The organism is Pseudooctadecabacter sp., from assembly GCF_965657175.1.
GTDB lineage: Bacteria > Pseudomonadota > Alphaproteobacteria > Rhodobacterales > Rhodobacteraceae > Octadecabacter.
Genome location: NZ_CBFHNH010000006.1, coordinates 113,957 through 158,129, shown reverse-complemented (window position 1 = coordinate 158,129; position 44,173 = coordinate 113,957). Strand labels below are relative to the sequence as shown.

Sequence of the window (44,173 nt, the reverse complement as noted above, 5' to 3'; positions counted from 1 at the left end):
GCTTCGCTACACCCAATACGTTGGATTGCTTGCGTCAATCCAACTCCGTCCCTTGGTCATTGGGCCCGCGAACCGCTCCGCGGCTTCGCTACACCCAATACGTTGGATTGCTTGCGTCAATCCAACTCCGCCCTTTCGTCATTGGGCCCGCGAACCGCTCCGCGGCTTCGCTACACCCAATACGTTGGATTGCTTGCGTCAATCCAACTCCGTCCCTTGGTCATTGGGCCCGCGAACCGCTCCGCGGCTTCGCTACACCCAATACGTTGGATTGCTTGCGTCAATCCAACTCCGTCCCTTGGTCATTGGGCCCGCGAACCGCTGCGCGGCTTCGCTACACCCAATACGTTGGATTGCTTGCGTCAATCCAACTCCGTCCACGGCCAGGGTTTGTCTTCGGAGGCAGCTGTTTGATACCGTGTCGCCTTGGCCACCCATATGCCGACGTCCGTCCCCAATGCCGCAATCCGTTCATTGGGCTGCTTCTGGTTCACCAACATGATGATGAATTGCAGCAGCGCCAGAATACCGATAACCGATCCAGCAAAGGAAATCATAACAGCGATGATGATCATGTGGATCAGACGCGAAAACAGGTTTTCGTCCACCGGTTTCTCGGGCTCCCGGCGGGCGGTGTTTTCGGGCATCACGTCATCAAATTCATGGGGGTCGGCCATGGTCGTCTCTCCTGTTGCGGGTGCAGGTTAACCCGTCTTGTCTTTGGCATAAACCATATCAATCACATGTTGGGTCGCGCGGGCCTCTTCCAAGGTCCACGCAAAGGGCGCATCCCCGCGCACGGCAGCACAAAAGCCTTCCACTTGTGTCACGTATTGCCGCTGATCGGGCCAGCGCTCTACACGGCGCGCGCCGTCTGATTGCTCCAGAACCAGCGTCGCCTCCCCGAAGGATCCCGCATTGAACGGCGCACTCAGATGGATCGACCCATCCGTGCCGTGAAAGGTCATATGCTGTGCCGCATGCACGTTCATGGCTGTCACCCAATGGGCCGTGAACCCGTCAAACCGCGCGGCCACGCGGGCACGGACATCAACACCGTTGTGGTAATCAATATCCGTGTGCGTAATCTCAACCGGTTCCGATCCCGTGGCGAACCGCGTGGATCCGATTGTGTACACGCCGATATCCGGCAAGCTGCCACCGCCTTTGGCCGGATCAAAACGGACGTTGGTCAGATCGGGATTGTTGTAGGCGAAAAAGCCGTCCACATGGGCCAAAGCCCCGATGGCGCCATCGGCCAGCAGGTGCCGAACGCGCTGCCACTGGGGGTGGTGGACGATCATATAGGCCTCGGACGCCTGTAAACCGGTTTTATTCCGCAGGGCAATCAACGGATCAATCAACGCAGCCTGCATCCCCACCGGCTTTTCAACCAAGACATGTTTGCCCGCCCGCAGCGCCTTTTCGGCCCATTCGATATGCAGATGGTTGGGCAGCGGCACATAGACCACATCGACCGTGTCATCAGCCAAAACCGCGTCATAACTGTCATGGACCCGCAGATCGGGGGCAAACGCCTGAAAGGGTGCGGCCTTGTCAGGCGACGACGTGCCAAGGGCCACCAAACGCGCGCCTGAGGCCGCGTGGATCGCCGGCCCCATCTGTTGTCGCGCGAATTTGCCCGCACCCAAAATCGCCCAGTTTACAGTCATGTCTGCCCCTCTGCTTCGGCCCTGATCTCTCTGCTCTGCAGATGCCCCCGCCGCAGGCCTCTTTGAACAGAAAAAAGGCGGGGCCCTTTCAGACCCCGCCTATCGTGCGATTTAATGTGCGGCCAGCATGCCGCGTTCGCGGGCAAGGGTCTGCATCTTCTTTTGCAGCTTTTCAAACGCGCGGACCTCAATCTGGCGGATGCGTTCGCGGCTGACGTCGTATTGACCGCTGAGGTCTTCCAAGGTCACCGTCTCTTCGGCCAAACGCCGTTGCATCAGAATGTCCTTTTCGCGATCGTTCAGGACCTCCATCGCCTCGGCCATCAGTTCGCGGCGCGCCTCCAGCTCATCGCGGGCCTCATAATCGCCTGCCTGATCGGCGTCTTCATCCTCAAGCCAATCCTGCCACTGCATGGTGCCTTCGCCTTCGGACCCGACCGTGGCGTTCAGCGATGCATCCCCGCCCGACATCCGCCGGTTCATGGAGATCACCTCATCCTCGGTCACGCCCAGATCATTGGCGATACGTTTGACGTTCTCAGGGCGCAGATCACCATCTTCCAAAGCGCCAATGCGGCTTTTGGCTTTGCGCAGGTTGAAAAACAGCTTCTTTTGCGCCGACGTTGTGCCCAGTTTGACCATGGACCACGACCGCAACACATATTCCTGAATGGAGGCGCGGATCCACCACATGGCATAGGTCGCCAGTCGGAACCCCTTTTCCGGATCGAACCGTTTGACCGCCTGCATCAGGCCCACATTGGCTTCAGAAATCACCTCAGCCTGGGGCAGACCGTAGCCGCGATAGCCCATGGCGATTTTGGCCGCCAGCCGCAGGTGCGATGTGACCATTTTATGGGCTGCCTCGGTGTCTTCATGATCCACCCAGCGTTTGGCCAGCATATATTCCTCATCCGGTTCCAACATCGGGAACTTGCGGATTTCCTGCATGTAGCGGTTCAAACCCTGCTCGGGTGATGGTGCCGGTAAATTTGTGTAAGAGCTCATGATTTGCCCCTCCCAAGGTGTCATCTCGCGGCCTTATGTTTACGGCCTTAACATGGATATGGGCGCAGGATGCGACCGTTTCAAGACTGATCTGTTCAGTTTTCTTAAATGAGAACTAAGATATGGTTCATCAGGTTCCAAGGCGCATGACAGTGCGCTCACGCACATGAGACGTGTAGCGGGCATTTGTTACACTTTTTCAGCACCCCGCCTAAAATTCCGGAATTTTAGACGCCGCCCAAATCTGCAATCAATTGCTGCATGTCGGCGGGCATCTCAACCTCAAAACGCATCATCTCACCACTCACTGGGTGTTCAAACCCCAAGGTGGCCGCATGCAGGGCCTGCCGAGGAAAGACCCGCGCGGCTTCGCGACCGCGTTCACCGACGGCCTTTTCAGACAATTTGCGCCGTCCGCCATAGGTCGGATCGCCGATCAATCCGTGACCGGCATGGGCCAGATGCACGCGGATCTGGTGGGTGCGTCCGGTCTCCAGCCAGCAATCCAACAGCGCCGCCACGCCGGGCGTGCCCAAAGGCTGCACAATCCGCGCCCGCGTCACGGCGTGACGTCCGTTGTGCCAGACGACCTGTTGTTTCTGACGGTCATGTTTGTGGCGCGCCAGCTGTGTTTGCAGCTTCAGAATGTTGCCCGGTTCAAACGACGCCCCCTTTACGCCGCGCACCCGTGGATCATTGCTGTCCGGCACACCGTAGCAAATGGCGCGGTAGTGGCGTTCGACCGTATGCGCCTCAAACTGTGCAGCCAGCCCGTGGTGGGCGCGATCAGACTTTGCCGCGACCAAGAGACCGCTCGTTTCCTTATCGATCCGGTGCACAATTCCGGGCCGCTTTTCGCCGCCCACACCGGACAGGCTGTCGCCGCAATGATGCAGCAGGGCATTGACCAAAGTCCCCCCGGGCGTGCCGGGGGCCGGATGGACCACCATTCCCGGGGGCTTGTTGATGACAATCAGGTCGTCGTCTTCGAATACCACATCCAGGGGAATGTCTTCCGCCGCCGCATGATAGTCTTCAGCCACCTCTACGGTGATCGACACCGCGTCACCTTCCGCCGCTTTTGCGCGTGGGTCGGTCACGACTGCGCCGTTCACCTGTACAGCGCCGTCCGCCAACAGCCGCGAAAGACGCGACCGGCTCAGCGCGGCGGCCTGCGGCACATCGCGCGCCAAAGCCTTGTCCATGCGCGCGGGCGGCGCTGCCAGAATCTCGAATTCTACCTTCATGCCCGCCTCATACGCGCCCGCCTGCCCCGTGTCACCGGTCCCCTTTCATCTGGCCCAAAAAACTCCCGCCGGAGGCATCCCGCCCTATCCGCCAAACCAGCGGTCCACCAGCGGGGCGCCCACAATCACAAAGACGATCCGCACCAGATGATGGGCCACCACAACAGCGGCATCCGCCCCCGCCACCAAGGCCACCATCGCCATCTCCGCCTGTCCACCGGGCGAAAACGCGAGGACGGCTTCGGTCAAAGGCAGCCATCCTGCACGGATGATCGCCACCGCAAACACCGCGCCGACACATAGGCTCAGCGCCGAAAACACCACCCCCGCCGTCACATCCACACGCAATTCGCGCCATGTGATGCCGCTGTATTTCACGCCGATGGTGAAACCGATGAAGAACTGCGCCGCGGCAATGGCCTCAGCAGGTGGGCGGTGATGGATCACGTCGGCCAGCGACAAACCTGCAGTCAAAAACAACGGCCCCAGCAGTGACGCGCCAAACAGCCCGATCCAAAGTGCCACGCGCCAGCCCACAATCGCGGCCACGGCCAAAAGCGCCAACTCCTGCCACGGCACGGACGACAGCGGGGCCCCTGCTGGCTGGTTCAAATCGACATCGTAGAAATAGGCAAAAACAAACGGCAGCACCATCACCACGATCAATACTCGCGTGGCATGGATCAGCGACAGCGCCCGCACGTCGCCGCCTGCCTCTTCCCCAAAAAGTAGCATGTCCTGCAACCCGCCCGGCATCGACGCATAAAACGCCGTGGGGTGGTTGAACCCGAAGCCCCGTCGAAACAGCGGATACCCCACGGCGCCGACGCAAATGACCAAAGGCGGCACCAGCGCCAGCGTCCAGATCAGCGTCCCCATCTGCGCGAACAGTGCAGGCGTGATGGTGGACCCCACGGCCACACCAAGGATCGTGCGCATCACCTGACTGGCCCGTGGCGCGCCCTTCAATTGCACACCGCACAGTGCTGCGATCAGACAGCCCAACAAAGGCCCCAGCAGCCATGGCAGCGGCAGCGCAAGCGCCATAAAGACAGCCACGCCCGCGCCGGATATAATAAGGGTAATCAGCAAGGCCATACCCCAACTGGCACGCAACGGACGGCTTTGCCTAGACCGATCCACAAAAAATCGGACCAATTGTCCCGATCTGCCGCGTTTCGGTGGACGATGGTATACAAAGCCGCTAAACGGCCCCCAAACCGCACCGACATAAGGGACAGTACCCCATGACCAAGATCATTTACACCACCGTCGACGAAGCCCCGCAGCTGGCGGCCGCCTCTCTTTTGCCAATCATCGAACGGTTTCTGGCCGAGGCTGGCCTTGACGTTGAAACCCGCGACATTTCTCTGGCGGGGCGTATCATTGCGGCCTTCCCCGACCATTTGACCGACGCACAGCGCCAGTCCGACGCGCTGGCCGAACTGGGTGAACTGGTGAAAACCGCCGATGCCAACGTCATCAAACTGCCCAACATCTCCGCCTCCGTCCCGCAGCTGGTGGCCGCGATCAGCGAATTGCAGGCCCAAGGTTATGGCTTGCCCGACTACCCCGAAGATCCACAGACAGACGACGAAAAGGCCGTGCGCGCCAAGTATGACGCCATCAAAGGCTCTGCCGTGAACCCCGTGCTGCGCGAAGGCAACTCCGACCGCCGCGCACCTGCCGCCGTCAAGGCCTTCGCCCAAGCGAACCCGCACCGGATGGGCAAGTGGGTCAGCGACAGCAAGACCCGCGTGGCGACCATGGGCGCCGATGATTTCCGCTCTAACGAAGCCTCGGTCACGCTGGCCGATGCGGCGACCCTGCGCATCGAACATGTGGCAGGCGACACTGTCACGGTGATGAAAGACGGCCTCGACATGCCTGCAGGCACGATCGTGGACAGCACGTTCATGTCTGTCAAAGCGCTCAAGGCGTTTTACGACCGCACAATCGCGGATGTGGCTGGCGAAGGCACGCTGTTCTCGCTCCACATGAAGGCCACGATGATGAAAGTCTCCGACCCGATCATCTTTGGCCACTGCGTACGCCAATATCTGGCCCCTGTGTTTGAAGCCCATGGCGACACCTTTGCAGCCAACGGCATTTCCCCCAACGGCGGTCTTGGCACCATGCTTGAGAAGATCGCGGACCTGCCGGGCGGTGACGCCATTTTGGCAGAGATTGACGCGACCCTCACGTCCCGTCCGCCGCTCTATATGGTGAATTCCGACAAGGGCATCACCAACCTGCATGTCCCCTCCGACGTGATCATCGACGCCTCCATGCCTGCGGTGATCCGTGCAGGCGGCAAGGGCTGGGGTCCGGATGGGGAAGAGGCCGACACCACATGTGTGATCCCCGACAGCTCCTACGCGGGCGTCTATGCCGAAAGCATCGATTATTTCAAAGAAACCGGCGCGCTGGACCCTGCGACCGCTGGCACCGTGCAGAACGTCGGTCTGATGGCGCAGAAGGCGGAAGAATACGGGTCCCACCCGACGACATTCGAAGTCCCCGCCGCAGGCACGATGCGCGTCATGTCCGGCGACACGGTTTTGATGTCTCATGAGGTTGAGGCCGGTGACATCTGGCGCATGGCCTCCACCCGCAAAGCGCCCATCGAGAACTGGATCGAACTGGCCATCGAACGGCAGGCGGCCGAAAACTGCCGCGCGATCTTCTGGCTGGATGAGACCCGCGCCCATGATGCGGAACTTTTGAACTACGTGCGCCCTGCCCTTGCGGATCGTGGCCTGACCGACACGTTTGAGATCATGGCCCCAACGCCCGCGACCCGCGCATCCTGCGAAGAAATCCGCGAAGGCCGCACGACCATCGCCATCACCGGCAACGTGCTGCGCGACTACCTGACCGACCTGTTCCCGATCCTAGAGGTCGGCACTTCGGCCAAAATGCTGTCCGTTGTGAAACTGATGCAGGGCGGCGGGCTGTTTGAAACCGGTGCCGGTGGGTCCGCACCCAAGCACGTTCAACAGCTGATGGAAGAAAACCACCTGCGCTGGGATAGCCTTGGCGAATTCTGCGCCTTGGGCGAATCCTTGCGTTTCGCGGGCACCGACAAGGCCAAGGTCATGGGCGATGCGGTGGATGCGGCAACAGAAAAGCTGCTGTCCAATGGCAAATCGCCGGGCCGCAAAGTGGGTCAGGACGACAACCGCGCGTCCCACGTGCACTTCGCCCTCTACTGGGCAGAGGCGCTGGCCAACCAGACGGCAGACGCCGAACTGGCCACCGCGTTTGAACCCGTGGCCAAGGCTCTGGCCGACAACCTTGAGACTATCTTGGCAGAGATCAAGGCAGGTGCTGGTCAGCCCGTCGATCTGGGCGGCTACTACCACGGCGACGCGGCCAAAACCGCCGCTGTGATGCGCCCCTCGGCCACGTTGAACGAAATCATCGGCTGATCTGCCGCCCCAAACGCGCAAAAAGGCCCGCCTGTCTTCAGGCGGGCCTTTTTCATGACATCACAGACCTAGCGAATGTCGTAAACGAAGCTTGGCCCATTGCCCCTGTCACGTGTGACGGTGGCCTGTGATCCCGCGACCGACCAGATTTGGCAGTCCAGATCCAACGTCCGAGAGGTGCCGATACGGCCCTCACGGCAGGCCGCACCGTCCACCCACTCCCATGTGCCCGAAATGCCCTCACCGTCCCAAGGGCCGGAAAACGTGCCATTCGCGTTGAACATGAAGGTGTTTCCGTCAAAGGCCAAAGTGCGCCCGACGATCGCTTGTTCGAACTGGGCCTTTGTCGTCAGGGCCGTCATCGCAGCTGCGTCGTCTGACGCGGGTGTGCTCATACAAGCGCTCAATCCGCAGGCCGCCGCAGCAAGCGTCATTTTTGTAAAATATGTCATATCTATTCGTCCTTGTGCTGATCCGGTGCCCGCGTCGCGAAATTGCCAAGGCCCCAAAACACGGAGGCCTTGGCAGAAATGCGTCGCCCACCTTCCACTCACATCAGATGGTGCACGGATCGTTTGAATAGGGTTACCTTGCGACACCTCTCGCGCGGCGAAAATGCTGCAGGCCGTGCGATTACCTCAAATGGAGTATGTGGCCACAACGGCGCGCAGCACATCGCGCAAAGGGGCACCTTCGGTCAGATGCCCCATCTGGGGCAGCACCTGCGGGGGCTGGCCGGATACCTGTTCGGCCAGTCGCGACAGATCGCCCAGATCATGAACGCAGTCCTGCGCCCCGTGCCAAAAGTGTTTGGGCACAACCAGCCGCCGCGCGGCGTCCCAATCGAAATGCACCTGTCCGAGATAATCGTACCGCATGGACCCGATGGAATGTCGGACGGCATAGGTCAGCCGTGCCGCCTTCTCGGGGCTGCCAAAGGCCTCATCCAGTACAGCCCCATCCGCAGCGCTCCCCCGAAAAATGCGCCGGAATGTGCGTTCCAGCCGCTGGGTGCTGAACACCGCGCCTGTCAAATGCTGGGCAAACACCATCGCCATACGGCTGTTCTGACGCAAGGCACGCACCAGAAAATCACCAAAATAGCCGTCCCGCGTCCGCGTGCGGCCCGCCGAATAGCAGGTCGACGCGAAATCAATCCGCGCCACACGGTCCGGATACCTGTGGGCCAAGGCAGTGGCATAGCCCCCCGACGACACCAGTGCGACAACGGGCACGGGGCCTGCAGCCACAGCCTCCAGCACGGTTGCGCAGTCGTCCACCACGTGATCGCAATGGTCCGTCCAACGGCCAGATTGCAACGCAGATTGGCTTAGGCAGCGGGGGCGGACAGGCCAGATCGCCCGCACGCCAAGCTCTTCGAACATGGCCACATCGGCATCCGTGATGTCCGGAAAGACCATCGGATGCAGGATCATCACAACGCGCCCAGTCACTGGCCCCATATCAAGGTAGCGGACCGGCGCGCAGCCGTCGCGCTCCAACGCCGCACACCGCACGCTTTTGGGCAAATACTGGCGGTACGCCCCGAAATCCGCGCCATTGGTGTGATGCAAGGCGGACAATCGGGACGCCAGCCGCCCTGTCATTTGTGCGGCCAACCCCACGAGCCCCGCCTGACTGTCCACGCCAAGCTTGCGAAAAACCCCCTGCAATTGCTTGCGCCGTGTGGAAACCGCGACCTCGGCCTGCGTGGCACTGTCATCCAGCGTCAGCCCGCAGGCCAAATCCACAAAGACCTGAAATTCGGCATCCGACAGACGCGCTGAGATATGGCCATCGACCTCATCGCGCCAGACATCAACGGGCACGACAAAGGACACCTCCCCCCCGCCATCTGCAAAGCCAATCTTGCGGCCACCGGCGGGCTGCACGGGCCAGACCGACAGAGTTTCTGGGCGGGGCACCACCCAGACAGGCGCATCCTTGAACCAGAAGGCGGGGAGCTCATCAATCGACCGCAGCTTGTCTGAAAATGCCACAAGCCCGTCGTGACCCTCATCCAGCGCATCGGCAATCACCGGCAACGCATCCAGTCCTGACAGCTGTTTCATGCAACGCCCCCCTTCGCGGGTCTAAGGGTCGCATCTGCCGCGCCGTCTGACAAGACAAACGGGCCAGAGCCACGGACTTACAAAAAAGGGGGGGTGGTACCACCTCCTGGTCTCGAACCAGGGACCTCTTGATCCACAATCAAGCGCTCTAACCTACTGAGCTAAGGCGGCACACGGGCGGATTTATCCAGACCGCACGCCGATTGCAAGAGGCTAGCCTGCGCTTTTCTCACCATATCTGCCCCGCCCTTGCCATTTCCCCGCGCCCCGCGCTAGATCAAGCGCACCACAGTCAAAGGACCGGACCTCATGGGCATCAACGACGAAAGCAACATCGAAGCCAGTCTTCAGATCGGGCCGACCGACTTGGGTCAGGTCCGTCTGTTTATCGATGCAGGCCAATTCGAAGTTCCGATGGATTTCACCCCCGAGGAAGCCGAAGAGATCGCCGAGGACATTCTGGCCGCTGCCAAGGCCGCGCGCGCTGTCAAAGGATAAAGCCCCCCCACTGTGGCGCGTGGGCGCCGTGATGGTCCTGTCCATGACCTTGATCGTGGGCAGCGATACAGCCGCCAAAGTGCTGTCCGAGGCCGGCACATCACCCTTGTTTGTGGCGTGGACCCGCTTTGCCCTCGCCTGTGCGGTGTTGGTGCCATTTATGGGGCTGACCCGTGATGATCTTCAGGGGTTGCGTGATCCGTTTGTCTGGCTGCGGGCCGGGCTGATTATGGCAGGCATCAGCTGTATCCTGACCGCATTGCGGACCGAGCCGATTGCCGATGCCTTTGGGGCATTCTTTATCGGTCCGATCGTGGCCTATGTTTTGTCCGCTTGGCTTCTCAAGGAACGGATCACGCCTGTCAGATCCCTTCTTCTGGCGGTCAGTTTTGCGGGGGTTCTGTTGGTGGTAAAGCCTGGCTTCGGGGCCAGCGTGGGAATGGTATTCGCCGTACTGGCAGGGTGCTTTCACGGGGCCTATGTGGTTGCAACACGTCACATTGCGCCCAGCTACCGACCGCGTTTCTTGTTAATCTCACAGCTTTTTCTAGGGGCTGTGGTGCTGGCACCAGTGGGGCTGTCCCATGCCCCCGCCAGCCTCGGGATCACGGCCATTGTTCTGATCTCGATCAGCGCGCTTGGGTCCGCCTTTGGCAACCTGCTGCTGGTGCAACTGAGCCGGACAACGCCCTCCAGCGTGATTGCACCGTTGATCTACACCCAATTGCTGTCGGCGACGGTCTTTGGCCTTGTGGTGTTCGGCGATTGGCCCGATTGGCTGAGCCTTGCAGGCCTCGCCATCATCTTTGTCACAGGCATCGCATCGCTCGCACTTGCGCGGCGCTAACCCAACCCCGCTGTGGGGTCGCGCAAGGCCTGTAACCGCATCGCCGTTGTGCGCGCGAACTTTTGCACCAGGACCTTGCGGCGCGCTGGTGCCAATGTGTCCTCAGGCCCCATACGCACAATTTCTGCATCATAGGCATCGGCCAAAATCAAACCGGTCTCATCCGGCAAAAGCTCGGTCGGGAAATCCCCGTCCACAGCCCAGAAAAACCGGTCACACCATTCAAGATAGCCCTGCCATTTGTGATCCGACTGAAAATCCGCACGGCTGGATTTGCATTCCACCACCCAGACCTCCCCCTTTGGGCCCAGCGCCATGACATCCACCCGCAACCCCCGCGCAGGCACCAATTCCTCAACGCAGACAAAATCCATCGCCCGCAAATGACGACAGACCCCCCGCGCCAAAAGCTGGCCAGGTTGCATTATTGCGTTAGATTGCATCAGATCATCAGGCATGACGCAAACATGAACAATTCATGAACATCCGTCAAGACACAGCCGGTCCCCCAGTTCATCTGGCCCCGAAAAACTCCCCCCGGAGGGCCGTTCCGCCAAACCCCTCACCGTCCACGATCATCGCGCCAAAATTCGTAGAATTTTGGCCCCCGCCCGCGGCACGCGCCCTTGTGCTGCGCGGGTGCGCGCACTACGTCATGGGGTGGCGGGCTTCTGCTCTTCTCGTAAACATGAGGCAACATTCCAGTGGCCTTAAGCAAATCCGAGGGGGCTGGCGCTGTCGTGGCTCTGGTCACGTTACCTGGCTCCCACCTGTACATACAGGTCCTCGGGAATTAGACCTCTACGGTCGCTGCGGGGCCCGCCACCCAGTTTTCGATGATCGACGACGTGGAAAGCGGCCCTCCGGGGGGAGTTTTTCGGGCCAGATGAAACAGGGGACCCGCCCACCGGCCGGTCGCGCGTTTTGCCTCAAAAGGCGTCAGGTTTCACTTCACGGGCCATGTGATCCAGCACGGCATTCACAAACTTAGGCTCATCGCCCTTGTCGAAAAACGCTTTCGCCACATCCACATATTCGGAAATCGCCACTTTTGGCGGGGTGTCGCGCCCGATCAGTTCGACGCCGGCCGCGCGAAAGAGAGCCCGCAACGTGGGATCAATCCGGCCCAGCGGCCAGCGGGCGACCAGCGCGCGGTCGGTCAGTTGGTCGATCTTCGCTTGATGATCCACCGCCCGCTCCACCAACATCTTAAAGTGCGAAATGTCGCCGTCGATCATCTCCGCCCCGTCGTAGGTCTCCCCGAAACGGAAATTCAGAAACTCAGCCGTGACCTGATCCAGCGTCTGGCCGCTGTGTTCCATCTGAAACAGCGCCTGCACAGCATAGAGCCGCGAGGCGGACTTCATCTTGCGACGTTGGTTTCCGGACTGGTTTGAAGGGGTGTCGTTCATGCTGTGGGTGTGCCGTCCATTTTGCCTGCCATCAGGACGTCGCTGGAAAACCCAACGCCGCCCGTCGCGCGGCCCCACTTACGGGCCAAGGCAATCAGGTGCAAGGCCGCAGCCGCCGCACCACCGCCTTTATTCTGATCCGAAGGATCAGCGCGCACGGCAGCCTGTTCGTGGTTTTCCACGGTCAGGATGCCATTGCCGATGCACAGCCCCTGCAATCCCAGCAGTTGCAACGCGCGGGAGCTGTCGTTGCACACCGTGTCATAATGGGTCGTCTCGCCGCGGATGACGCAGCCCAAGGCCACGTAGCCGTCAAAATTGCTCATCCGTTCTGCGATGCCGATGGCGGTGGGGATTTCCAGCGCGCCGGGGACCTCGATCACCTCATGGGTGGCGCCTGCGGCCTCGATCTCGGCCACAGCACCGGCCAGCATATTGTCCGCGATGTCCTTGTAGTAGGGCGAAATCACGATCAGCAGCTTGGTTTCGCGGTCCACCTTTGGCGTGGGGATGATGTAGTGTGATGGTCCGGCCATTTTATCCAAGCTCCGATATTTTGCGGGTGCCGACGATTTCCAGACCGTAGGCCTCAAGTCCGACGATCTTGGGGCGCGGTGAATTGGTCAGCAGTTCGATCTGCCCCAATCCCAGCGAGCTGAGGATCTGCGCCCCAAGCCCGTATTGCCGCAGGGTCTGCGGGGAGACTTCGTCGTGGGCCACGATCTTCATCGAGGTGTCGCGCAGCAAGACGACAACGCCGCGCCCTTCTTCGGCCACGCGTTTCATCGCCTCACCGAATTCCGCCGTGCGGCCCTTGGGGCCTGCCCCCACCACATCCAGCATCGGATCCATGGAATGCATGCGCACCAACACTGGCGCGTCACCGGTGATATCGCCCTTGGTCAGCACGATGTGTTCGTCGCCGTGGGTTTCATCGGCATAGACTTTCATCTGCCAATCGCCGCCAAATTCCGACGTGATGGTCTCTTCGGCCTGGACGCGTACCAGATTGTCGTTGCGCCGACGATAGGCGATCAGGTCGCTGATCGTGCCGATCTTCAGCCCGTGCAGCTGGGCGAAGGCCACCAAATCAGGCAGCCGCGCCATTTCGCCGTCATCCTTCATGATCTCACAGATCACGCCTGAGGGGTTGAGCCCGGCGAGGCGGGAAATATCCACCGCTGCTTCCGTGTGCCCTGCCCGCACCAGCACGCCGCCTGCGCGCGCGCGCAGGGGGAACACATGGCCGGGGGTCGCGATATCCTGCGGACCTTTGGTGGGGTCGATGGCGACGCTGACGGTGCGTGCGCGGTCGGCGGCGGAAATGCCCGTGGTCACGCCCTCACGCGCCTCAATAGACACAGTGAAGGCCGTTTCATGCCGCGACGAATTGTGGGTCGACATCAGGCTGAGGCCCAGCGCATCCAGACGTTCTGCAGGCAGTGTCAGACAGATCAGCCCGCGCCCGTGTGTCGCCATGAAATTGATCGCATCCGGCGTGGCCATCTGCGCGGGGATCACCAGATCACCTTCGTTTTCGCGGTCTTCATGATCCACGAGGACAAACATCCGCCCGTTGCGCGCATCGTCGATGATTTCTTCGATGGAGGAAATTGCATCGCGGTAGTCGGTTTCAACCGGTCCGGGGGCTTCAAACATATCGCTCATGGGTCGTCCTTCGAGGGCTTTGTCGTCAGATAGCCCGTGGCAGGGGGATTGGAAAGACATGGGACGGGGGGTTATTGTGGCACACCGACCCTCCGGGGGGAGTTTTTCGGGCCAGATGAAGACCGGTGGGGCGCGCGGGGGACGTCAGTCAATCAGCCAAGGGATGTCGCGGATCGCGGCGGAGTAGGCTGCGAATTGGGTTTTGAAGGACGGGCCGTCTGCGGCCGACAGGCGGCGCCAGCCGTGGCTGTCTTCGGGGTCGCGGCGGCATTCAGCGTAGGTAAAATCTGCGTCCCCGCGCTGAATGATATCCACACAGCGGTCGCCGGTGTCATCTTCGAGGGAGGCCACGACAAGGGGTTTGGCCAGCGTCATCCGTAGTCTGCCAGACGCGCCACGTAACGGGCCATCGTATCGACCTCAAGGTTCACAGCATCCCCCACTTGCGCATCGCCCCATGTGGTCACGGTGTTAGTGTGGGGGATGAAATTGATGCCAAAGCGCGCGCCGTCCACTTCGTTCACCGTCAGGGAGGTCCCGTTGAGCGCGACAGAGCCTTTGGGGGCAATAAAGCGCGCCAGATCGCCTGGGGCTTCAAGCGTGACGCGGGTGCTGTCGCCTTCGTCGCGCATGTCCACGATGTCCGCCACGCCGTCCACATGGCCCGACACGATGTGCCCCCCCAATTCATCGCCGACCTTGAGGGCGCGTTCCAGATTGACCCGTTTGCCGACCACCCAAGCCGACAGCGACGTCAGGTTCACCGTTTCAGCAGAGATATCCACGTCATACCAGCCCCGCGGATCGGTGCCCTTGTCGACCACGGTCAGACACACCCCGTCCGAGGCAATGGAGGCGCCGATGTCGATGCCTGCGATGTCGTAGGATGTGGCGATCCGCGCGCGCAGATCGCCCCGGTTTTCCAGCGCCAAAATCTCGCCTATATCGGTGATGATCCCTGTGAACATGGCGAAGCCCTTCGATTATTCCCCGTCTGTGGTCAGGCCTAGCCTCTTGATTGGGCAGGGGCAAGGTGACTAGGTGAACCGACGTGGCCATAATTCCGCCCATTTGCTGGACTATGCCATGTCAAAAGACACCTAAGGATGTTTCGAGTGACGGACACCACGCGCGCCTTTTTGTTCCTGCAGGGGCCCCACGGGCCCTTCTTTCACCGCCTTGGCAAGATGTTGCGCCGGGCGGGGGCAGATGTGTGGCGTGTGGGGTTCAATGCAGGCGACCGGGCGTTTTGGTTTGGGGCAAAGGGCTACATCCCTTACCGCGCCGCACCTGAGGACTGGGCCGACACCTTTCGCCAGATTGTCACCGACAAATCCATCACCGACATTGTGCTTTATGGCGACACGCGCCCGATCCACGCCCAAGCCGCTGAGGCCGCACGCGAGATGGGGCTGCGGGTTCATGTCTTTGAAGAAGGCTACATGCGGCCCTATTGGGTGACCTACGAACGCGGCGGTGCGAACGGCCATTCGCGCCTGATGGACACCAGCGTTAACGACATGCGGGTGGCCTTGGCGCAATCAGACCTCGATATCCCAGAGGCCCCGGCCCATTGGGGCGACATGCGCCACCATGTGTTCTACGGCGCACTTTATCATTGGTTTGTGATGTTCCGGAACGGGGACTACCGCAATTTCCAGCCCCACCGTGAACTGCCGTTGATTGCGGAAACGGCGCTGTATACCAAACGGCTGCTGTTGATGCCGTGGTTGGCCCTTGACCGGATGGTGTCGACGTTCCGCATCAAACATGGCGGCTATCCCTATCACATCGCGCTGTTGCAGCTGGAACATGATGCCAGCTTTCAGATGCATTCTCCCTTTAGCCGCATGGAAGAATTTCTGCGCGTGATCATCACGGGCTTTGCCAAGGGGGCACCCAAACACCATCATTTGGTCCTTAAGGCGCATCCCTTGGAAAACGGGCGCAGCCCGACGAAGGCGATCGTGCGCGACTTGGCCAAGACCTACGGCGTGTTGGACCGCGTGCATTACGTGCGCGGCGGCAAGCTGGCGCAACTTTTGGATCATGCGCGCACGGCGGTGACGGTGAATTCCACGGCGGGTCAACAGGTCCTGCACCGTGGTATTCCGTTGAAGGTTTTTGGGGACGCGGTCTATGCCAAGCCGGAATTTGTGTCCGATCTGCCGGTTGACGCGTTCTTCGCCCAGCCCGGCCGCCCCGACAACCGCGCCTTCAAAGATTACCGCCGTTACCTGTTGGAAACCAGCCAAGTGCCGGGTGGATTTTATTCGGCCCGTGGACGACGTCAGCTGATGCGCCAAGTGGTCGATATGATGCTGGATGCCAACGACCCCTATGACGCTTTGCGCAGTGGCAAAGCCCCGCCGCGCCAGCAGTTGCGTGTCGTAAAGTAGCACCCACAACATCTGGCGCAGGCGGTTGCACGTTGGCCACACCCCCTCGGCTGACGCACGTTTAACTGGATTTTCACACGGGATTCCCGTAGCTTGCAGACAAAAGGTGAGGTGAATCCAAATTCGCCCGCAGTACGTTTGAGACAGAACAATAACAGGTCGAGGAGACCGGAGCAGTGAAATCCATGAAAACGCGCCTTGCGAAAGGTGCAGCACTCATCGCGGCGTTGGCCGTTGTGGCATCCTGTGGTCTGCCCCGTTCAGGCCCCAACAAACAAGAGATTTTCGCAGGATCCGTGATGCGGGACGGCGACGCCTTTGTGTTGCTGGTCGATGACCGTGTAAACCTTGTGGCCGGTGTCACACCTGCACTGGGCTTTTCGGCGGGGTTCCGCAACGCGTCCCAGCTGGGCAGTGACACGATCCGCCCCGGTGACACCTTGGGCCTGACAATCTGGGAAAATGTGCGCGATCCGCTTTTGGTGGCGACAGGCCAGAACGCTACGGTTCTGGACGAAGTTCAGGTCGACGGCTCGGGCTTTATCTTTGTCCCCTACGCAGGCCGCATCCGCGCGGCAGGCAACACGCCTGAGGCGATCCGCCGGATCATTACCGAAAAGCTTGAAGAACAGACGCCGGACCCGCAGGTTCAGGTGCGCCGTCTGGCCGGTGACGGGGCCACCGTATCCATCGTCGGTGCGATCAGCGGTCAGGGCGTGTATCCGATTGAACGCCCAACGCGCACCCTGTCGGCCATGCTGGCCGCCGCAGGCGGTGTGGCTGTTTCCCCCGAAATTGCGCGCGTCACTGTCACGCGTGGCAACCACACCGGTGAGATTTGGTTTGAAGACCTTTATGACCACCCCGGCCCCGATATCGCCCTGCGTGCAGGCGACAAGATTTTCGTCGAAGCCGACACACGGACCTTTACGGCCCTCGGTGCCACCGGTGCACAATCGCGACTGGCGTTTGAAAGCCAGACGATCTCAGCCATTGAGGCGATTGCGCAGGTGGGGGGACTGAACACCTCCCTTGCCGATCCTACCGGCGTCTTTGTGTTCCGCAACGAACCCGAAGAAATCGCAGAGCAACTGGTGGGCCGCAACGATCTGACCGGCACCCAACGTGTGATTTACGTGCTGGATTTGACCGAACCCAACGGCATGTTCATGGCCCGCGATTTTGCGATCCGTGATGGCGACACCGTCTACGTGACCGAAGCGCCGTTCAGCCAGTTCAACAAAACGATCTCTGCGGTCTTTGGCACTTTGGGTCAGGCCTCATCGGCCGCCTCTCTGGTGCAGTGATCCCAACAGACGATCCTTTCAACACAGCCGCCGCGCCCCAAAAGGCGCGGCGGCTTTTTGTCTATAACGGCGGTTTTCTGACGCAAAAGCGCATCCGCCGCATCCTGACGCTGTCGGGCTTTGATGTGTCCTTGGGCAAACCCGGGCCGGACGATATGGTCGGCGTTTGGGAGCAATCGCCGACCTCTTGGCGGGGCGAGGCCGTGGCGGGCCGCACATCTGCCCCCGTTTTACGGGTTGAGGATGCGTTCCTACGCTCGGTCCTGCCCGGTCGCGACGGGGAGCCCCCCTTGGGCCTGCATCTGGACACCCGTGGCGTCCATTTTGACCCTGCGCAACCATCCGATCTAGAGGTGCTGTTGACCGAACATCCCCTCGATGACACGCATCTGTTGAACCAAGCCCGCGATGGTATGGCGCGTCTGAAGCGGTTGGATCTGAGCAAATACAACGCCCATGACCCCGCCTTGCCCGCCCCTGCCCCCGGATTTGTGCTGATCGTGGATCAAACCAAAGGCGATGCATCGGTCACCGCATCGCGGGCCGACCGGAATACCTTTCTGGAGATGTTGTTCGTCGCCCGTGAAGAACATCCCGCAGCACCGATCTACATCAAAACCCACCCCGAAACCCTGCACGGCCACCGCGACGGGCATTACCGCGATGAGGACTTGGGCGAGAACGTTCATTTCCTGACCGATCCCATCTCGCCTCATACGCTTCTTGAGAGTGCGATCGCGGTCTACACGGTGTCGTCGCAATTGGGGTTTGAGGCCGTTCTGGCAGGCCATAAACCGGTCGTGTTTGGACAGCCCTTCTATATGGGCTGGGGGCTGACAGATGACCGCCAACCGCTGGACCGACGCCAACGCAACCTGACCCGCGCGCAGCTTTTTGCGGCGGCAATGATCCTTTATCCGCGCTGGTATGACCCCTACCGCGACCAGTTGTGTGCGCTGTCAGACGCCATCGACACATTAGAGGCGCTGACGCGGTGCTGGCGCGAGGATCATCGCGGCTGGGTGGCGTCGGGCATGCGGCTGTGGAAACGGCGCCCCCTGCAGGACTTCTTCGGGCGGCACCGCAAGGTGGTGTTCGAAGACGATCCAGACAAGGCCGATACGTTGGCAGCAAACACCGGACGGGGCCGCATGGTCTGGGCCGGCAAATCCGACGGCCACGACAGCGCCATGCGCGTGGAGGACGGGTTTTTAAGGTCCCGTGGGTTGGGCGCGGACCTGATCGCGCCCCTGTCCCTCGTCCTCGATGATCTGGGCATTTACTACGACCCGACAGCCCCCAGCCGCCTTGAGACATTGATTGAGGCCTCGGCGACCTTGGGGGCGGCCGACTGCCAACGCGCCGAGGCGCTGATCGCGCGGATCACCGCAGCGGGCTTGAGCAAATACAACCTTGATGCAAGTGACCTGCCCGATGACCTGCCTAAAGGCCGCCGGATACTCGTGCCCGGACAGGTGGAAGACGATGCCTCAATCCGGCTGGGCACCACAGACGTCCGCACGAACCGCGATCTGTTGATCGCGACCCGCACGGCGAACCCTGCGGCCAAAATCCTTTATAAACCGCATCCGGATGTGGAGGCTGGCCTGCGCGATGGGGCCGTGCCCGATGCCGCTGACTACGCCGATATGATCCTTGAGAAAACATCGCCCATCGCGGCACTGGATGTGGTGGATGCGGTCTGGACGATGACGTCAACCTTGGGGTTTGAGGCGCTGTTGCGCGGCAAGGACGTCACCTGTTTTGGCACGCCGTTTTATGCAGGCTGGGGGCTGACCGACGACCGCGCCCTGCCCTGCGTGCGACGCAGCGCACAGCCAAACTTGGCGCAATTTATCCATGCCTGCCTGATCGACTACCCGCGCTACCACGATCCGGTGACTGGCCTGCCCTGCCCTGTGGGCGTGGTTCTGGACCGGCTGGAACAGGGCACTGTCCCGCGCCCCAGCCGGGCCAACCGGCTGTTGGCCAAGCTGCAAGGGGCTTTCGCATCTTACGCGCATCTGTGGCGATAGGATGAAAGCGGCCCTCCGGGGGGAGTTTTTCTAGCCAGATGAAGCCGAGGCCCGCTGCCAGCGGTGCATCAGGTCAGCCCCTATGGTGCGTGTTTCGATCAGCTTGAACCTCGGCGCATCGGACAGACGATCGAGCCCCATGGCCCCCACCGAAGGCGTGCCTTCGGCACCGAGGATCAGACCAGCGGTGAAGCCCACGACCTCATCTACCAGATCAGCGGCCAGAAGCGATGCAGCAAGGCTGCCGCCCCCTTCGCAAAACACGCGGGTCAACCCAAGATCCGCCAATTTCGCCATCATATCAATGGGGTCGATCTGGCGGCCTCGGGCGGCGCAGGCGATCGTCGTGGCGCCCGCATCCTGCCATGGCGCGACAGTGGCGTCAGCGCCGTGGCATAGCCACAGCGGCGCTTGATCTTGGGTCGCCCGTAGTGCTGTGGCGTCGATGTCCAACTTGCGGGAGGCCACGATGCGCACCGGCTGCCGCGTCACGCCGATGTCGCGGACCGTCAGCGTCGGATCATCCGCACGCACGGTGCCAGCACCCACCAGCACCGCGTCATGGGCGGCCCGTTGCGCGTGTACCATCCGGCGCGCGTCAGGCCCCGTGATCCACTGGCTTTCGCCCGTCGCGGTGGCGATCCGCCCGTCAAAGGAACTGGCAAGTTTCAAGGTTACGAAAGGACGGTTCTGGGTCATCCGCGTGAGGAACCCAGCCATGTCGCGCACCGCTTCTGCCGTGCGCACACCGGTCTCAACCTCAATGCCAGCGGCGCGCAACATCGCGATGCCTTTGCCCGAAACCCGAGGATCGGGATCATCCGCGGCGATCACGACGCGGGCAACCTTTGCGTCAATTAGCGCCTGTGCACAGGGGGGCGTTTTGCCGGTATGGGCGCAGGGTTCCAGCGTGACATAGGCTGTCGCCCCTACCGCGGCGCATTGCGCCAGCGCCTGCGTTTCCGCATGGGGCCGCCCGCCATCGGCTGTCCAGCCGCGCCCAATGACACGACCGTCCTTGACGATGACGCAGCCCACGTTCGGGTTGGGCCAAACACGGCCAAGGCCCCGCCGCCCGAGCGACAGGGCCAACCCCATAAAACGATGGTCTAAAGTGCTGCTCAATCGTCCGATTTTTCAGGGGGGCGCAGTTCGCTTACGAACTTATCGAAGTCATCTGCGGCCTGGAAGTTCTTGTAAACGCTGGCAAAACGAACATAAGCGACGGTGTCGATCCGTGCCAGCGCCTCCATCACGATCTCACCGATCTGTTTGGACCCGATATCGGTTTCGCCCATGCTTTCCAGACGCCGGACGATGCCCGAAATCATCTGATCCACGCGTTCGGGTTCAACCGGGCGTTTCTGCATCGAAATCCGTACGGAGCGTTCGAGCTTGTCACGGTCGAAATCTTCCCTCCGACCGTTCGATTTGATCACCACCAGATCGCGCAGCTGCACGCGTTCATAGGTCGTAAACCGTCCGCCACAGGCTGGGCAAAACCGCCGGCGCCGGATGGCGACGTGGTCTTCCGCGGGGCGGGAATCTTTCACTTGGGTGTCGACGTTTCCGCAAAAGGGGCAACGCATGGTCTGTCCTCGTCATCTGCCTCTGGGGTCTTTTGCCCCATTTATCCACATCCACTATAGGAGGTGGGATAAGTTTTGGGTAGTGGGCAAATCAAACCACAAGATCATGGAGCGCAAAGGCCACAGTTGGGACGTCAGTCCGGCAGTGCAATCCAAGACCGGCTGTCAAAATCCCATACATATCCGAGGTTCTGCTTCGCCTCAAAAAGGCCCTCTCCCCATGCGAAATCAACGGTTTGGCGGGAACAGGTGAGGGCGGCAAGCTCCTCTTCACCGCGCGTGACAGTTACACCGCCAAAGCGGGGTGAGGGGTGATCCTTTTCGGTTTCGTCCCCAAACATCCGGTCAAAACCGGCGAAAACGGTGTAATCATAGCCTTCGTTCGAAAACACGACGGTTTCAAAAATCGAACGGCCCACGCCGGGCCAAGGTTGGTAGTCCAAGAAACCCAGAGGTTGAGAGATTTCTAGGTCCGGTTCGCCTTTAGGCGGCCCGAACCGGTAGAAAGCCGTGTCAGCGGTGAAACAGACCCGCAAGGATTGACCGCTTTGGTCTATCTGGCAGGACATGAATGTCTCTTCCGCCTCAAGGCAAGCTGCTAAGGTTGAGGATGTGCAAGAAAGACCGACGAAAGCGGCCCCAACTGCCGTCTTTAGGTTGGAATATGCCAAGTGCGCCCCCGTGGTGCTTCTATGTATTCAGGCCAAGCAAAGTGAACCGCTGGATCATAATCGCACAGAGGCGGGATCGGGGCGTCATCTTTGCGCCGTTCAAATTCATCCCACGCCGTTTGCCGCGCGTCGGCGTCTTCCAGAAGGCGCAGGGCCGATGCCGCCAGCACCTTGGACGCCGCCTGAACCATCGGATCAATCGTTGCGGGTATTCCGCCCAATGCGTTCATCGCCCAAGCGGGATAAGGTCCGCCCTTAAGTGCGGGCCGCGCCATATAGAACCGCGCAGTCGGCGCATGCCATGTCATGTCGGTATAGTCATCGGACGTGGAATTGAGCTGACTGGGCGGCAGGTCACGGCGCAAGATAGCCTCCGCCTCTTGCGGTGAAATCAGTGCCTCGCAGGCGGGCAAAATCGGGTCGTCATCGGGCGTGGCGCCACAGTTCGCTTGGATTTGGCGCATGATGTCTTTGGCCGCATCATCCCAGACAGGCGCGCCAACATTTTGAATTTGCTCCCAAACCAAATTAGCCATGACATGGTTTGGAACCCCCGGGCGCGATTTGCAGACCCAGTGCCGATCAACCCGACATCCGGTTTGCTGGGCGATCGTTTCCGCCAAACCATCGAGCCGCGCGGTGATCCGTTCGGCCAGTTCGACCGTCGGCACCCGCATCATATATTGCAGCTCTGCCAGCGCTGCGGGCAGGTTGTCTGCGGTCGCCTGCCCGGCTGAAATGATCGCCTCCGATATCGACCAACCGCCCGTATGGGGCGCCATCGTGTCGCGCAACATGCGACCTTGTGTGTACATCATGACCAGCGCGTCGTTTGCACCAGGCGCGCGAATGTCGGAATGGCTTTGCGGGATCGGAGCGCCGTCTTGTGCGCCAAAAAGATGCGGGTCATCGCAGATGAAACGGTAAATCATCGAATAGGCCGCACCACAGTGGGTGTCCCAGCGGACCGTGTTGCACAGGGGCAGCATGTAGAACGGATGAAACGACAGCATGCCCGCCAAACCGTCGTAGTACCCCTTGGCGGCATGGATGGGTTTTGACCCGCGCACCTTTTCCGCAGGCTCACCGGTAAAGCGCAAGCCCCCCTTGATACCATGGCGTTCCATCGCAGCTTTGGTGGCCAGAAGCCCACCTAACCCGCTGATCCCCAACGCAGAATGGGGGTCCGTGTGCCCTGCGGCAAATTGGGACATCCCTGCGCGCGGGCCTTGTTCGACTGATGCTGCCTGACAGTTTCCGGGCACGGCGTCATATTCCGCATACATGCCCACAACCGGCCCGGGCCCGTTTAACCATTCGGCGCAAAAGGCCGTTGGCATCCCGCCGCTGCCCTCTTCCACGGTGAAACCTTCGGCGCGCAGGCGGTCCACATACCACGCGGCCGACCGGTATTCGCGCCACGCGGGCTCCGCATAGTCAAAAAGCGTCGCGCAATCGCGGGACAGACCGTCATTGGCGGCTGAGACCCAGGCCATCGCCGTCTCACGCGTGGTCATCGTATCATCCCCACAACGCGCCTGTGGTGGGCCATCGCGCGATGTTCGAAAAGGTAAATTCCCTGCCACGTTCCCAGCGCCATCCGCCCCTCAACAACAGGAATAGACAAGCTTACGGGCAGCATAGCGGCCTTGATATGGGCCGGCATATCGTCCGGCCCCTCATAGGTGTGACGCAGGTACGACATTGACGGATGATCTGACGGCGGCACCAAGCGGGAAAAATAGGCCTGCAAATCGTCCTGCACCTCGGGGTCGGCATTTTCCTGAATGAGCAGCGAACATGACGTGTGTTGCACAAACAACGTCAACACGCCCGTGCCCGATACCTGCCCCGCCACTTGATCCGTGAACTCATACAGTCCCGGCCCGTTTGTCGAAATCACCCAGTCCATAAAACAAATGTCCCCGCTGGATAGCGGGGACACAAGCGTTATTTTACAGGCGTTTACTGATCCAGGAATGACCGCAAGCGGCGCGACCGGCTGGGGTGTTTCAGCTTGCGCAGCGCTTTGGCCTCAATCTGACGGATCCGTTCGCGCGTCACGCTGAACTGCTGACCGACCTCTTCCAACGTGTGGTCCGTGTTCATGCCGATACCAAAACGCATCCGCAGCACACGTTCCTCACGCGGGGTGAGAGAGGCCAGAACCCGTGTCGTGGTTTCCTTGAGGTTCTCCTGAATGGCGCTGTCCAGCGGCAGCACGGCATTCTTATCCTCAATGAAATCACCGAGTTGGCTGTCTTCCTCATCGCCAATCGGCGTCTCCAGCGATATCGGCTCCTTGGCGATTTTCATCACCTTGCGGACCTTCTCAAGCGGCATTTGCAGCTTGGCGGACAGCTCTTCCGGCGTCGGTTCGCGACCGATTTCGTGCAGCATCTGGCGTCCGGTGCGGACCAATTTGTTGATCGTCTCGATCATGTGGACAGGAATACGGATCGTGCGGGCCTGATCCGCGATCGACCGCGTGATCGCCTGACGGATCCACCACGTGGCATAGGTCGAGAATTTATAGCCGCGACGGTATTCGAATTTGTCCACGGCCTTCATCAGGCCGATGTTACCTTCTTGAATAAGATCAAGGAATTGCAGGCCGCGGTTCGTGTATTTCTTAGCGATCGAAATCACGAGGCGCAGGTTCGCCTCAACCATTTCTTTCTTGGCCTGACGGGCTTCTTTTTCGCCCTTCTGGACCTGCTGCACAATGCGGCGGAATTCGGAGATATCGACGCCCACGTATTGGCCAACCTGCGCCATCTCAGCCCGCAGGTCTTCGATCTTCGCGGTGGACCGTTCGATCAGCATCTGCCAGCCACGACCGGACTTTTCGCCCATTTCTTCAAGCCACGTGGGGTCCAGTTCGCGGCCCTTGTAGGCATCCACAAATTCACGACGGTTGATGCGCGCTTGGTCGGCCAGCTTCACCATGTTGCTGTCGATCTGCATGATGCGGCGGTTGATGCCGTAAAGCTGGTCAATCAGCGCTTCGATGCGGTTGTTGTGCAGGTGCAGAGAATTCACCAGATCAACAATTTCCTGCCGCAGCTTTTGGTACTTTTTCTCTTCCTTGTCGGAAAACGAGCCGTCTTCGTTCAAGGTCGCACTCATCCGGGCGTCTTGCATGTCGCTCAGCTTGGCGAAGTCGCGCGCGATGACATCCAACGTCTCAAGAACCTGAGGCTTCAGCGTGGCCTCCATCGCGGCCAAGGACATGTTGGCGGCGTCATCCTCGTCATCGTCGTCATCTTTGGCGATGGGGTTGCCATCGGCGTCAAGCTCTTGCTTTTCTTCCTTTTTCTCACCCTCATCGGTGGTCGTGGAAACGACGCTTTCTTCTTCGTCGTCGTCACCCAGCTGATTGCCGAAGGTGGTTTCAAGGTCGATGACGTCGCGCAGAAGGATGTCCTCGGACAGCAATTCGTCGCGCCAGATCGTAATCGCCTGGAAGGTCAGCGGGCTTTCGCAAAGCCCCAAAATCATCGTGTTGCGGCCAGCCTCAATGCGTTTCGCGATGGCGATTTCGCCTTCACGCGACAGCAATTCAACGGACCCCATTTCGCGCAGATACATGCGCACCGGATCGTCGGTGCGGTCCAGCTTCTCGGCCTCGGCCCCGCCCAACGTGACCTCACGGCCGCCGGACACGGTGGCGACTTCTTTGCCCTTGCCGTCGTCGTCGACCTCTTCGCTCTCTTCTTCTTCGGTGACCTGAATGCCCATTTCATTAAGCATGCTCATCACGTCTTCGATCTGGTCGGAGGACACCTGATCGGGCGGCAAAACTTTGTTCAACTGGTCGTAGGTGATCGTGCCGCGCTCACGCGCTTCCATGATCATTTTCTTCACAGCTGCCTGGCTCATGTCGAGGGACATATCCCCATCGGCGTCCTGCTGGTCGGTGTTATCCTTAGCGGCCATCTGCGTTCCCTTCGTTTCAGGCGCCGGGTGATTCGGTCTAACCTGATTCGGTTGATTCGGACTTTGATCGAATCAACCAAGCATGTGAGTGATTCGCAATGCCCGGATATCTTGTTTTTCTAGGCTGTTGCGATGCGGCTATGGGAGGACCTAGTGCCCGCCCCCCCCTTTGGCAAAGCTGATTCGGTCTAAAAGTGCATCAAATGCGCTTCGTTCGTCTTTGCTGATGCGCGCACCGTTGTCCCCGGTGTCATATTCCGCGCGGTCGTCGCCGTCCTGTCGGCCGGCGTCATTCATGGCAGCCAGCGATTGGGCCAGCCGTTTGGTCAGCCGTTCGTCGGCCACATCAGAGGTCAGTTCTTCGATCGCGTCCTCAACCTCATGGGCGTGCCCGCGACGGGCGGTGAGTTTGGCAAATTCTTCGGCCAGACACATGCGCGCAAGGTCCCCGTTGTCGGGGCGGCGCACCGCTGGCGTGATGCGGACGTGGGCATGGCCCATGATCCTTTCAAGGGGCTCTTCCCCGATATCTGCGATGATTTTATCGGCCAGACTTACATCCGCATCGTGACGCAACAGCGCTGTGCGCAGCTGATCAATTTCAGGGGTGGAACACTGCATCCGTTCAAGAGCACTGTAAAAATCATTCAAGATCAGTGGATTACGCACAAGCACGGCGACGATCACGGCCTCACGCAGGTGGTCCTCCAACAGCGCACCCCCTGCCAGCGCGCTGGCCTTGGTGCTGACCTGTGCAGGCAATTTGGCGCCTTTGGGCAACCACGGCGTGCGGCGCGCACCCCCACCACCAGAGGTGTCGCGCTTGGTGCCAAAAAGCTCCCACCGCATGTCTTTGATGGCTTGCCCGTAGTGGCTGCGGATCGACGGGTCTTTGATCTGCATGATCTTTTCCCGCAGAGCCTTGTCCAGCGCCGCCTTGCGTTCGGGGCTGTCAAAAACCTTTCCGTCGACCTCACGTTGCCACAGCAACTGCACCATGGGCATGGCCCCTTCGATCTTTTCGCGCATGGCTGGCGCGCCTGCTGCTTTGAGCAAATCATCAGGGTCTTGCCCTTCGGGCATCATGGCAAAGCGCACGGATTGTCCCGCCTCAAGCAGGGGCAGCGCCAGATCAATCACCCGCATGGCAGCCCGTTGGCCCGCGGTGTCCCCGTCCAATGTGATGACCGGCTCAGGCGACACCCGCCACATCATCTGAAGCTGATTTTCGGTCACGGCAGTGCCCAAGGGGGCCACAGCAGCCTCAAAACCAGCTTCGGACAAGGCGATCACATCCATATACCCCTCGGCCACAATCAGCGGCTGGCCTTTGCCTGCCGCCTCCCGCGCGGGTTTGAGGTTGAACAGATTACGGCCCTTATCAAACAGCTCTGTCTCGGGTGAGTTCAGGTACTTGGCGTTGTCATCGGGATCCATCGCGCGGCCGCCAAAGGCAATCGCACGCCCACGGGCATCGCGGATCGGGAACATGATACGGTGGCGGAAGGTGTCATAGGGCTTTTTGCCCTGGTTTGAGGCCTTGGACAAACCGCAGCCCAAAATCAGGTCCTCGGCCACGCCTTTGCCCGTCAGATGATCCCACAGGTTTTGCCAACCCGGTGGGGCAAATCCGATCTCCCACCTCTCCAACGCCTGTGCGCCCAATCCGCGCCCTGCCAGATAATCACGCGCCTGTGCGCCTGCGCCGGTTTGAAGCTGAAGCCGGTAGAATTGCACGGCCATTTCCATGACCTCGGCCAGTTGGGTCCGGCGATCGGCCTTTTGCTGCGCCTGCGGGTCACGGGCGGGCATGGTCATGCCCGCTTCGCCTGCAAGGATCTGCACAGCCTCCATGAAGCCCACATTCTCAGTCTCGCGAACGAAGGAGATCGCGTCACCCTTCGCGTGACAGCCAAAGCAGTAGTAATACCCTTTGCGGTCATCCACGTGGAAGCTGGCGGATTTTTCCTGATGGAACGGGCACGGCGCCCACAGGTCGCCCTTGCCTTGGTTGGACTTGCGCTGGTCCCACATGACTTTACGCCCGACGACCTGCCCAATGGACAGCCGGTTGCGCAATTCGTCCAAGAATCCCGGTGGCAGCGACATGCCCCCTATATTGGGCCTCACCCCTCCAGAGTCTATCCCTTGGTCTGAAACGACGCGGGCGTGGCCTGCCGTTTGGCCCGCGCTTCACGCCATGTGATGAAGCTCACGGAGGCGAGGATCACAGTGCCCCCCAGCACAACCCAGATGTCAACGCCTTCGTCGAAGACGAAGTAGCCCAGCAGCACCGCCCAGATCAGCTGTAGGAAGGTGACCGGTTGGGTGACCGTCAAGGGGGCCGCCGCAAAGGCCAGCGTCATGGAATAATGTCCGGCAGTCGCAAAACAGGCGACCAGAAACAGCCAACCCAGATCGCCCATGGTGACAGGCACCCAGACCGCATAGGCAAATGGCGCAAGGCCGATGGTGACAGTGATCGACAACATCCCCACAACGACCGCGGCAGACACCTCTCCCGACAGCTGCTTGGCGATCAGGTAACCGGCGGCGAACCCCACAGCTGTGCCCAACATGGCGATATGGCCGGCATCGACCTCCCGAAAGCCGGGGCGCAGAATGATCAGCGCGCCGATCAAGGCACAGATTACGGCGATCAACCGACGCGGCGGCAGGCGTTCGCCCAACAGCAGGGCAGCGCCCAGTGTGACATAGACAGGCGACAGGTAATTCATCGCCGTCACATCCGCGATCGGGATGCGCGCCATCGCATAAAACCACAAGATCACCGCCAGCGTGTGCACCACCCCGCGTGCGGCAAACAGTTTGATCTGACGGGCGCTTAAATGGGCTGCCAGAATGGGCCGGATCATGGGGATCAAAAACACCAACCCCAGCAGGTAGCGCAAGAAGGCCCCTTGGGCGGCGGGGACATCCCCGCCGATATGTTTCACGATGGCCGTGACGGCCACAAAATTGAGACCCGTCAGGGCCATCCAAAACACACCAATGAGGGGACGATCTTGCGCAGGCATAGCGGCACTCAACGCCCACGGCGCGCCGGACGCAACCTTAAACCGCGCTGACGACCAAGCCGATTGCGATCACGACCATCACCACGCCGATGATGAATTCCAAAACCTGCCACGCACGCGGCTTGGTCATGACCGGCGCAAGCAACCGCGCACCGTAACCAAGTGCCACGAAAAACAACGCCGACCCGGCGCTGGCCCCAGCCCAAAACGCGACCCGCGCCTCTTCAAACTTGGACGCCACCGATCCCACCAACAACACGGTGTCCAGATAAACATGGGGGTTCAACCACGTGATCGCGAAACAAAACGCCAAAGCCGCGCGCAGGGATCCTTTGGGCGCAACCGTGGGGTCCAAAGCCTCCCCCCCCGCAAAAGCGCGCCGAAAGCTGAGGATTCCGTAAGCAAACACAAATGCCGCCCCAACCCACAGCATGACAGGGGCCACCGCAGGCACCGCTTGGGTCAAGGCGCCGAAGCCAAACACGCCCAACGCCATCAAAATCGCGTCAGAGATCGCGCAAAACAGAACCAACGGCCCCACATGTTCGCGCCACAATCCTTGCTTGAGCACGAAGGCATTCTGCGCACCAACGGCCACAATCAGCGACAACGACAACCCCAACCCGTTCGCAAACGCCCAGATCATCGCTTCGCCCTGCCTCTCTGGTTCAAAAATACCTCCGCCGGAGGCGCTAAATTTCGCGAAATTTAGCCCCCCGCTGCTTACTCTTCGCTTTCCGCGAAGGCTTGCATCACGTCGTCGGGCGCATCCAGATTGGTGGTGACAGTTTGCACGTCATCATCGTCTTCCAACGCTTCCACCAGCTTCATCACCTTGGTCAGACCTTCAAGGTCAACGGGGGATGTTATGTTGGGCTGCCAGATCAGCTTGGTCGACTCCGACTCGCCCAGATCCGCCTCAAGCGCGTTGGACACGTCGTTCAGATCGGTATCGGCACACAGGATGACATGGTTGTCCTCATCGCTTTGCACGTCCTCGGCACCGGCCATAATCGCGGCCTCAAGCACAGTTTCGGCATCCCCGACGGAAGCCGGATAAACCACCTGCCCCTTACGGTCGAACATGAACCCGACGGACCCGGTCTCACCCAGATTGCCGCCAGCTTTTGAGAACGTAGACCGGACCGTCGACGCCGTGCGGTTCTTGTTGTCCGTCATCGTCTCAACGATCACAGCCACCCCGCCAGATGCATAGCCTTCATAGCGGATTTCATCATAATCCTCAGCATCGCCCCCGGTGGCCTTCTTGATGGCCCGTTCGATGTTGTCCTTGGGCATGGATTGCCCCTTGGCTTCCTTGACGGCCAACCGCAGCCGGGGGTTTTTGTCCGGGTCAGGATCGCCCATCTTGGCGGCAATCGTGATCTCCTTCGACAATTTTGAGAACAGCTTACCGCGGATCTTGTCCTGACGTCCTTTGCGGTGCTGGATGTTTGCCCATTTTGAATGGCCTGCCATGGGTCGTCTCCCGTTCGGTCTTAGCATTTGTCAGCGCCTTCTATAGGGCACAGCCCACCCTGCCTGCAATGGCGCTTTGGTTTTCGCACCAGATCGAAGCCTGCGACCGATTTTATGCAGACAGGAACCATCGGGGATGTGTACAGGTTGTCAGGCAGGGCCAAGACGCCCCATATTGCCATCACCTCAAGGCCGCCCCTTATGACACAAGATCAGATCATCCTTTTCACCCTCTTCGGTCTGGTCTTCGCCATGCTGCTTTGGGGCCGGTTCCGCTATGACATCGTGGCTTTTGGCGCTTTGTTGGTGGGCGTCGTTCTGGGTGTGGTGCCAACCGAAGATGCCTTTTCCGGTTTTGGCCATCCTGCGACCATCATCGTCGCACTGGTGCTGGTCGTCTCCGCCGGGCTGGTCCGGTCCGGTGCGGTCTATCTGATCACCCGCACGCTGGTAGACGCCGCCCGCGCCTTGGGCGGGCATATCGCGATCATGGGCGCCATTGGCGGTGTTCTGTCGGCGTTTATGAACAACGTTGCGGCCTTGGCGCTGCTGATGCCCGTCGACATCCAGACTGCCCGCAAAGCAGGCCGGTCGCCCGGGCTCAGCCTGATGCCGCTGAGCTTTGCAACGATCTTAGGCGGGATGGTCACCCTCATTGGCACGCCCCCCAACATCATCATCGCCTCCATCCGCGAAGAGGCGTTTGGCGAACCCTTTGCCATGTTTGATTTTGCGCCCGTGGGTGGCGTCACAGCCCTCGCAGGCCTGATCTTTGTGGCGCTGATCGGCTGGCGGCTGATCCCCACGCCCGATGGCAAATCCGCAGGGGCCACGATCGACAGCTACACCGATTATCTGGCCGAATTGACCGTGCCAGATGACAGCAAACTGATCGGCAAACGACTGCGCGAACTTTATGACGACGCCGAAAAGAACGACGTCGCTATCCTTGGCCTGATCCGGGGCGGCAAACGCCGCTACGGGACGGCGCAAAACTCAACCCTTGAAGCGCAGGACATCATCATCATCGAAGCAGCCCCAGAGGCTTTGGACGAATTCCGCGCGGCGCTGAACCTAGACTTTACGGACAACCGCCGCGAAGAGTTGCTGTCCGCGGCGTCAGATGGCCTGACGGTCATTGAGGTCGTGGCCACCGAAACCTCACGCATCACCGGCAAAACGGCGGATGCCATTGGCCTTGCATGGCGGCAACGCACGGTGCTGATGGGCCTGTCGCGCAAGGGCAAGCCGGTCAAATCGCAGATGCGCAAGACCGTCATTCAGGCAGGCGATATCCTGTTGTTGCTGGCCCCCAATGATGCGGCCAACGACGTCACCGACTGGCTGGGGTGTCTGCCCTTGGCGGACCGTGGCGTGGCGGTGACCGCCAATTCAAAAGTCTGGCTGGCCATTGGCCTGTTTGCAGGGGCCGTGGCGCTGGCCAGTTTCGGGCTGATCTATCTGCCGATTGCCTTGGGCCTTGTGGTCATGGCCTATGTGTTGGCCAAAATCGTGCCGCTGTCGGAACTCTATACGCATATCGAATGGCCGGTTGTGGTGCTCTTGGGGTCGATGATCCCGCTGGGGGCCGCACTCGAAACCTCAGGTGGCACGGAACTGATTGCAGGGGCGCTGGTCGGCCTGACCGAAGGCCTCGCCCCGTGGATCATCCTGACGGTGCTGATGGTGGTGACCATGACCTTGTCCGATGTCCTCAACAACACGGCGACCACCATTGTGGCCGCTCCAGTGGGCATCCAGATGGCCGACAGCCTTAACGTGTCCGCTGATCCGTTTCTGATGGCCGTGGCCGTGGCCGCCTCCAGCGCGTTCCTGACGCCCATCGGGCACAAGAACAACACGCTTATCTTGGGTCCGGGTGGCTATTCCTTCGGGGATTATTGGCGCATGGGCCTGCCGCTTGAAATTCTCGTGGTTGCCGTCTCGATCCCCGCGATCCTTGTGTTCTGGCCGCTTTAGGTTTCGTTTTGCCCTAAATACTCAACTCCGCCCTTTCGTCCGTCACAGAGGCCAGATGAAGGGGATGACCGCAGATGCCAAGATCCCGATGCTCAGGTTCAGCGGGATGCCGACCCGCATAAAGTCGCTGAACTTGTAGCCACCGGGGCCATAGACCAACGTATTCGTCTGATACCCGATGGGCGTGGCAAAACTGGCCGAGGCCGCGACCATCACCGCCACCACCAAAGGCCGCGGGTCCAGCCCCAGCGCCTGCCCCAACCCGATGGCGATGGGCGTCACCACGACCGCAACCGCATTGTTGCTGACCGTTTCGGTCAGCACCGAGGTGAGCAAATAGACCGCCCAGATGATCAAAAACGGCGGCAGCATCGCCAATCCGGGTGCCACGGCCTCAACAATCAGCGCCACTGCGCCCGAGGCCTGCAGGGCCGCGCCAATGGCCAGCATGGAAAAGATCAGCGCCAGCAAACGCCCGTCCACAAAGGAAAACGCCTCCTCCGCGTCGATACAGCGGGTCAGCAAAACGACAGTGACCGCCAGAACCGACAACAGGAAAATCGGGGCCACGCCAAAGGCCGCAAGTCCGACGATGCCCACCAAAGCCAACAAGGCAATCGGCGCTTGCGACCGGCGAAACGCCCGTGCGGACGGCTGGGACACATCGACCAAATCCATCTCCAGCGCCAACCGCTGGATGTCCTCGTTCGATCCTTCCAACAGCAGAGTGTCCCCTACTCGCACGACCAAATCGTCCAACTGACGCCCGATGTTCTGGTTGCGGCGGTGCACCGCCAGCACATAGACCCCGAACCGCCGCCGCAGCCGCAAGGCACCCAGCGTCCGACCGATCATCTTACAGCCCGGCGTAATCAACACCTCAACCGTTTGGGTTTCCACCGCCGACACCTGATCCACGCGACGCAGTTCTTTGTTGCGTTGCAGGGATAACAGCTCCGTCATGGCGGTGCGCAGCACCACGCGGTCGCCCACCTGCAATTCAACGCCCGCCAGTTTCCGCCTGAGAGACAAATCACCCCGCACCACGTCGATCAATCGCACGCCTTCGCGTTTGAACAGCTGCACGCCTGTCACCTCACGGCCGATCAGGTTGCTGTCGGGGGGGATCACCGCCTCGGTGAAAAAGCGCATTTTTGACCGGTCGGACAACAGGTTCGCCATGCTGTCACGGTCGGGCAACAGACGGGGTGCGATGACGCCCAAATAGAACATCCCCCAGGTGACCAGTACAATGCCCAGCGGTGTGACCTCGAAAATCGTGAACGGCTCCAGCCCTTCGGCGCGGGCCACACCGTCAACAAGCAGGTTGGTCGAGGTCCCGATCAGGGTCAGCGTGCCCCCCAAAATCGCTCCGTAGGACAGCGGGATCAGCAGCTTTGACGCGCTCATCCCCATGGTTTTGGCCAGTTGCACAAAGATCGGGATCATCACCACGACCACAGGCGTGTTCGACACAATGGCCGAGGCCACGACGACAAAGGCCATCAGTGCGGCCAGTGCCAGAACGGGGCGTTCCTTGGCATTGCGTTCGGCCAAACCTGTCAGCGCCTCCAGCGATCCGGTGCGCACCAATGCGCCCATGACGATAAACATCGCGGCAATGGTCCAAGGTGCGGGGTTCGCCAGAACCGTCAGCGCGGTGTCATAAGGCAGCACGCCCGAGGCCAGCAGGATCGACACGCCTGCCATGGCCACGACCTCTGTGGGATAGGTTTCGCGCACAAAAAGCACAAACATCACCGCGACCACGCCCAGCGTCAGCAGGGCCTGTCCGGTTTGCGTCAATCCGAAATACTCAACCATTCTTGCCCCTTGGACAGATCTTACCCACGCGGAGATGCGCCCCGCACAGTGTTGCGCGCCCCGTTGTCCGGTGCAAGTCGTGACCGCAGGGGACGCACCAGCGTCAGCCCCAAAAACATCAGGGCAAGCGCGATCCACACGCCCGGCGCATAGCGTTCGTCCAGCAGGACCATCGACCACACAATACCAAATCCGGTGACCAAATAGGCGGTTTGACTGGCAAAAACCGCGCCGGCCACCGTTACCAGCCACAAAAAGCCGGTGTAAATCATTGTATGGCCCACCGCCGTGGCGATCACGGCCAAACTGGGCAGGTCTGCGCCGATGCCCTTGATCTGGCCGGTGACCGCAGCCGCCATCACCGACACGGGCAGAAAGATCACCGCAGCCCCCGCGAAGGCCTGCAAGGGATGCAGGCCCGCCATCCCGCGTCCGGCCAAAAGCGTGGAATTGAGCGCATAACACAGCGGCGCCACCAGCCCGACGGCCACGGCCCACAGCGCCCCGCTGCCTACATCCCCGCGTGAGATCGCAATCAGAACCATGGCCACGAACCCCAGCCCAAGCCCCGCTGCGCGTGCCGTGGTCAGGACCTCGCGGCGCAAGGCCAGCCCCATCAACAGGGCAAAAATCGGGATGGTCGATAATATGATCGCGACCAGACCAGCGGGCAGATGGGTGACCGCCGTAAAGGAGGCGAAATGCGGGATCAACGTGCCCAAAACCGCAACCTGCGCACAAATGGCCCATTGCGCGCGTCCCTTCGGGCGACCCATCCGCGCGGCCAAAGCCCCCGCAAGGATCAGCGTCACAACGCCTTGCCAGACCATGATCCCGAAGGGTTCAAACCCGCCCTCGACAGCGATCTTGTTGGCAGGCTGCATCGCGCCCCAGCCTGCCCCGAAGGTCACGAGAGCCAGCCACGGCAGGACGTTGGAGGGTGTCAGTCCGGCCCGTGCTGGGCCAGCCGTCCGCCCTGACGGACCGGTTCCACCCGCGTGGCTTTGCCGGTGCGGTCATCGGTTTCGACGTATAGACCGCTGAGCGTGGCCTCCCCCATGGCTGGTTCAAACCGTGCTTTAGGCATGCCGGTGATGAACCGGCGCAGGGGTTCTTCCTTTTGCATGCCGATGACGGAATTATAGTCGCCACACATGCCCGCATCGGACTGAAAGGCCGTGCCGCCGGGCAGGATCATCGTATCGGAGGTCGGCACATGGGTGTGGGTGCCCACAACGATGGACGCACGTCCGTCGCAGTAGTGGCCCATGGCCATCTTCTCGGACGTGGCTTCGCAATGGATATCAATCAAAGACGCCTGCACAGCGCCGCCCATGGGGTGGCCACGCATCACGGTGTCTACGGCAGAAAACGGATCATCAAAGGCGCGTTTCATGAACACCTGTCCCAGCACTTGGGCCACCAGTACCTTCCGGCCCCGCGTGGCTTCGAACACCCGCGCACCTTTGCCAGGTGCTGCTTTGGAAAAGTTCAGGGGGCGGATGATGCGTGGCTCGGCCTCGCAGAACTGGATCATGTCCTTTTGGTCAAAGGCATGATCGCCCAAGGTCAGAGCATCGGCGCCAGCCCCCAGCAGGGCCTGTGCGTGTTTCGCGGTCAGCCCCGCCCCGTTTGAGGCGTTTTCGCCGTTGACGACGACGAAATCCAGCCGCCATGCCTCGCGCAGCTTGGGCAGCCGTTCAAGGATTGCAGTGCGGCCAGCGCGGCCCATGACATCGCCGAGGAACAATATTTTCATGAGGTCCGTAGACCAAGACCATCGCCGTTGCGCAAGGTTGAAATGTGGGCGCTCAAAGGGGCTCTGCCCCGTCCTTCGGACTCCCCGAGGTATTTTGAAACCAGAGAAAGGAGGTCAACGTGGTTCGATCACGCCCTCTTCGGTCACGATCAGATCCAAAGGTTGATCGGTGGGTTCCAGCGGCAGGTCGGGCAATTCCTGTGCGGCATAGGCAAAACCGATGGCCAGCGTGGGTCTGAGGGCGCGCAGACCTTCAAGGGTGCGGTCATAGAACCCGCCACCATAGCCCAGACGCCCGCCCGCGCGGGAAAATGCCACCAAGGGAACGATAAGGATTTCGGGGGTGATCCAATCGCCCGTTTCGGGGATGCGCGCGCCGAAGGCACCTGGGGTCATGGCGCAGCCAGGGGTCCAGGTGCGGAACTTGAGAGGCTGGCCTGCCGCTTCAATCACCGGAAGACAGACCGGGCCGTGGGCTGCGGCCTCCTCCATCGCCGGGGTCGGGTCGATTTCCGTGCGCATCTGGGCGTAGCCGGCCAGCGGCACGCCGCGATATCCCGCAAGGACCGACGACAAGTGGCCCGCGTGGCCAAAGCCTGCCTCATGGGCCATTTTGCGCGCGGCGAAGGCCGCTTTGCGCGCGGCGTCTTTGCGGTCCTGCAATGTCACAGCAACATCACCGCCGCCAACCCGAGGAAGGCGAAAAACCCGACCACATCCGTCACCGTTGTCACAAAGGCGCCTGAGGCCAGCGCCGGATCAATGCCGATCTTTTCCAAAATCACCGGAATACCTGTGCCCGCGAGACCCGCCACCACCATATTGATCACCATGGCCAACGCGATCACCACGCCCAACATCGGCTGGCCAAACCACACATAGCCCACCAGCCCCATGATCACCGCAAAGGCGAGGCCGTTGATGAGGCCCACCAGAACCTCGCGTCTTATGACGCGCCAGACGTTGGCTCCGGTCAGGTCCTTGGTCGCAATCGACCGCACGGCCACTGTCAGACTTTGCGTGCCCGCATTGCCCCCCATGGACGCCACGATGGGCATCAACACCGCAAGCGCCACCAGCCCTGCGATGGTTTCCTCAAACAGCGAAATGATCAGGGAGGCCAGAATGGCCGTCACCAGATTGACCGCCAACCACGGAAAGCGACGTTTGGTTGTGGCGATGACCTTGTCTGTCAGGCTTGATTCCCCGTCCACACCGGCCAGACGCAGGATGTCTTCTTCGTGTTCTTCATCGAGCACAATCATCGCGTCGTCGATGGTGATCACGCCCACAAGCCGGTCATCTTCGTCCACCACAGGGGCTGAGATCAGGTGATACTGGTTAAAGGCATAGGCCACGTCGCCTTCGTCCTGATCGACGCGGAAGGTGCGGAAACTGTCCTCCAACAATTCGGTCAGATGGATCGGACGCGGCGTGCCCAGCAGGCGGCCCAAGGTCACATAGCCCACGGGTTTCATCCGCGGATCGACCAGAATGACATGGTAGAACTGTTCGGGCAGATCGTCAGAGGCGCGCAGATAATCAATCGCCTCCCCCACCGTCCAATGGGCGGGCGCGCGCACGACTTCCATTTGCATCAGGCGGCCTGCGGATTTTTCCGGATAGGCCAGCGCCTTTTCGACGGCCACACGGTCGCCGGCATCCAGCGCATCCAACACCTGTTCTTGTTGGTCCTCATCAAGGTCTTCGACCAGATCGACCACATCATCGGATTCCAGATCACGGACCACGTCGGCCAATTCTGTGGGGCCGAGGGCATCGATGATTTCTTCGCGCAGGTCATCGCCGAGCTCGGACAGGATGTCGCCATCCACCCCGCCCTTCCATTGATAGAGCAATTCCGCCCGTTGGCGATCATCGATCTGCTCCATCAGGTCGGCAATGTCAGCGGGGTGCAGCGGGTTCAGCAGCCGGTCGAGTTCGGCCTTGTCAGAGGCGGCAAGGGCCGCTTTGACCCCCGAGGCCAGCATTTTTGGCAGGCCTTCGTCGTCTTCGGTGATCTCAATAGCCTCTGACATGGCGGTCCCCTTTCGGCTGCACATTAGTGAACTTAGCGTCACCCTCAAGCGGTCAATAACAATTGGCGATTTACGATCCTCGGACGCGGACATATTTTGCGCGGTATGAATGATCTTCTTCTTTTGGGGCAAACCCTGCGCTTTGACGCCGATCCCTTCGCGACCGCCATTGAGGACGCGGCGGTGGCGCTGACCCATGGTGGTGTCCTTGTGCAGGGCGGCCGGATCGCGCAGGTGGGGGACGGTGCGGCGCTCAAGGCCGCACATCCGCAGGCCCGCGTGGTCGATCACGGGGATCACCTGATCTCGTCGGGCTTTGTGGACGCGCATATGCATTATCCGCAGACGGCGATGATCGCGTCGTGGGGCAAGCGGCTGATTGATTGGCTGAACACCTATACATTTCCAGAAGAGATGCGCTTTGCGGATGAGGAATATGCCACGGATATTGCGGGGCGCACCCTTGATCTGGCGCTGGCCCATGGCACCACGACGCTTACCAGTTTTTGCACAATTCACCCCGCATCCGTGCGCGCCTTTTTTGATCAGGCCGCAGCACGCGGGATGGCCGTGGTCGCGGGGAAGACATGCATGGACCGCAATGCGCCGGATGGTCTGCGCGACACGGCGCAATCGGCCTATGACGACAGCAAATCCTTGCTTGAAACCTACCACGGCAAAGCCCGCGCCACCTATGCCATCACGCCGCGGTTTTCGCCCACCTCTACCCCCGATCAACTGGCGGCGATGGGTGCGCTTTGGGCGGAACACCCGGAGGTGTTGATGCAAACGCATCTAAGCGAACAGACTGACGAAATCGCTTGGGTCCGCGATCTGTTTCCATCGGCCCGCGATTATCTGGACACCTATGAGCAATTCGGCCTGTTGGGCGCACGCGGCCTTTACGGCCACGCGATCCACCTTGAACCGCGCGAAATTGACCGGCTGGCAGAGGTCGGCGCCGCTGTCGTCCATTGCCCCACGTCCAACACGTTTATCGGTTCGGGGCTGTTCGACATGGCGGGGGTCAAGGCGCGGGGTATTCGAACGGGGCTTGCCACAGACACCGGTGGCGGGTCGTCGTTTTCCATGTTGCGCACCATGGCCGCCGCCTATGAGGTGGCGCAGTTGCGCGGTACGGCCCTGCATCCTGCGCAGCTGATGTGGCTGGCCACCGAAGGATCCGCGCAGGCCTTGCGCATGGGCGGGCAGATCGGGTCGCTGAATGTGGGCGCTATGGCAGACATCGCGGTGATTGATCTGGCCTCGACCCCCGCGATTGCCCAGCGCGCCCGTCGCGCGGATGATCTGTGGGAGGCCCTGTTCCCGACCATCATGATGGGTGATGACCGCGCGATTTCAGCCACTTACGTGGCAGGACGGCGCGTCTAACGCGTCAGCATCAGGGCCAGCCCCCGCCCGATGGTTGCCGCGTCCAGGGATGAGGGGACCGGAATGAAAACATCCTCTCCTCCCCTCTCAAACCCATAGCGCCCCCGCACCGCGCGCATCGGTGTCAGCGTGATGCCGTCGCGTGTCTGATGTATCAGGCCATGAACCAAGGCGTTTGCAAATCGCGTCTGGCCGATCTTCGCCTCCTGGCGAAACGCCTCCATGGTGTCATGGAACGCGCGGGTTTGTTCCCCCAGTGACAGCTTTTTCTTGCGGATCGGGGTCGACGCGTCGAGCGCGTCAAACACCCCCTGTCCCAACCCGGCAGGATCAGTCAGGTCGGCCCGCCGCACCTTATCACAGGCCGCAGCGATCCCCTGCTGGGGAAAGATCAACGCGCGCCCGTCGATGGCATAGGCCGCGGCATGCGCCTGACGATTCCGCCCGATCCCGTACATGGCGGCCTAGCAGCCTGCGCCCATAACCAGCACCCAATTGTTATCTGTCCGGCCAATGCCGAATTCTGTCACGTTAGAGGCCAAAAGATTGCGGCGGTGTCCAGGCGAATTCATCCACGCCGTCACCACGCCCTCAGCCGTGCGTTGACCGTTGGCAATGTTTTCATTGCGCGCACAAGTGTAGCCTGCAGCGCGGGCGCGATCCGAGAAGGAACTGCCATTCGATCCGGTGTGCGCGAAAAAGCCGTTCGCTTGCATATCTTGCGCGTGACGCTGGGCTGATTGAGACAACCGGCGGTCTTCGGACACAGGCGGCAGCCCGTTCTGGGCGCGCGCGGCATTCAAAAAGGACATCACGGAGCCCGACGGGGCCACAACCGCCACGGGCGAGGTCCCTGTGCTGGGCGTGGACAGGGAGGATCCGCAGGCCGACAGGGCCAAACAGGCAGCGGCGATTACATATTTCATAAGTCTCTCCTCACTCAGGTTTGCAAGGCCTGAACGAGTTGGCCTTGCCGCACAATCGCACGGTTCAAATCAAAGCTGACCACGCGGGAGTTCGCCACCACTGGGCGGCCTTCCACCCATAAATCGCGCACCCACGTGGGGCCTGCCAGCAAAAGGGCGACCGGATCCCATGATCCTGCAGCCTCAATTCCCGACACATCCCACAGCGCGATGTCTGCTCGTTTACCAACGCTGATCTGGCCGCAATCGTTCCGGCCCAAAACCTCGGCCCCGCCGCGCGTGGCAATCTCGAGCGCTTCGCGCGCGGACATCGCATCCGCCCCCAGCGCCACCCGTTGCAACAACATGGTCTGGCGTGCTTCACCGATCAGCGATCCCGCATCGTTGGAGGCTGATCCGTCGACGCCCAACCCAACCGGCACCCCCGCATCGCGCATGGCGCGCACCGGTGCGATGCCCGACCCAAGGCGGCAGTTGGAACAGGGGCAATGGGCCACGCCGGTCTTGGTGCGTGCGAACAGATCAATCTCTTGTCCGTCCAGTTTTACGCAATGGGCGTGCCAGACATCCGGCCCCGTCCAGCCAAGGTCTTCGGCATATTGGCCCGGACGACAGCCAAATTTCTCCAAGGAATAGGCGATATCCTCATCGTTTTCCGCCAAATGCGTGTGCAACATCACACCCTTGTCACGCGCCAGAACAGCGGCATCGCGCATCAGGTCACGGCTGACGGAGAACGGCGAACAAGGTGCTACGCCCACGCGCACCATCGCGCCCTCGCCTGCGTCGTGGTGGGCATCAATGACACGGATGCAGTCCTCAAGAATATCCGCCTCCCGTTCGACCAGACTGTCCGGCGGCAGGCCCCCATCGCTTTCACCAATGCTCATGGCGCCCCGGGTCGGATGAAACCGCAAGCCCACGTCATGGGCGGCGGCAATCGTGTCATCCAGACGCGACCCATTGGGATAAAGGTACAGATGATCGGACGTCATTGTGCAGCCCGACAGGGCCAGTTCGGCCAGACCAATCAGGGCCGAAACATACATCTCCTCCGGTCCGAACCGCGCCCAAATGGGATAAAGCGTCTGCAACCATCCAAACAGCAACGCGTCCTGCCCGCCGGGCACAGCGCGGGTCAGCGTTTGGTACAGGTGGTGGTGCGTGTTCACGAGGCCCGGTGTCACCACACAGCCAGCAGCGCTGACCACGTCGGCGTTGGGGGCATGGATCGCAAGGCCGATCTCAGCGATCACGCCGCCGCGGATCAACACATCCGCGCCCGACAACTCCCGCCGGTCATCGTCCATGGTGACAACAGCCAAAGCGCCCTTGATCAAAATTTCACGGTCCATAGCCGTCCCTTTCTTCAAACGAAGGCGCGGCGCAGCCGCGCCGGATCGGATTGGCGAAGCCAATTCGAAAGTCCCCCGATACCTTCAATATTTCGCTAAGACGTCGAGGGCCGCCGCATGCAGGTCGGCATTGGCCGCAGCCAAAGCCCGCCCGCCTTCATGGGCCGGTGCGCCGGTCCAATCGGTCACGATGCCGCCTGCCGCCTGAATGACCGCGATGGGGGCTTGAATGTCGTAGGCGCTTAGGCCCGCTTCAACGACCAACTCCACCTGCCCCGCCGCAAGCAGAGCGTAACCGTAGCAATCCATCCCATAACGCGTAAGCTTACAGCGCGACGCCACATCCTTGAACGCAGCACCCTCGCTCGCGGTGCCTACCTCGGGGAAGGTGGTTAGGATCGTGGCCTCGGCCAAGATGCCCACGTCGGAGGTGCCAAGCGGCCGCGCACCCAAGGGGCCCGTCATCTCGGACAGGCCAAACCCGCCCTCAAAGCGTTCGCCAATGTAGGGCTGATCAATCAGGCCATAGATCGGGCCCGCGGCATCCCGAAGGCTGATCAAGACACCCCAAGTGGGGGTGCCGCTGATAAAGCCACGGGTGCCATCGATGGGGTCCAGAACCCATTGCAGCCCGCTGGTGCCATCATCCGTGCCGTATTCTTCGCCCAAAATCCCGTCTTGCGGACGCAGCCGCACCAGCACATCGCGCATGGCGCGTTCGGCGGCGCGGTCGGCCTCGGTCACGGGGTCAAAACCGCCCGCTTCTTTGTTGTCGGATGCGAGGTTGGTGCGAAACAGCGGCAGGATCGCCGCACGGGCCGCATCGGCAATCTCATGCGCACAGGCCCGCAGGGTCGCCTGCAGGCCGTCATCTGGTTGCACATGGAGTAATGTCATCGCCCTGCCCTTTTGCCATGGTCCCCCTGCGGTAGCGGGGGGACACATAGTGCGTCAAGGGTCAGAGGCGGCCGTTAGCTGACTTCGCTGAGAACACGCGCCAGATCGAAGAGGCGGCGGCGTTGGTTCTCGGGGATGGCGTAGTAGCTGCGCAGCAACTCCAACGCTTCCTTGTCAGACAGGATATCACTGGGCATTCCGTTCATCTCGGCGGGCATGTCCTCACCGGTCAGCCCCTCGAAAAAGAACGACACATCCACATGCAGCGCATGGGCAATGTCCCACAGACGCGATGCGCTGACGCGGTTCATGCCTGTTTCGTACTTTTGGATCTGCTGGAACTTGATGCCCACTTGATCGGCCAGTTGCTGTTGCGTCGTCCCACTTACCCAACGGCGTTGGCGAATACGTTTACCAACATGGACGTCGACAGGATGCTTCATTTACCTTTTCCAATTCTTGCTTTGGCGGGCTTGGTCCAAATCGAACGCGCCGCCTTTATCGTTTTGATCTGCACCGAGTGCTTGAAGGGCGTGTCGCCCGTGCAGATAAAACACGCAACGGTTGCGCGACGTGTCCTGTCCTAAAGTGCAGGTACGTTCATGACGTTCGGTCGAAACGGCAAATTTGATGGGCCAAATAGTCATCCCTCGGCTTTTATGCTCAGATGGGGTCAACGATTCAGTTTGTGCCATTCCGGTGCCCACACCCGACAGTCCAAAAGGTTCTCATGCGCGCATTTCAAGTCACCGATCACGCCACCCCGCCTCAGCTGACCGACGCTGCGGCCCCCTCCCCCCAAGCCGGTGAGGTCCTGTTGCAGATTGAGGCCTGCGGCCTGAATTTTGCAGATTTGCTGATGGCCAAAGGCACTTATCAGGACACGCCCAAGCCGCCCTTCACCCTCGGGATGGAAGTCTGCGGCACAGTGCTGGCCACGGGCGACAGCGTGACCTCGCCCGCCGTTGGCACCCGTGTTGCAGTCTTTGGCGGCCAAGGCGGTTTGGCCGAACAGGGGGTTTTTCCGGCTGCATTGTGTCGCGCCGTACCGAACGGCATGACGCCTGCCCAAGCAGCAGGGTTTCAGGTGGCTTACGGCACGTCCCATCTGGCGCTGACGCGGCGCGCGCAGTTGCAGGAAGGGGAAACGCTACTGGTGCTGGGGGCTGCGGGCGGTGTGGGGCTGACAGCGGTGGAAATCGGCAAAGCTATGGGCGCCACGGTCATCGCTGTGGCGCGGGGGGCCGAAAAATGCGCGATTGCAAAAGCGGCGGGGGCAGATCACACGATTGACGCAAGCGATGACATCACCGCGCGCGTCAAGGCGCTCGGGGGGGCCGATGTGGTGTATGACCCTGTGGGCGGCGACGCGTTCAAGGCCGCCGTCAAAGCGACCAACCGCGAAGGCCGCATCCTGATCATCGGCTTTGCCAGCGGCGATCTGCCCGACATCCGCGCCAATCATATTCTGGTCAAAAACATCAACGTCATCGGCTTTTACTGGGGCGGCTATCTGCAATTCAACCCCACAGCCCTGACCGACAGCATGGGGGAGCTTCTGGACTGGTACGCCCAAGGCCGCCTGCGCCCCCATGTAAGCCATGTCCTGCCCCTTGAGGACGCCGCCGACGCGTTGGAGCTTTTGCGCAGCCGCAAAAGCACCGGCAAGGTGGTTGTAACGCCCTAG

The 44,173-nt window shown here is 60.8% G+C and carries 42 protein-coding genes and 1 tRNA gene; 9 read left to right on the top strand and 34 right to left on the bottom strand.

What is annotated here, in order from left to right; translation table 11 throughout:
• Window positions 1-362: 362 nt before the first annotated feature.
• The 5 genes from ACTG36_RS07725 to ACTG36_RS07705 all read right to left on the bottom strand — a co-directional run bounded on the left by ACTG36_RS07725 (window position 363) and on the right by ACTG36_RS07705 (window position 5,026).
• The gene (locus ACTG36_RS07725; protein ID WP_375280442.1) at window positions 363-677 is read right to left on the bottom strand and encodes a DUF4389 domain-containing protein; all 315 of its coding nucleotides are present in this window, start codon (window positions 675-677) and stop codon (window positions 363-365) included.
• A 27-nt stretch (window positions 678-704) separates the two neighbouring features.
• Window positions 705-1,673, bottom strand: coding sequence for a Gfo/Idh/MocA family protein (locus tag ACTG36_RS07720; protein ID WP_375280441.1), 969 nt, complete (start codon window positions 1,671-1,673; stop codon window positions 705-707).
• Between the two features lie 111 nt (window positions 1,674-1,784).
• Window positions 1,785-2,681 (bottom strand): RNA polymerase sigma factor RpoH, encoded by an 897-nt coding sequence (rpoH, locus tag ACTG36_RS07715; protein WP_375280440.1) that lies wholly within the window; start codon window positions 2,679-2,681, stop codon window positions 1,785-1,787.
• Between the two features lie 227 nt (window positions 2,682-2,908).
• Window positions 2,909-3,928 carry an RluA family pseudouridine synthase gene (locus tag ACTG36_RS07710; protein ID WP_375280439.1) on the bottom strand — a complete coding sequence of 340 codons (1,020 nt, stop codon included), beginning with the start codon at window positions 3,926-3,928 and terminating at the stop codon, window positions 2,909-2,911.
• An 84-nt stretch (window positions 3,929-4,012) separates the two neighbouring features.
• Window positions 4,013-5,026: an AbrB family transcriptional regulator gene (locus ACTG36_RS07705; RefSeq protein ID WP_375280438.1), complete on the bottom strand. Its 1,014-nt coding sequence runs from the start codon at window positions 5,024-5,026 to the stop codon at window positions 4,013-4,015.
• 149 nt (window positions 5,027-5,175) lie between these two features.
• Between ACTG36_RS07705 and ACTG36_RS07700 the strand changes: the two genes are divergently transcribed.
• Complete coding sequence (locus ACTG36_RS07700) at window positions 5,176-7,359, top strand: NADP-dependent isocitrate dehydrogenase (RefSeq protein ID WP_375280437.1); 2,184 nt, start codon at window positions 5,176-5,178, stop codon at window positions 7,357-7,359.
• Between the two features lie 68 nt (window positions 7,360-7,427).
• On the opposite strand, the gene ACTG36_RS07695 is transcribed toward ACTG36_RS07700, so the two are convergent.
• The 3 genes from ACTG36_RS07695 to ACTG36_RS07685 all read right to left on the bottom strand — a co-directional run bounded on the left by ACTG36_RS07695 (window position 7,428) and on the right by ACTG36_RS07685 (window position 9,602).
• Window positions 7,428-7,811: a hypothetical protein gene (locus ACTG36_RS07695; RefSeq protein ID WP_375280436.1), complete on the bottom strand. Its 384-nt coding sequence runs from the start codon at window positions 7,809-7,811 to the stop codon at window positions 7,428-7,430.
• A 186-nt stretch (window positions 7,812-7,997) separates the two neighbouring features.
• A complete protein-coding gene (locus ACTG36_RS07690) occupies window positions 7,998-9,431 on the bottom strand; it encodes a hypothetical protein (RefSeq protein WP_439141917.1) in 1,434 nt (477 codons plus the stop codon).
• Window positions 9,432-9,525: 94 nt separating this feature from the next.
• Window positions 9,526-9,602 (bottom strand) — tRNA-His (locus ACTG36_RS07685).
• Between the two features lie 138 nt (window positions 9,603-9,740).
• Here ACTG36_RS07685 and ACTG36_RS07680 point away from each other — a divergent pair.
• Together ACTG36_RS07680 and ACTG36_RS07675 are read left to right on the top strand one after the other, a co-directional pair.
• Window positions 9,741-9,929 carry a DUF6324 family protein gene (locus ACTG36_RS07680; protein WP_375280434.1) on the top strand — a complete coding sequence of 63 codons (189 nt, stop codon included), beginning with the start codon at window positions 9,741-9,743 and terminating at the stop codon, window positions 9,927-9,929.
• 43 nt (window positions 9,930-9,972) lie between these two features.
• On the top strand, window positions 9,973-10,776 hold the full coding sequence (locus ACTG36_RS07675; RefSeq protein WP_439141915.1) for a DMT family transporter: 804 nt from the start codon (window positions 9,973-9,975) through the stop codon (window positions 10,774-10,776).
• Here the strand turns inward: ACTG36_RS07675 and ACTG36_RS07670 are convergent.
• The 6 genes from ACTG36_RS07670 to ACTG36_RS07645 form a co-directional block, all read right to left on the bottom strand.
• On the bottom strand, window positions 10,773-11,234 hold the full coding sequence (locus tag ACTG36_RS07670; RefSeq protein ID WP_439141913.1) for an MmcB family DNA repair protein: 462 nt from the start codon (window positions 11,232-11,234) through the stop codon (window positions 10,773-10,775). The two genes, ACTG36_RS07675 and ACTG36_RS07670, sit on opposite strands and share 4 nt — an antisense overlap.
• A gap of 471 nt (window positions 11,235-11,705) precedes the next feature.
• Complete coding sequence (nusB, locus tag ACTG36_RS07665; RefSeq protein WP_375280431.1) at window positions 11,706-12,188, bottom strand: transcription antitermination factor NusB; 483 nt, start codon at window positions 12,186-12,188, stop codon at window positions 11,706-11,708.
• Window positions 12,185-12,724, bottom strand: a complete 540-nt coding sequence (locus ACTG36_RS07660) for a 6,7-dimethyl-8-ribityllumazine synthase (protein WP_296418432.1) — start codon at window positions 12,722-12,724, stop codon at window positions 12,185-12,187. Before ACTG36_RS07660 ends, nusB begins: the two co-directional genes overlap by 4 nt.
• Window position 12,725: 1 nt before the next feature.
• Complete coding sequence (ribB, locus tag ACTG36_RS07655; protein ID WP_375280430.1) at window positions 12,726-13,856, bottom strand: 3,4-dihydroxy-2-butanone-4-phosphate synthase; 1,131 nt, start codon at window positions 13,854-13,856, stop codon at window positions 12,726-12,728.
• A gap of 144 nt (window positions 13,857-14,000) precedes the next feature.
• Window positions 14,001-14,231 (bottom strand): hypothetical protein, encoded by a 231-nt coding sequence (locus tag ACTG36_RS07650; protein WP_375280429.1) that lies wholly within the window; start codon window positions 14,229-14,231, stop codon window positions 14,001-14,003.
• A complete protein-coding gene (locus tag ACTG36_RS07645; RefSeq protein ID WP_439141910.1) occupies window positions 14,228-14,824 on the bottom strand; it encodes a riboflavin synthase in 597 nt (198 codons plus the stop codon). Before ACTG36_RS07645 ends, ACTG36_RS07650 begins: the two co-directional genes overlap by 4 nt.
• 147 nt (window positions 14,825-14,971) lie before the next feature.
• Here ACTG36_RS07645 and ACTG36_RS07640 point away from each other — a divergent pair, with 147 nt between their 5' ends.
• The 3 genes from ACTG36_RS07640 to ACTG36_RS07630 all read left to right on the top strand — a co-directional run bounded on the left by ACTG36_RS07640 (window position 14,972) and on the right by ACTG36_RS07630 (window position 19,598).
• Window positions 14,972-16,255 carry a capsule biosynthesis protein gene (locus ACTG36_RS07640; protein ID WP_439141908.1) on the top strand — a complete coding sequence of 428 codons (1,284 nt, stop codon included), beginning with the start codon at window positions 14,972-14,974 and terminating at the stop codon, window positions 16,253-16,255.
• A gap of 185 nt (window positions 16,256-16,440) precedes the next feature.
• A complete protein-coding gene (locus ACTG36_RS07635) occupies window positions 16,441-17,562 on the top strand; it encodes a polysaccharide biosynthesis/export family protein (RefSeq protein ID WP_439141906.1) in 1,122 nt (373 codons plus the stop codon).
• The gene (locus ACTG36_RS07630) at window positions 17,559-19,598 is read left to right on the top strand and encodes a capsular polysaccharide biosynthesis protein (RefSeq protein WP_375280425.1); all 2,040 of its coding nucleotides are present in this window, start codon (window positions 17,559-17,561) and stop codon (window positions 19,596-19,598) included. The genes ACTG36_RS07635 and ACTG36_RS07630 overlap by 4 nt, the downstream gene beginning before the upstream one ends.
• Window positions 19,599-19,628: 30 nt before the next feature.
• On the opposite strand, the gene ribD is transcribed toward ACTG36_RS07630, so the two are convergent.
• From ribD to ACTG36_RS07580, 10 genes are all read right to left on the bottom strand, one after another.
• A complete protein-coding gene (gene ribD, locus ACTG36_RS07625) occupies window positions 19,629-20,696 on the bottom strand; it encodes a bifunctional diaminohydroxyphosphoribosylaminopyrimidine deaminase/5-amino-6-(5-phosphoribosylamino)uracil reductase RibD (RefSeq protein WP_375280471.1) in 1,068 nt (355 codons plus the stop codon).
• 23 nt (window positions 20,697-20,719) lie between these two features.
• On the bottom strand, window positions 20,720-21,187 hold the full coding sequence (nrdR, locus tag ACTG36_RS07620) for a transcriptional regulator NrdR (RefSeq protein WP_296418416.1): 468 nt from the start codon (window positions 21,185-21,187) through the stop codon (window positions 20,720-20,722).
• Window positions 21,188-21,321: 134 nt separating this feature from the next.
• On the bottom strand, window positions 21,322-21,756 hold the full coding sequence (locus tag ACTG36_RS07615; RefSeq protein ID WP_375280424.1) for a hypothetical protein: 435 nt from the start codon (window positions 21,754-21,756) through the stop codon (window positions 21,322-21,324).
• 83 nt (window positions 21,757-21,839) lie between these two features.
• Window positions 21,840-23,375, bottom strand: coding sequence for an amidohydrolase (locus ACTG36_RS07610; RefSeq protein WP_375280423.1), 1,536 nt, complete (start codon window positions 23,373-23,375; stop codon window positions 21,840-21,842).
• Window positions 23,372-23,770 (bottom strand): secondary thiamine-phosphate synthase enzyme YjbQ, encoded by a 399-nt coding sequence (locus ACTG36_RS07605; RefSeq protein WP_375280422.1) that lies wholly within the window; start codon window positions 23,768-23,770, stop codon window positions 23,372-23,374. Before ACTG36_RS07605 ends, ACTG36_RS07610 begins: the two co-directional genes overlap by 4 nt.
• 53 nt (window positions 23,771-23,823) lie before the next feature.
• Window positions 23,824-25,797 carry an RNA polymerase sigma factor RpoD gene (gene rpoD, locus ACTG36_RS07600; protein ID WP_375280421.1) on the bottom strand — a complete coding sequence of 658 codons (1,974 nt, stop codon included), beginning with the start codon at window positions 25,795-25,797 and terminating at the stop codon, window positions 23,824-23,826.
• A 150-nt stretch (window positions 25,798-25,947) separates the two neighbouring features.
• Window positions 25,948-27,906 carry a DNA primase gene (gene dnaG, locus ACTG36_RS07595; protein WP_439141902.1) on the bottom strand — a complete coding sequence of 653 codons (1,959 nt, stop codon included), beginning with the start codon at window positions 27,904-27,906 and terminating at the stop codon, window positions 25,948-25,950.
• Window positions 27,907-27,938: 32 nt separating this feature from the next.
• Window positions 27,939-28,835 (bottom strand): DMT family transporter, encoded by an 897-nt coding sequence (locus ACTG36_RS07590; protein ID WP_375280419.1) that lies wholly within the window; start codon window positions 28,833-28,835, stop codon window positions 27,939-27,941.
• A 37-nt stretch (window positions 28,836-28,872) separates the two neighbouring features.
• On the bottom strand, window positions 28,873-29,481 hold the full coding sequence (locus tag ACTG36_RS07585; RefSeq protein ID WP_375280418.1) for a LysE/ArgO family amino acid transporter: 609 nt from the start codon (window positions 29,479-29,481) through the stop codon (window positions 28,873-28,875).
• Window positions 29,482-29,558: 77 nt separating this feature from the next.
• Window positions 29,559-30,314, bottom strand: coding sequence for a YebC/PmpR family DNA-binding transcriptional regulator (locus ACTG36_RS07580; RefSeq protein ID WP_375280417.1), 756 nt, complete (start codon window positions 30,312-30,314; stop codon window positions 29,559-29,561).
• Window positions 30,315-30,515: 201 nt separating this feature from the next.
• On the opposite strand from ACTG36_RS07580, the gene ACTG36_RS07575 reads away from it, so the two are divergent.
• A complete protein-coding gene (locus ACTG36_RS07575; RefSeq protein ID WP_375280416.1) occupies window positions 30,516-32,294 on the top strand; it encodes an SLC13 family permease in 1,779 nt (592 codons plus the stop codon).
• A gap of 42 nt (window positions 32,295-32,336) precedes the next feature.
• Here the strand turns inward: ACTG36_RS07575 and ACTG36_RS07570 are convergent, their stop codons facing one another.
• The 5 genes from ACTG36_RS07570 to mgtE all read right to left on the bottom strand — a co-directional run bounded on the left by ACTG36_RS07570 (window position 32,337) and on the right by mgtE (window position 37,916).
• A complete protein-coding gene (locus ACTG36_RS07570; RefSeq protein WP_375280415.1) occupies window positions 32,337-34,118 on the bottom strand; it encodes an SLC13 family permease in 1,782 nt (593 codons plus the stop codon).
• A gap of 20 nt (window positions 34,119-34,138) precedes the next feature.
• The gene (locus ACTG36_RS07565; RefSeq protein ID WP_439141899.1) at window positions 34,139-35,029 is read right to left on the bottom strand and encodes a DMT family transporter; all 891 of its coding nucleotides are present in this window, start codon (window positions 35,027-35,029) and stop codon (window positions 34,139-34,141) included.
• A gap of 32 nt (window positions 35,030-35,061) precedes the next feature.
• Window positions 35,062-35,877 (bottom strand): TIGR00282 family metallophosphoesterase, encoded by an 816-nt coding sequence (locus ACTG36_RS07560; protein ID WP_439141897.1) that lies wholly within the window; start codon window positions 35,875-35,877, stop codon window positions 35,062-35,064.
• Window positions 35,878-35,991: 114 nt separating this feature from the next.
• A complete protein-coding gene (locus ACTG36_RS07555; protein WP_375280470.1) occupies window positions 35,992-36,489 on the bottom strand; it encodes a 5-formyltetrahydrofolate cyclo-ligase in 498 nt (165 codons plus the stop codon).
• A 53-nt stretch (window positions 36,490-36,542) separates the two neighbouring features.
• Window positions 36,543-37,916 carry a magnesium transporter gene (gene mgtE / locus ACTG36_RS07550; protein WP_375280412.1) on the bottom strand — a complete coding sequence of 458 codons (1,374 nt, stop codon included), beginning with the start codon at window positions 37,914-37,916 and terminating at the stop codon, window positions 36,543-36,545.
• Window positions 37,917-38,021: 105 nt separating this feature from the next.
• On the opposite strand from mgtE, the gene guaD reads away from it, so the two are divergent.
• Window positions 38,022-39,308 carry a guanine deaminase gene (guaD, locus tag ACTG36_RS07545; protein ID WP_375280411.1) on the top strand — a complete coding sequence of 429 codons (1,287 nt, stop codon included), beginning with the start codon at window positions 38,022-38,024 and terminating at the stop codon, window positions 39,306-39,308.
• Here guaD and ACTG36_RS07540 read toward each other — a convergent pair.
• The 5 genes from ACTG36_RS07540 to ACTG36_RS07520 form a co-directional block, all read right to left on the bottom strand.
• Complete coding sequence (locus ACTG36_RS07540; RefSeq protein WP_375280410.1) at window positions 39,305-39,766, bottom strand: hypothetical protein; 462 nt, start codon at window positions 39,764-39,766, stop codon at window positions 39,305-39,307. The two genes, guaD and ACTG36_RS07540, sit on opposite strands and share 4 nt — an antisense overlap.
• A 6-nt stretch (window positions 39,767-39,772) precedes the next feature.
• Window positions 39,773-40,234 (bottom strand): CAP domain-containing protein, encoded by a 462-nt coding sequence (locus ACTG36_RS07535; protein ID WP_375280409.1) that lies wholly within the window; start codon window positions 40,232-40,234, stop codon window positions 39,773-39,775.
• A gap of 14 nt (window positions 40,235-40,248) precedes the next feature.
• Window positions 40,249-41,589 (bottom strand): 8-oxoguanine deaminase, encoded by a 1,341-nt coding sequence (locus tag ACTG36_RS07530; RefSeq protein ID WP_375280408.1) that lies wholly within the window; start codon window positions 41,587-41,589, stop codon window positions 40,249-40,251.
• Window positions 41,590-41,673: 84 nt separating this feature from the next.
• A complete protein-coding gene (locus ACTG36_RS07525; protein ID WP_375280407.1) occupies window positions 41,674-42,486 on the bottom strand; it encodes an inositol monophosphatase family protein in 813 nt (270 codons plus the stop codon).
• Between the two features lie 74 nt (window positions 42,487-42,560).
• Window positions 42,561-42,929, bottom strand: a complete 369-nt coding sequence (locus ACTG36_RS07520) for a helix-turn-helix domain-containing protein (protein WP_375280406.1) — start codon at window positions 42,927-42,929, stop codon at window positions 42,561-42,563.
• Between the two features lie 287 nt (window positions 42,930-43,216).
• Here ACTG36_RS07520 and ACTG36_RS07515 point away from each other — a divergent pair, with 287 nt between their 5' ends.
• On the top strand, window positions 43,217-44,173 hold the full coding sequence (locus tag ACTG36_RS07515) for an NADPH:quinone oxidoreductase family protein (protein ID WP_375280405.1): 957 nt from the start codon (window positions 43,217-43,219) through the stop codon (window positions 44,171-44,173).

Coding starts and splice junctions, on each gene's coding strand:
- ACTG36_RS07725 (WP_375280442.1), bottom strand. CDS start 677: ATGGCCGACCCCCATGAATTTGATGACGTGATGCCCGAAAACACCGCC.
- ACTG36_RS07720 (WP_375280441.1), bottom strand. CDS start 1,673: ATGACTGTAAACTGGGCGATTTTGGGTGCGGGCAAATTCGCGCGACAA.
- rpoH (WP_375280440.1), bottom strand. CDS start 2,681: ATGAGCTCTTACACAAATTTACCGGCACCATCACCCGAGCAGGGTTTG.
- ACTG36_RS07710 (WP_375280439.1), bottom strand. CDS start 3,928: ATGAAGGTAGAATTCGAGATTCTGGCAGCGCCGCCCGCGCGCATGGAC.
- ACTG36_RS07705 (WP_375280438.1), bottom strand. CDS start 5,026: ATGGCCTTGCTGATTACCCTTATTATATCCGGCGCGGGCGTGGCTGTC.
- ACTG36_RS07700 (WP_375280437.1), top strand. CDS start 5,176: ATGACCAAGATCATTTACACCACCGTCGACGAAGCCCCGCAGCTGGCG.
- ACTG36_RS07695 (WP_375280436.1), bottom strand. CDS start 7,811: ATGACATATTTTACAAAAATGACGCTTGCTGCGGCGGCCTGCGGATTG.
- ACTG36_RS07690 (WP_439141917.1), bottom strand. CDS start 9,431: ATGAAACAGCTGTCAGGACTGGATGCGTTGCCGGTGATTGCCGATGCG.
- ACTG36_RS07680 (WP_375280434.1), top strand. CDS start 9,741: ATGGGCATCAACGACGAAAGCAACATCGAAGCCAGTCTTCAGATCGGG.
- ACTG36_RS07675 (WP_439141915.1), top strand. CDS start 9,973: ATGACCTTGATCGTGGGCAGCGATACAGCCGCCAAAGTGCTGTCCGAG.
- ACTG36_RS07670 (WP_439141913.1), bottom strand. CDS start 11,234: ATGCCTGATGATCTGATGCAATCTAACGCAATAATGCAACCTGGCCAG.
- nusB (WP_375280431.1), bottom strand. CDS start 12,188: ATGAACGACACCCCTTCAAACCAGTCCGGAAACCAACGTCGCAAGATG.
- ACTG36_RS07660 (WP_296418432.1), bottom strand. CDS start 12,724: ATGGCCGGACCATCACACTACATCATCCCCACGCCAAAGGTGGACCGC.
- ribB (WP_375280430.1), bottom strand. CDS start 13,856: ATGAGCGATATGTTTGAAGCCCCCGGACCGGTTGAAACCGACTACCGC.
- ACTG36_RS07650 (WP_375280429.1), bottom strand. CDS start 14,231: ATGACGCTGGCCAAACCCCTTGTCGTGGCCTCCCTCGAAGATGACACC.
- ACTG36_RS07645 (WP_439141910.1), bottom strand. CDS start 14,824: ATGTTCACAGGGATCATCACCGATATAGGCGAGATTTTGGCGCTGGAA.
- ACTG36_RS07635 (WP_439141906.1), top strand. CDS start 16,441: ATGAAAACGCGCCTTGCGAAAGGTGCAGCACTCATCGCGGCGTTGGCC.
- ribD (WP_375280471.1), bottom strand. CDS start 20,696: ATGGGGTTGGCCCTGTCGCTCGGGCGGCGGGGCCTTGGCCGTGTTTGG.
- nrdR (WP_296418416.1), bottom strand. CDS start 21,187: ATGCGTTGCCCCTTTTGCGGAAACGTCGACACCCAAGTGAAAGATTCC.
- ACTG36_RS07615 (WP_375280424.1), bottom strand. CDS start 21,756: ATGTCCTGCCAGATAGACCAAAGCGGTCAATCCTTGCGGGTCTGTTTC.
- ACTG36_RS07610 (WP_375280423.1), bottom strand. CDS start 23,375: ATGACCACGCGTGAGACGGCGATGGCCTGGGTCTCAGCCGCCAATGAC.
- ACTG36_RS07605 (WP_375280422.1), bottom strand. CDS start 23,770: ATGGACTGGGTGATTTCGACAAACGGGCCGGGACTGTATGAGTTCACG.
- rpoD (WP_375280421.1), bottom strand. CDS start 25,797: ATGGCCGCTAAGGATAACACCGACCAGCAGGACGCCGATGGGGATATG.
- dnaG (WP_439141902.1), bottom strand. CDS start 27,906: ATGTCGCTGCCACCGGGATTCTTGGACGAATTGCGCAACCGGCTGTCC.
- ACTG36_RS07590 (WP_375280419.1), bottom strand. CDS start 28,835: ATGCCTGCGCAAGATCGTCCCCTCATTGGTGTGTTTTGGATGGCCCTG.
- ACTG36_RS07585 (WP_375280418.1), bottom strand. CDS start 29,481: ATGATCTGGGCGTTTGCGAACGGGTTGGGGTTGTCGTTGTCGCTGATT.
- ACTG36_RS07580 (WP_375280417.1), bottom strand. CDS start 30,314: ATGGCAGGCCATTCAAAATGGGCAAACATCCAGCACCGCAAAGGACGT.
- ACTG36_RS07575 (WP_375280416.1), top strand. CDS start 30,516: ATGACACAAGATCAGATCATCCTTTTCACCCTCTTCGGTCTGGTCTTC.
- ACTG36_RS07570 (WP_375280415.1), bottom strand. CDS start 34,118: ATGGTTGAGTATTTCGGATTGACGCAAACCGGACAGGCCCTGCTGACG.
- ACTG36_RS07560 (WP_439141897.1), bottom strand. CDS start 35,877: ATGAAAATATTGTTCCTCGGCGATGTCATGGGCCGCGCTGGCCGCACT.
- ACTG36_RS07555 (WP_375280470.1), bottom strand. CDS start 36,489: ATGGCCCATGAGGCAGGCTTTGGCCACGCGGGCCACTTGTCGTCGGTC.
- mgtE (WP_375280412.1), bottom strand. CDS start 37,916: ATGTCAGAGGCTATTGAGATCACCGAAGACGACGAAGGCCTGCCAAAA.
- guaD (WP_375280411.1), top strand. CDS start 38,022: ATGAATGATCTTCTTCTTTTGGGGCAAACCCTGCGCTTTGACGCCGAT.
- ACTG36_RS07540 (WP_375280410.1), bottom strand. CDS start 39,766: ATGTACGGGATCGGGCGGAATCGTCAGGCGCATGCCGCGGCCTATGCC.
- ACTG36_RS07535 (WP_375280409.1), bottom strand. CDS start 40,234: ATGAAATATGTAATCGCCGCTGCCTGTTTGGCCCTGTCGGCCTGCGGA.
- ACTG36_RS07530 (WP_375280408.1), bottom strand. CDS start 41,589: ATGGACCGTGAAATTTTGATCAAGGGCGCTTTGGCTGTTGTCACCATG.
- ACTG36_RS07525 (WP_375280407.1), bottom strand. CDS start 42,486: ATGACATTACTCCATGTGCAACCAGATGACGGCCTGCAGGCGACCCTG.
- ACTG36_RS07520 (WP_375280406.1), bottom strand. CDS start 42,929: ATGAAGCATCCTGTCGACGTCCATGTTGGTAAACGTATTCGCCAACGC.
- ACTG36_RS07515 (WP_375280405.1), top strand. CDS start 43,217: ATGCGCGCATTTCAAGTCACCGATCACGCCACCCCGCCTCAGCTGACC.